Below are 43,275 nucleotides of genomic sequence, written 5' to 3'. Positions count from 1 at the left end.
GTTCCCGGTAGGGTCATTTATAACAACGCCATCTTTAGCGGGTTCTGCGGGGGTTAAAGTAATTAACGGCACGGTTTCTGTTTTTATTGGCTCAGCCATCGAAATTTGGTCTACCGGAACTGTCGAGGTTCCGTTGTAGTAAGTATTGTTCAACAGGTAGTCGTGTACCTGCTGGAAACTGGTAGCGCTTTCAATTCCCTGTTTTATGTAATTTGGGTAACTCTGATGTGCGGAAAGATACTGATTAACTGCATCCGTTTCTTGCGATGTGAAGGCCGCACTGGCTGATTGTATGAAAGTTACAGAACTAACCATCAGTAACGACCCTGCAAGCATCCTGCAAAACGTAGCAGCAGAGACTCCAAATGGCTTCGTGAGGATCTTATTCTCGCGATTAACTTTGCGATTTGCAGCGGCGCTATGTTGAATTCGTTCTGAAACTTGTGCAGTCATTTGTTTTTTCCGATATTGAAATAAGTATCTGTTAGCGACAAATAAGAAGCATTATCAGAACGCTCTTTTTGTCTCTTTACGAAAATCATACATGCGGTGAATGTGACTTGCTTCACGCATTCAACGAACGTTTGACTTATGTCAAGAAACGTAAAGTTATAGCGCTACATGAATTTGTTTCACTTAGCTTGTTTGTTTGTAGCTAGCAGACACTAATTTTTGTGTCAGTGACACTGAAAACCAGTAATTTTCGTAGCGAATAGCGACGGGATGGAATCTCTATGAGATTCCTGTACAATGAGCAGGGTTATATAAATTGGAGATAAGTTTATGGCAGATAACGCAAATGAGTTCCTGGACTATGTCCGGAGGCTGGATATCGACCAGCCCGCGTTGTGTATCCTGTTGGGACTGCCTCGCAGCACGCTAAATAAGTGGATCAACGGCACTGTGACGCAGATCCCACAAGTGGCGGTAACGGCAATCAGAATGCTGTGGTTTATGCGTAAGAGTGATGAAGCACTGTTTGAAAAGTGGGCAATGGTGCAGGATTTTGGCGTCACCGCCGATTATGCGGTCAATGATAAGGCGCAGGAGTTTTTGCATACCATCAGGCGCGAGCCGAGTGCGCCAATCAAAAAGTTACTGATGAAATAATGGCGCTGGCAGGGTTTTATACAGCGTCCACACGACAATAAAAAAGGCGGCTAACCTGACGGGTTAATCGCCTTTTTTACCTTCAGGGCAGGGTGAATGGCTCAGACAACGACGTCGAAAATCATCTTCACGGGTTCGATATTGGTGAAGTTTGCCACGTCAGCGACAAAATCTGCCGCATTGTCTTTCATGCCTTTTTCAAAATCTTCCATTGAGTTGCAATAGATATGGCAGGCGGCGATGAATGGCGACTCAGCCGGAGCGCCCTCAGGCATTTTATCAATAGCGTAAGAATGGCAAAACTCGCCCATGCGGCGTTTGATCAGCGGTAAATGCACATCACGATAATAATCATGATCAAAGGTTCCGTTTTCGATATTTGGATACAGCACACTGTATTTAATCATTTTATGACTCGTCTTTTCCCGGATAAAAATCAATTTTAGCCTACCGGCTAAGAATACACCGCGCCATTTGTGCCTGATGTTATTTATCTGAAAAATCATTCATCTGCATACATGTACTATGCTTAATAGATTGATATTTAGTATGGGATAGACATGGGATTTTTAGGTTGGACAGCGGCGGTCGGAGGACTGCTATTGATTATGTCACTCGCATCGGGGTGGATTTCCCGCGGTCCGGTGACGACGTTTGGTTTATATCTGGCCGCAGGGATCGTCTGCGGTCCCTGGGTTTTGGATTTACTGCATATCGATCTGGTGGCGTATTCCACCCTCACCGCACATTTCACTGAAATCGCCATGGCGGCGTCATTATTTATTACCGGACTGAAACTCCGGTTGCCCTTTCGCGCACAAAGCTGGCGCGTCGGTGTGTTACTGGCTTTTCCTGCCATGTTACTGACCGTCCTGTGCGTCGCGGCTATTGCCCATTACATTACAGGTATTTCATGGCCACTGGCTCTTGCGTTGGGTGCCATCATTGCGCCGACGGATCCGGTGCTGGCCAGCATGATTGCAGTGAATGATGCCAATGATGATGACGGACTCAGGGTTGCACTTTCCAGCGAGGCGGGGATGAATGATGGTTCCGCGCTGCCCATCCTGATGCTGGCGCTGATGTTGTTTACCGCGCATGAAGGATTATCTTCACAAGAATTGTGGCACTGGGCATGGCGCGATGTGATCTGGGCATTGCTCGGCGGGCTGGCAATTGGCTTCGCGATGGGGAAACTGGTCGGGCTAAGTGCGACGCGTTTTCACAGCCGTCAGCGTACGGTCGCACCGAGTGATTTTCTGGCGTTGTCACTGATTGCGCTCAGTTACGCGGCCGCACAATCTCTTGATGCTTCCGGTTTCCTTGCAGCCTTTGCCGCCGGTGTCGGGTTGCGCAGCGCGGAAGTGCGCGTGGTCTCTTTGCATCCGCCGGAGGATCTGACGGACGGGTCGCGCCCGCCACCCGCTGAAGGCATGGTCAATCCACACCAGCGTCATTCGATGCAAGCTGAAATGCCGCGCAATTCGATCGGACTGATGGTGGGTGATGCACTGTCATTTGGCGATACCATTGAGCGGATTTTTGCCGCCGGGATTGTCATGGTGCTCGGGATAACGCTGGCGGAACACTGGGAGCCGATGGGGCTGTTGATCGCTGCGCTGCTGTTTATCGTCATCCGTCCTCTGGCTGTTTATATCACGACAATAGGCGTACACGTGCCCAAGGGCAGGCGGCTGATGATTGGCTGGTTTGGTATTCGCGGTATCGGCAGTATGAACTATATCGCTTACGCCTGGACGCACGGATTGCATGGCGCGGACGCCAACTATATGACCAACATCGCGTTCACGGTGATTGTCACCAGCGTGGTGATCCACGGCATAACCGTATCACCGGTGCTGCACTGGCGGCAGGCAAGGCAGGAAGCAGCGCAGGAAGAGCGGGAGGCACGGGAGAAAAGCCAGGAAGAAAAGGCATAAAAAACGGACGCTCAGGGCGTCCGTTTCTGTTTCTGGCGTTGCGGTCAGGCAATCTGTTTTTTACTGAGGCTGAGCATAAACAGCACCGCAGCGCACAGCACGACAGAAGGGCCAGCAGGCGTATCATAGAATGCAGAGAACGTCAGGCCGCCGGTCACCGCAATGATGCCAACCGCTACCGCGACGCAGGCCATTTGCTCAGGCGTTTTAGCGAAGCGTCGCGCTGTCGCGGCGGGGATAATCAGCAACGAGGTGATGATCAGCGCGCCGACGAACTTCATCGCCAGACCGATCGTCAGCGCTGTTACCAGCATCAGGACGATACGTGTGCGTTGCAGTTTTACGCCATCAACATGAGCAAGTTCCGGGCTGATGGTCATGGAAAGCAATGCCCGCCATTGCCAGCACAGCACCGCAATCACCACCGTTACGCCAGCACCAATCATCCAGATATCGCTGTAGGTCACTGACAGCAAATCACCAAACAAATACGCCATCAGATCCACACGTACGCCGGACATCAGGCTGACCACCACCAGACCGAGTGACAGGGCGCTGTGCGCCATAATTCCGAGCAGGGTATCGACGGCCAGATGCGGTTTCCGCTCGAGCACCACCAGTAACACGGCCAGCAATAACGTGACGGCGATAACGGTATAGAAAGGATTAACATTAAGCAGTAAGCCAAACGCTACGCCGAGCAGAGAGGCATGGGCCAGCGTATCGCCAAAATAGGACATGCGGCGCCAGACGACAAACGAGCCCAGCGGGCCAGCGGCAATCGCCAGCAATACACCCGCCAGCCAGCCGGGTAATAACAGCGCGATCATGCGTCACGACCTCCGGTGTTGCGCAAAATTATCTTTCCCTTTAAATCATGACGATGGTTGTGGTTGTGACGGTAAATCGCCAGTTGCTCGGCGCCACGGTTACCGAACATCGCAATAAATTCCGGATGCGTAGAGACCACTTCCGGCGAGCCGGAACAGCAGATGTGCTGGTTCAGGCACAGCACTTCGTCCGTTTTCGCCATCACCAGATGCAAGTCATGCGACACCATCAGCACCGCGCACCCCAATTCGCAGCGCAGGCTGTCGATCAGGTTGTACAGCGCCAGTTGTCCGTTGACGTCAACACCTTGCGTCGGTTCATCGAGCACCAGTAACTGCGGGCTGTTCATTAACGCACGCGCCAGTAAAACACGCTGATTTTCGCCGCCGGAGAGTTTTTGCATCGGTTGATCCAGCAGGTGCGCAGCCTGTACGCGTTTGAGCGCGGGCAGAATATCGCTTTTCTTCACACCGGGTTTCAGTCGCATAAAGCGGCTGACGGTCAGCGGCATGGTGGGATCAAGATGAATTTTTTGCGGAACATAGCCGATACGTAAACCGGGTTCGCAAGTCATCGTGCCTTCTGTCGGCGCAATCAGGCCAAGCACAACGCGCACTAATGTGGATTTCCCTGCGCCATTCGGGCCGAGAAGGGTCAGAATTTTCCCCGGTTGCAGGCTTAGCGAGATGTTGGACAACACGCGTCGCGAACCGAAAGTCACTGAAATATTTTGGAGCGTAGCTAATGTGGGCATGTCATAGGGTCTTGCAGAACAAATCGGATGTTATAATATTGCGTTTCGCTAAAAATAACCAGTTTTCCCCCAACCTGAAGATGAGTTCACTCAGCATGATACAGAAAAAAAGCGTTAAACGGATGTTTCTGGCAGCCGCAATATTGAGTTCAGGCGCGGTTTTCAGCACGCAGGCCGTGGTTCTGGCTTCCGTACGCCCGCTGGGTTTTATCGCGTCAGCCATTGCCGATGGCGTTATGCCGACGGAAGTGTTGCTGCCGGACGGCACATCTCCACATGATTTCGCCTTACGCCCTTCGGATATTGCACGCATGCGTAGCGCCGATCTGGTGGTGTGGGTGGGACCGGAAATGGAAGCTTTCATGACCAAATCTGCGGCGCAGTTGTCGCCGAACCGTCAGGTGGCCATCGCGACGTTACCGGCAGTGAAACAGCTGCTGATTAAGGGCAGTGATGATGACGAACATGAGGCTGATCATGACCATGATCACGATGACGCTGATCATCATCATGGCGAATACAATATGCATGTCTGGCTGTCGCCGGAAATTGCCCGCGAGGCTGCTATTGTGATCCATAACAAGCTCGTAGCGCTGGTTCCGCAAAAAAAGCAACAATTAGATGCAAATTTATCTCATTTTGAAGACACCTTGACAAAAGCTGACAAAAACCTTGGTAGTATTCTGCAACCTGTTCAGGGTAAGGGATATTTTGTTTTTCACGATGCCTATGGCTACTTTGAAAAACACTTCGGCCTTTCGCCACTTGGTCACTTTACGATCAATCCCGAAATTCAACCCGGTGCACAGCGATTACATCTCATTCGAACACAGTTGGTTGAGCAAAAAGCGACCTGCGTTTTTGCTGAGCCACAATTCAGGCCGGCGTCATAACGGCTGTTGCCCAGGGAACAAAAGTGCGTATGGGCACATTGGATCCTCTGGGGAGCAGCATTGCACTGGGTGCGGACAGCTATGTGAACTTTTTGTCACAGCTGACGAACCAGTACCTGAGCTGCCTGAAGTAAGCTAAAAGGACAGAATTTAAGTGCAGCTGATAGCCCGATCTATCGCTCTGGCGTATAGCAACCTTCCACGGCCCCATCGCATTATGCTGGGGTCTCTTACCGTCGTCACACTGGCTGTGGCCGTATGGAAACCGTTAGCTTACCACCCGGACAATGACCTTTCTGATACCCGACCGCTGGTTAAAAATATCACACTTGATAATCAGCAACTGCGTTCACTGCTTCCCGAAGCCAGCGAACCTATCGACCAGTCTCCCCCCGCTGATGATGACATTCCGCAAGATGATCTTGACGATAAAACTGTCAATGAAGCGGGCGTGCATGAGTATGTGGTTTCTACCGGCGATACCCTCAGCAGCATTCTGAATCAGTACGGCATTGATATGTCGGAAATTGCTGCGCTTTCTGACGCCAACCGTGATTTACGTAACCTGAAAATCGGCCAGCAGATTTCCTGGACACTTAACGATGCCGGGGATTTACAGCGTTTGACGTGGGAAAAATCACGTCGCGAAACCTATACCTTTGACCGTTCCGGCAATACCTTCAAATCGTCTCTGGAAACCCTGAAAGGGGAATGGAAAGACTCCGTATTGAAAGGGACGCTGAACGGCAGTTTTGTCACCAGTGCCAAAGCGGCAGGGCTGAGCAGCGCTGAAGTCAGTGCTGTCATTAAGGCGCTGCAATGGCAACTCGATTTCCGTAAATTGAAGAAAGGCGACGACTTTGCAGTACTGATGTCCAATGAAGTGCTGGACGGTAAGAACGAGCAAAGTGAATTGCAGGCAGTGCGTATGCGCACTGGCGGTAAAGACTACTACGCCGTGCGCGCCGAAGACGGTAAGTTCTATGACCGTACCGGCAGCGGGCTGGCGAAAGGTTTTCTGCGCTTCCCGACGGGCAAACAGTACCGCGTTTCGTCTAACTTCAATCCGCGTCGTCTGAACCCGGTGACCGGGCGTATTGCGCCGCACCGTGGCGTCGATTTCGCCGTACCTGTCGGTACGCCTGTTCTGGCGGTGGGTGATGGCGAAGTGGTCGTTGCCAAGAACGGCGGCGCTGCGGGTAACTATGTGGCCATTCGTCATGGTCGTCAGTACATGACCCGTTATATGCATCTGCGTAAACTGTTGGTGAAACCCGGTCAGAAAGTGAAACGGGGGGATCGCATCGCGCTTTCCGGCAATACTGGTCGCTCAACCGGCCCGCATCTGCACTTTGAAATGTGGATTAACCAGCTGGCTGTGAATCCGCTGACGGCTAAACTGCCGCGCACCGAAGGGCTGACAGGTAAAGATCGCAGTACTTACCTGGCCACCGTTCGTCAGGTTGTTCCTCAACTGAAGCTGGACTGACCGTTCAGGATCCCCTTTTGCGCTTAATGTTCCTAAGCAGTGATTTATTGCAAAATAAATCACTGCACTTATCATTAAGGCAGAATTTGTCATAAGAGCCTGAGCATGCAGCCAGAAAAAGAAAAACGATCTACCGTAGAATTTATTCCGCAGTTTCAGAAAGCCTTCTATTTTCCGCGTTACTGGGGCGTCTGGCTGGGCGTCGGAGCGATGGCCGCAATGGCGTATATGCCCGCAAAGGTTCGTGACCCTATATTAGGCAGTCTTGGCCGTCTGGCCGGAAAGTTTGCGAAAGGCGCACGTCGTCGTGCGCAAATTAATCTGCTGTACTGCCTGCCGGAAACCTCTGAAGCGGAGCGTGAACATATCATCGATGAAATGTTTGCCACCGCGCCACAATCCATGGTGATGATGGCTGAGCTGGCGATCCGTGACCCCAAAAAAGTCATGCAGCGCGTTCACTGGCACGGCAAGGAAATTGTCGATCAGATGCATGCCGAAGGTAAAAATGTGATTTTTCTGGTGCCACATGGATGGGCTGTGGATATTCCGGCGATGCTGATGGCCGCTGACGGACATCCGATGGCCGCCATGTTCCATAATCAGAAAAACCCGCTGACCGATTATCTGTGGAATACCGTTCGCCGTCGTTTTGGTGGCCGGATGCATGCGCGTAATGATGGCATCAAGCCGTTTATCAGTTCGGTGCGTCAGGGATACTGGGGCTACTATCTGCCGGATCAGGATCACGGTGCTGAGCACAGCGAGTTCGTCGATTTCTTCGCGACCTACAAGGCGACATTGCCTGCGGTAGGACGCCTGATGAAAGTGTGCCGTGCGTCGATCATACCGTTGTTTCCGGTGTATAACGGCCACGAACAACGTCTCGATATTTATGTGCGCCCGCCAATGGATGATCTGGCCACTGCCGATGATAACCGCATTGCGCGCCGGATGAATGAGGAAGTGGAAGTGCTGGTCGGGCCGAATCCGGAACAGTACACCTGGATCCTCAAGTTGCTTAAAACCCGCAAACCGGGTGAGCCTGAGCCCTATTCACGCAAAGAGCTTTATCCCAAAAAGTAACGGTAAAAAGATTTGAAAAAGCTGAGGCTCGCACCTCAGCTTTTTTTTATGCTTTTTCAGGGATACGTTTGAGAAACACTGCAATCAGCAATGTGCCGGTGACACCGGAAATCATGCCTGCCAGCATAAAAATGCCGTTGCCCAGTGCGAAATACAACTGCTTTGCCACTTCTATACCCGCCGCAAAAACCACAATGGTGAGCAGCCCAAGTGCAGCGGCGACCGTGCCTTTACCGGTCGGGCTGGAAAACAGCGTCAGGCGGTAAAGCCCGGCATTTACCAGTCCCGAGCCCAGCGCATAGAGGCTCAGCCCGCCAATCATCCAGCCCCAGGCATGTACCATAAACAGCGCGGCATAAGCACTGACTGCCAGACCGAGAACTATCGGCGCGAGACCGAGCCAGACAGGCGTGCGGATATTCACTTTGCCACTGAGTTTGCTGAGCGTGATGTTACCGATAATCAATCCGGTAAATACCGGCACTTGCCACCATCCGTACTGTAGCGGCGTCATTCCGCCATCCTGAATCAGTAATACCGGCGACTGCGCCACCCATGCCAGCAACGGCAGGGTGATTAACCCGATAGACAGCGAACCGAGCACCACGCCTTTGTTGGTGAAAACTTCGCGGTAATCGGTCAGTAGCCTGCGCATTGAAAAACGCTCCCCGCGACCGCTGGCGGTTTCCGGCATACTGCGCCACAGACCCCAGAATGAGAATGCAGAGACCAGTGAGAACAACGCAAACATGGCTTTCCATGGTGCGTAATGAATAAACGCCGCGCCAGCCAGCGGCCCGAGCAGGGGAGCGATCAACGTGATGTTCGCCATCAGCGCCATCAGTTTAACGCTCATTGTTTCACTGAACGCTTCCTGAATGGCGGCATAACCTACCGCGCCGATAAAGCACAGGCTCATCCCCTGTAAAAAACGCATCAGAATGAACTGTTCAATGTTTCGGGTGAAAACCGTCAGCAGACAGGTGACGGTGAAAAAGGCCACGCCTGTCAGCAGCACCGGCCTGCGGCCAAGGCGGTCGGAAAGCGGCCCGAGCAACCATTGCAGCAAAATACCGCCGCACAAATAAGCGGTTAGCGAGGTTGAAACCCAGTCGGCACTTGCGCTGAAATCACTGATCACCTGCAGCATACCCGGCTGGATCATATCGTGGGCAATATAGGTGGCGAACTCGAATAGCACCAGTGACAGCGGGAACAGCCACTGGCGGAAATTCAGCCGCGAAGCGGGTTCGGAAACGGACGACATAACCTTAATTCTCCGGGTCTTAAAATCGAAAAAGCGCGGCCTGTGAAAGCCGCGCTACTATTCATGGCATTAAAGCTTCATCAGATTAAACCGGGTTTTCAGTAGCGGTTAGCATAGGCCGCAATCGGGTTTTCCAGCGTGCCGGCGAATTTCAGGTTCTGCGCCGGATCTGACAGGTTGATCATCTGCTGATTATTCGCCAGTTGCAGACGGTTCAGGCATGAGTGCGTAAACTCGGCGCCAAACATGTCATAACGGGCAAATTTCTCCGACAGTTCCGGATACTGAATCTGATAGTCGCGTACCACTTCGGCTACCACCTGCCAGAACTGCCCGGCAGGATAATTGCCATGTTCTTCCAGAATACGGGCGATAAAGCGGAATACCCCGGCAAAGACGTCAGTGAAAATCGACAAAATTTTAAGATTTTCCGGTACGTCCACCGCCAGACGTTTGGCTTTTTCCGGCAGGCTGGCGTCGGGGTTCATCACCGCAATTTCCTCGGCGATATCCTTCATGAAAGCATTCACCGGAATATTGTTTTCGAACCGCAGGATCAGGTTTTCGCCATGCGGCATAAACACCAGGTCGTACTGATAAAAGCAGTGTAGCAGCGGGCTGAGATAGGCGTGCATGTAGCGTTTAAGCCAGTCGCCGGTGGCCAGACCGGATGATTTGATCATCTCGATAATCAGTGCATCGCCGTGTTTATCGGTGTGCAGCAGGGCGGCCATGGTCATCAGACGCTGATTTGGCTGCAACAAAGCGACCGGATTTTCGCGCCACAACGCCGCAAACATTTTCTTGTACGCGCTGTCGCCTTTGATGGCTTGTTCGAAATAGTGATTGTGGTAACCGAGTGACGCGACTTCCTGCAAAATGCTGAAACCGGTGGATTGCAAATACGCATCGTTTTCGACCAGATCCGCCAGCCATTCATTAATGCCCGGTGTGGTCGCCATATAGTAAGGTGAAAGCCCGCGCATAAAGCCCATGTTCAGGATCGACAGCGCCGTTTTAACGTAACGTCCTTTCGGACGGCTGGCATTGTAGAAGGTGCGGATTGACTGTTGTGCCAGATAGTTATCATCACCTTCACCGAGATAAATCAGAAACTGACGGGCGATATCCGGTGCGAAGACGGTCAGTAATTTGTTCTGCCACTGCCACGGATGTACCGGCATGAAGTAGTAATTTTTCGGGTCGACATCTTTATCAACCAGCTTTTGCGTGAAAGCACAAATCTGCGCTTCACCCAGTTCTTCCGCGATCAGTTTTTCATACGGTAAACCTTCGACACTGGCGAAATGTGCTTTGTCATGATGAACCGCCACCCAGACCAGTTGCAGTGGATTGGCCGCTTCCGGCGCGTAACGGACATAATCACCGGCATCAAAACCGATACGGCCGTTGTTGGCGATAAAGCTCGGATGGCCTTCGGTCATGCTGGTTTCGACGGTCTGGAAATCGGCCTGCGACAGTTGTTTCGCTGTGGTGTGATTGTTTGCCAGTTTGTAGGCACTGCTGTAAAGCGTGCTGCTGATTTCTTCCAGATAGGTCGGCAGCATGGCCTGGGAAATACCAATTTGCTCGGCGAATTCAATGATAAATTTAACCGCGTCCAACGGCTGCGGGATAAAATTATCCAGGCGCTGAATGCTGTCGAGATCAATCATCCAGTCATTCAGAGGCAACTGGCGGGCACGGAAACGATATTCTATTTCCGAGGCCGGTACTGCCAGCTGATAGTCAGTCCAGGTGCCGGTCGTTTTCAACGCCTGCGGCGCGAGCAGACGTTCATGGGTCAGTTCCGCCAGGCATTTTCGCAGCAGCAGGGCATTCGCTTTTGCCCAGATTTCCGGTTGCAGGTGCTCACCGGTTTGCAGATTTGCAGGAGTCATGGTGTGTTTTTCCTTCTGGCTTGCCTGAAAAAAATCTTCACGCTGGCAAAATGCCAGCCATGCAGTTTTGTGTGTCAGTTGAATTTGTTTCTGATAGCGGAAACCGGCGCGCTTATTCAGCTTGTGAATCTTTTCGTTACGAACATCCGGCTCGACCACTACGCGGCGGACTTCGGGCTGGCTGAACAGGTATTCCATCACGGCCGAGAACACCTGCCAGCTGAAGCCTGACACCGGTTTTTCGGCCGGTGACAGCAGAATATGCATGCCCATATCGCCGGGCCGGACGTCGTAATGTTCATGCAACGGGTCATCCTGAACCGGATAGCATTCGATGAGAAATTGCGGCTGACCGTCTATTTCGCCCATCAACGCCGCCAGCGGTTTACCGTGAGTCAGGTTGCGATAGAAGCTGTCGACTTCTGCGAGGGTACTGTTCTGCATTCCCCAGAAATGTGCGTAGGGCTGCGTCATCCAGTCATGTAAAACGGCGGCATCTTTCTCCAGCGCCAGCGGGCGTAAAGACAGTTTTCCTGCGTCGCGCTGGCAGGAGAATACGGCGGTTGAAATGGCATCAGACATGGGTAAATTCTCCGTTAGTTTGCGCCAGGGATGCGGGCCCCAAAGGTCTGGAAGGCGATGGATTTCTCCAGCGGATACACTTCACTGCCGAGCATCTCGCGGATTATGGTGCTGTTGCGGTAGCACGCCATGCCCAGATCCGGAGTGACGAAGCCGTGCGTATGCAGCTCGGCGTTTTGTACGAAAATCTGGTTGTGCGCATCGATGCTGTAATTGCGGTTGACGGCGTAACGGCCCGCGTCATCCCACTGAATACGGTTGTAAATGCCTTCAACAAACTGCGGTGGCTGATAGCCGTAACCCGTTGCGAGGATCACGGATTCCGTGCGGTGTCGGTATTCCTGTTGTTGTTCGTGGTGGAGCAGGGTCATTTCCAGTTCGCCGCTGCGGCTGCGGGTCAGTGCTTTCAGTTCCGAATGTGTATACAAATCGACATTCAGCGGGCCGTCGAGACGTTTAACGTACATCAGATCGTAAATGTCGTTGATCAGACTGATGTTAATGCCCTTATACAGGCATTTTTGTTCACGATTGAGCTGATCGCGCTTGCTCATTGGCAGCGCGTGGAAATAATCGATGTATTCCGGTGAGGTCATTTCCAGCGTCAGTTTGCTGTATTCCAGCGGGTAGAAACGCGGAGCGCGGGTCACCCAGGTCAGGTGGTAATCGTGCTTATCGATATCAGAGAGCAGGTCATAGTAAATTTCTGCGGCACTCTGGCCGCTGCCGACCACGGTAATGGATTTCGAATTCTGTACCTGCTCTTTGTTCGGCAAATAGGCCGAGGAATGATGCACGTTCCTGCCGGCATCCCGCGCACAGGCGGGTATCCACGGCGACGGTCCTGTGCCGAGAACCAGCCTTTTGGTGCGGTAGATCTGCTTTTCGCCGCTTTTGGTTGAGCGCGTTTCAACCAGATAGCATTCCTGCACGGCATCCCAGGTGACCAGTTCCACGCGCGTGGAGAATTGCAGGCTGGTCAGTTGGCTGCATGCCCACTGGCAATACTGATTGAACTCTTTACGCATCATGAAGAAGTCTTCACGGATGTAGAACGAGTAAAGTTTCCCCTGTAATTTCAGGTAATTCAGGAAGCTGTAAGGGCTGGTCGGATCGGCGAGAGTCACCAGATCTGCCATGAACGGCGTCTGTAAATGCGCGCTTTCCAGCATCATACCGGTGTGCCAGTCGAAGCTGTCATTCTGGTCTAAAAACAGACCGTTCAGTTCTTTCACTGGTTCAGTCAGACAGGCCAGCCCGAGGTTAAACGGGCCGATGCCCACGGCGATGAAATCATACGTTTGGTCGTTTGAATGGATATTCATGGTGCGGCTCCTTTTACCGGTTTTTCGCGGCGCTCAGCGCGCTGGCAGTCAGTTCTTTGCCGTAATGCGTGATCAGGCTGAGCACATCGGCAACGTCTTCCCTGGTGGTGGTGGGGTTCAGTAAGGTGAATTTCAGATACTGACGCTGATGCACTTTGGTACCGGCGATAACGGCGCTGCCGTCGCGGAAAATGGCCTTGCGGATCCCGGCATTGATTTCGTCAATCTGTTCATGACTCATGGAGATACGCGGCACAAAACGGAATACCAGCGTGCTCAGTTCCGGTTTATGCAGCACTTCGATATTCGGATTTTGTTCCATCATCTGATGCGTTTCTGTTGCGCGTGCCAGCAGCACATCAAATGATTCCCCCAGTGCTTGTTGACCCATAATGCGCAACGTCAGCCACATTTTGAGGGCATCAAAACGTTTGGTGGTCTGGATACTTTTGTTCACCAGATTTGGCGTGCCTTCCAGTTTCGCACTCAGCGGATTCAGGTATTCAGCGTGGTGCGTGACGTGCTCCAGATGGCTGTGATCGTTAACCAGGAATGCGCTGCAGCTCACCGGCTGGAAGAAGGATTTGTGATAATCCACGGTAACGGAATCGGCCAGATGGATCCCTTCAATGCGCTGGCGATGCTGAGGTGAAACCAGCAAACCGCAGCCGTATGCGGCATCAGCATGCATCCAGATTTTTTCCTGGCGGCAGATTTCAGCGATCTCATTCAGCGGGTCAATGCTGCCAAAGTCAGTCGTACCGGCGGTTGCCACGACCGCAATTGGAATCAACCCTTCAGTGTGGCAGCGCTCAATTTCCTGACGGAGCGCGGCAATATCCATACGGAAAGCGCTGTCGCAGGCGACTGGCACCACGGCGTCATAACCCAGGCCGAGCAGGGCAGCGGATTTCTGAATACTGAAATGACTGACCTGTGAACTGAAAATACGCCAGCGGTTGGCTTCCGGCGGCAGCCCCTGGTACTTGATGCTGTGCTGCGGGCGGGTGCGTTTGCAATGACTGTCTCGTGCCAGCAGCATTGCCATCAGATTAGACTGCGTACCGCCGCTGGTGAAAATACCATCTGACTGTGCGCCAAAACAGATCCGGGCGAGTGTCCAGTCAATAACTTTTTGCTCGATGAGTGTGCCGCCTGCGCTCTGATCCCAGGTATCCACAGAGGAGTTGATGGCGCTGATAAACAGTTCCGCCAGTTGGGAAGGTACTACGGTCGGACAGTTGAGATGCGCGAGGTATTTCGGATGGTGGAAATAGACCGCGTGCTGAAGATATAAATCATCCAGTTCTTCCAGCGCCAGCCGCGTTCCGTCTAAAGGTTTGGTCAGGTCAATATGGCGAAATTGCTCGGCTAATTCAGCCGGAGAAACGCCGGAAAAAGGTTTCTCAGTATGGTTAATATGGGATTTAATTAATTCGAGGCCTTGCTCAATCAGTGTCTGCCATTCAGAAGTGCTGTTCTGGTTAAAAATATAACCTTTATTTTTGCTTATATTCGCCTGAGTGATTGTCAGGTCTTGAGTGCCGGATTGCATTAATTCCCAGTTATTTATCTGGCTCATTCTGGATCCTTTTGGTTAGTCCTTTTCATCCTCAGCAGGCGTGGGGCGGCCACCCGGATAAAGTCAGGATTTAGCAGTGAACGTAAGCATCAGCAGGCAGGGCTGATGGCCATGCCTGTAAAGTGTATGGTTAAATATTTTATGTTATAAAAAATAAACAGTGATATGTCTTGTTTGAATTCCTTAGTGCGGACTTATACAAGGTTTTAACGATTGAGAATCATTATAAATGCAAATCATTATCATTCAATAACGACATTGAACATTTGCCCATAACAGAACTTTTTGATTGTTTAATGTGATGCATGTCACATAAATTTCTGAAGGATAAGTACGGAGTACACATTCCTATGAGATGAATCTGTATTTGTTATACGTTTGCTGACTTAAAAGAACGGTTGTCTTGCGATAAAAAGTTATATTTAAGCGCAATGTTTGTAGGTGTAATGAATTTTCATCACGCAATGTTTTATGCAGGGAACCCGATTATTTCAAACGAATGGCAAAATAATGATCAAATTAAGACTGTTGACTGACCAGCAGGAGGGAGTAATAGATTCAGGGGCAGGACGAAAATAAAAAAGGCCGATCACGATGGTCGGCCATATGTTTATATCTTATTACATTTCACCATTATTCTACACGCAGTATGCGGCTGGTATTGGTGGTACCGACGGTACTCATGACATCACCCTGGGTGATGATCACCAGATCGCCTGACAAAAGGTAACCTTTATCACGCAGTAAGTTCACGGCATCCTGTGCGCCCGCTACGCCGTCATTTGCGCTGTCGAAGAAGACAGGGGTAACGCCGCGGTAAATCGCGGTCAGATTCAGTGTGTGTTCGTGGCGCGACATGGCAAAGATCGGCAGGCCGGAGCTGATACGTGACAACATCAGCGCGGTACGCCCGGACTCGGTCATGGAAATGATCGCCGTGACCCCTTTCAGGTGGTTTGCCGCGTACATGGCGGACATTGCAATGGCTTCTTCGATGTTATCGAATTCCACGTCCAGGCGGTGTTTGGAAACGTTAATGCTTGGGATTTTTTCTGCGCCCAGACATACGCGCGCCATGGCTGCCACAGTTTCAGCAGGATATTGACCCGCAGCCGTTTCCGCTGACAGCATGACCGCATCTGTGCCATCGAGCACGGCGTTCGCTACGTCCATCACTTCTGCACGGGTTGGCATCGGGTTAGTGATCATCGATTCCATCATCTGGGTCGCAGTGATCACCGCGCGGTTCAGCTGACGTGCACGACGGATCAGTTTTTTCTGGATACCCACCAGCTCAGGATCGCCGATTTCAACACCCAGGTCACCGCGGGCCACCATCACGACATCGGATGCCAGAATGATGTCATCCATTGCTTCATCTGACGCTACCGCTTCAGCGCGTTCGACTTTAGACACGATTTGCGCATTACAGCCTGCATCGCGTGCCAGACGGCGCGCGTAGTTAAGATCTTCGCCGGTGCGTGGGAATGAAACTGCCAGATAATCTACGTCCATTTTGGCCGCAGTAATAATGTCTGCTTTATCTTTCTCAGTCAGCGCTTCGGCAGAAAGACCTCCGCCCAGCTTATTGATGCCTTTATTGTTAGACAGCGGGCCGCCCACGGTCACTTCCGTGAACACTTTCATGCCCTGAACTTCGAGTACTTTTAGCTGCACACGGCCGTCATCAAGTAACAGAATATCACCCGGCACCACATCAGCTGGGAGACCTTTATAGTCGATGCCGACTTTTTCTTTATCGCCTTCACCCTTGCTCATGTTGGCATCGAGCAGGAATTTGTCACCGATATTGAGGAAAACTTTACCTTCTTTGAAGGTCGATACACGGATTTTCGGACCTTGCAGATCGCCAAGAATCGCGACGTGGCGGCCGAGACGCGCGGCTATTTCACGCACTTTGTTAGCGCGAAGAATGTGATCTTCAGCGGTTCCGTGGGAGAAATTCATACGCACAACGTTCGCACCAGCAGCAATGATCTTCTCAAGATTATTGTCGCGGTCAGTTGCAGGGCCGAGCGTGGTAACAATCTTCGTTCTTCTGAGCCTTCTGGACATGCCTAACTCCGTTAACTGATGAAACATGGTAATGCAAAAAAACAGCGAGCCCACATTGGGTTTAGGTGTAATTGTAATACAAAAGGGTTTCACCTGTGTGACCCGCTGACCTCATGTCTGACATTTACCCTGCGCACTTTGCGCGTAGATTTCCCGCCAGACTCCCTATTAAATCAATGATGATTTGTTCATATATTCTATGAATGATTTGATGTGCCGACTCGCATGACGAGCTTACTCCGGCAGGTTAGGGACAACCATTCCCTTATCAAAGCGCGATTCTTTCAACGCTTCTTTGACCCGCTTCAGGTTATCTCTGAATTTTGCACCACGACGCAGCGTAAACCCGGTAGCCAGCACATCAATCAACGTCAACTGAGCGATTCGAGAAACCATCGGCATATAAACGTCGGTATCTTCCGGAACATCCAGTAACAGAGCCAGCGTGGCCTCATGCGCCAGTGGCGTATTAAAGGACGTGATGGCAATGACCGTAGCGTCGTTTTCGCGGGCAAGTTGCGCCAGCTCGACCAGATTTTTGGTGCGGCCGGTGTGGGAAATCAACACTACCACATCGCCTTCGCTGGAATTCATGCAACTCATGCGCTGCATGACGATGTCATCGAAATACACCACGGGAATGTTAAAGCGGAAGAATTTGTTCATGGCATCATGCGCCACTGCGGCCGATGCGCCCAGCCCAAAGAAAGAAATCTTTTTCGCCTGGGTGAGTAAATCGACTGCGCGGTTGATGGCAGCGATATCGAGAGTATTTTTCACCTGATCGAGGCTGGCCATAGCGGATTCGAAAATTTTGCTGGTGTAAGCGCTGACGCTGTCGCTTTCATCCACGTTACGGTTCACATAAGGTGTGCCGTTTGCCAGACTTTGTGCCAGATGTAATTTAAAATCTGGAAACCCTTTTGTGTCGAGGCGACGGCAAAAACGGTTTACAGTAGGTTCACTGACGTCCGCCATGCGGGCGAGAGTGGCAATACTGGAGTGGATTGCAATGTGTGGGGATGCCAGGATCACTTCGGCGACTTTGCGTTCTGACTTGCTCAGAATGTCAAGGTGGGTCTGGATTTTTTCCAACGTATTCATAAGCATGACACTCATAGGTTTCAACGATTTCTTTGAAAAGAGGAAATCGTGTTGATTTGATGAAAATATACTACGCGCTTAATGCTGTTGGCAGCGTCAGTCAGGCGAAAAAACGCTTTTTTTGTCAGAGTTTGACCGGGATCTAACTTTCAGTATGGTAAATTCTGTTCAGTTTTGTCATAAAATTACAGAATGTGGTGGGTTTTACTATCCGCTGAGACATTTATGATAAAAACAAGCTTTTCCGCAGAGTTATCCCCCTGTCAGAACATGGTTTACGGCTCACGGGCAATCAGAGTACATTGTTGCTGAAATAAAATTACAATATGTACCCGAGATAATTCGAGTTGCGGCTCACGCACAGCAACCAGAAATATGTTAGGTATTCCTGCATTGAGGAGAAGAACATGGCGGTAACTCAGACAGCCCAGGCGTGTGATCTGGTAATTTTCGGTGCAAAGGGCGATCTTGCGCGCCGTAAGCTGTTGCCTTCCCTGTATCAGTTAGAGAAAGCGGGTCACATTCACCCGGACACCCGCATCATCGGTGTCGGACGTGCGGAATGGGACAAAGCGGCCTATACCGAAGTGGTCAAAGAAGCACTGACCACCTTCATGAAAGAAAAAATTGATCCGGAACTGTGGGATAAGCTCAGCGCCCGTCTTGATTTCTGTAACCTTGATGTCAACGATGTGAAGCATTTCAAAGTGCTGGGCAAAATGCTTGACCAGCAAAATCGCGCCACCATTAACTACTTTGCGATTGCGCCAGGCCACTTCGGTGCGATTTGCCGCGGTCTGGGCGAAGCAGGGCTGAACAAAGAACCTGCGCGCGTCGTGATGGAGAAACCACTGGGACACTCTCTGGAGTCTTCTCAGGTTATCAACGATCAAGTCGCGGAATACTTCGCTGAGTCCCAGGTTTACCGTATCGACCACTATCTGGGTAAAGAAACGGTACTGAATCTGCTGGCACTGCGTTTCGCTAACAATCTGTTTGCCAGCAACTGGGATAACCGCACCATTGATCATGTGCAGATCACGGTCGCTGAAGAAGTCGGTATCGAAGGCCGCTGGGGTTACTTTGATGACGCGGGTCAGATGCGCGACATGATCCAGAACCACTTGCTGCAAATTCTGACCATGATCGCCATGTCACCTCCGGCTGATCTGAGCACCGACCGTATCCGTGACGAAAAAGTGAAAGTGCTGCGCTCACTGCGTCGTATCGACCAGTCAAACGTGCGTGAAAACACCGTGCGCGGCCAGTACACAGCCGGCTTCGTGCAGGGCAAAAAAGTCCCTGGCTATCTGGAAGAAGAAGGTGCGAAAAAAACCAGCAGCACCGAAACTTTCGTGTCTATCCGTGTGGATATCGACAACTGGCAGTGGGCGGGCGTGCCATTCTACCTGCGCACCGGTAAGCGTCTGCCGAGCAAATGTTCTGAGGTCGTGGTGTATTTCAAAAACCCGGCGCTGAACCTGTTCCGTGATTCTTACCAGCAGTTGCCGCAGAACAAACTGACTATTCGTCTGCAACCGGACGAAGGTATCGAGATCGAAGTGCTGAACAAAGTGCCGGGTCTTGAGCACAAACACCGTCTCCAAACCACCAAGCTGGATCTGAGCTTTACTGAAACCTTCAATGAACAGCATATTGCTGATGCTTACGAGCGTCTGCTGCTGGAAACCATGCGTGGAATTCAGGCGCTGTTCGTCCGTCGTGACGAAGTGGAAGAAGCCTGGAAATGGGTCGATTCCATCATGAACGCATGGGCTGCGGAAAGCGAAGCACCAAAACCGTATCAGTCCGGGACATGGGGGCCGGTGGCTTCCGTGGCGATGATCACCCGCGACGGCCGTTCCTGGAACGAGTTCGAGTAACGAATAATTTATTGAGTCATTACTCCCCAAAATAATTGGAGTTGCAGCAAGGCGGCAAGTGTGTGAGTCCCGATGAGCTGACATGAGTCAGTGATTCGGGTGAACAAGCGCAGCCAACGCCGCTGCGGCTTCAAGTATGACGGGGAGAGTAGTATCGTCCAATCGGGTGTGGTCGGTTACTGGCAGGGTTTAAATTCTGCTGGTCCCTGTGGCAGGGGCGCGCCATCAATCACAACGGTGCCTGCGGGCATGAATGGAGAACAAGATGAAAAACTGGAAAACAAGCGCGGAACAAATTCTGACCTCAGGGCCGGTTGTTCCTGTGATTGTTATCAACAAACTGGAGCATGCGGTTCCGCTGGCTAAAGCGCTGGTTGCGGGTGGCGTCCGTGTGCTGGAAGTGACGTTGCGCACCCCATGCGCGATGGATGCGATCCGTGCCATTGCTCAAGAAGTGCCGGACGCTATCATTGGCGCAGGTACGGTACTCAATCCAGAGCAACTGGCTGAAGTGACCGAGGCGGGTGCCCAGTTTGCGATTAGCCCTGGCCTGACTGATGCTTTGCTGAAAGCAGCCAATGCCGGTTCTATTCCTTTAATCCCGGGGATTTGTACGGTATCCGAACTGATGATGGGTCTGGATGCTGGTCTGCGCGAATTTAAGTTCTTCCCGGCTGAGGCCAATGGCGGCGTGAAAGCGTTGCAGGCGATTGCCGGTCCGTTCCCGCAGGTGCGTTTCTGCCCGACTGGCGGGATTTCGCCGGCGAACTACCGTGATTACCTGGCGCTGAAAAGCGTGCTGTGTATCGGTGGTTCATGGCTGGTGCCAGCCGATGCGCTGGAAAGCGGTGATTACGCACGCATTACTCAGCTGGCGAAAGAAGCGGTCGCCGGTGCAAAGATCTAAAACAGCGACGTGCTGAAAATGAAAAACCTCCCGCGGGAGGTTTTTTTATGTCTGCTGATCAGTGCTTAGCGTGCGGCAATGATCTTGATTTCAATTTTATATTTCGGATTCATCAGGTTAGCCTGAACCGTGCAGCGTACCGGTGCATTGCCCGGTGATACCCAGGCATCCCAGGCTTCATTCATCGCCGGGAAATCTTCTTTATTGACCAGAAACAGTGTGGCATCGAGAATTTTGCTCTTATCCGAGCCCGCTTCCGTTAGCGCAGCATCGATAATGGCCAGCGTTTCTGCGGTCTGGTCTTTTGCATTCGCGTCCAGATTTTCCGGCACTGCCGTGTAATAAATGGTGTTGTTATGGATAACGATGTCGGACATCCGTGGCTCAGGTCGGATACGCTCGATGGTCATATTATGGCTCCAGTTAGTCACTTTTTTATGATGCCGCTAAGGGTATCACAAAGGATGAATACGTTGGATTGGCAGATGGCGGTGGTAGTCGGGGCGAGGGATTGGCATAATCACTGCTGATCCGTACAGGTAGAGAGACAGAGTGACAGACGATTTCGCAACAGACGGCGCACTGGCGCAGAAAATTGAAGGTTTTAAACCCCGTGAACCTCAGCGTCTGATGGCGCAGGCTGTCAGCAAAGCCATCAGCGGTAAGCAAGGGCTGGTGGTGGAAGCCGGTACTGGTACCGGTAAAACCTACGCGTATCTGGCACCGGCATTGCGCTCCGGCAAAAAAGTCATTATCTCCACCGGTTCGAAAAACTTACAGGATCAGCTTTATTCCCGCGATTTGCCCAAAGTTGCCAGCGCGCTGAATTTCAAGGGCCGTCTGGCGCTGCTGAAAGGGCGCTCAAACTATTTATGTCTGGAACGTCTGGAGCAGCAATCGCTCTCCGGCGGCGATCTTGCCAGCCAGGCACTCAGCGAACTGGCGCATCTGCGTCACTGGTCGAGCAGCACGGAAGAGGGCGATATCAGCACCTGCACCGTGGTACCGGAAGACAGCTTTGTCTGGCCGCTGGTGACCAGTACCAACGACAACTGTCTGGGGAGTGACTGCCCGCTGTATAAAGAATGCTTTGTGGTAAAAGCCCGCCGTAAGGCTATGGACGCCGATGTGGTGGTGGTGAACCATCATCTGTTTATGGCGGACATGGTGGTGAAGGAGAGCGGCTTTGGTGAGCTGATCCCCGAAGCTGACGTGATGATTTTCGACGAAGCCCATCAGATCCCTGACATCGCCAGCCAGTATTTTGGCCAGCAGGTCACCAGCCGCCAGCTGCTTGATATGGCAAAAGACATTACTATTGCTTACCGCACGGAAGTCCGTGACTCTGTGCAGTTGCAGAAAAGCGCTGACCGGCTTAGCCAGAGCACGATGGATTTCCGTCTGGCGCTCGGCGAGCCCGGTTTTCGCGGCAATCTTCGCGATGTTCTCAGTCAGCCCGCCATTCAGCGTGCCTTACTGTTGCTCGATGACGCGCTGGAACTTTGCTACGACGTGGTTAAATTGTCCCTCGGCCGTTCTGCGTTGCTGGATGCGGCTTTCGAGCGCGCCACGCTTTACCGCAACCGTCTCAAACGCCTGAAAGACGTGTCGATCCCCGGTTACAGTTACTGGTACGAATGTAATTCACGCCATTTCGTCCTGGCGCTGACTCCCTTGTCGGTGACCGACAAATTCAGCGAGATGATGAAAGAAAAACCGGGGGCGTGGATTTTCACCTCGGCAACGCTTTCGGTGAACGATCAGCTGCATCATTTTACTGAGCGTCTGGGGCTGGATGAGGCAGAAACGTTGCTGCTGCCGAGCCCGTTCGATTACGCCAAACAGGCGCTGTTGTGCGTTCCGCGCTTTCTGCCTGAATCAAATGTGCAGGGCAGTTCGAAACAGCTGGCGCGGATGTTGCGCCCGCTTATCGAAGCTAATAAAGGCCGCTGTTTTTTCCTGTGTACGTCTCACAAAATGATGCGTGAACTGGCGGAAGAATTCAGGGCCAGCCTGACGCTGCCGGTTTTGTTGCAGGGCGAAACCAGCAAGGGCCAGTTGCTGGCGCAGTTTGTCGAAGCCGGTAACGCATTACTGGTCGCCACCAGCAGTTTCTGGGAAGGGGTGGACGTGCGCGGTGACGCGCTGTCGTGCGTAATTATCGACAAACTGCCATTCACGTCGCCTGACGATCCATTGCTTAAAGCCCGTATTGAGGATTGCCGTCTGCGCGGCGGAGATCCGTTCAATGACGTACAATTACCGGATGCTGTCATTACGCTTAAACAGGGTGTCGGACGTTTGATCCGTGATACGGATGATCGCGGGGTGATGGTGATTTGCGATAACAGGCTGGTAATGCGTCCCTATGGTGAAGTTTTTCTCAACAGTTTGCCGCCGACGCCACGCACGCGAGATCTGACGCAAGCGATCCGCTTTTTACAAAACGCTGAAGAGCAGAATTAGCCCTTTGTTTATGCTAAGATGCCGCCCCGAAAAAGGTTCTTATACCCGTCATATTTCACGTTGCAGATGCGTTGACTGCGCGCGAGGTATTGAGGGTATAACTTATTAATTTCCCGCCTGAGGTTTGGCATGTCCACGCGAATTTTAGCAATTGATACGGCGACAGAAGCCTGTTCGGTTGCGCTTTACGATCAGGGCGAAACGCTCGCTCATTTTGAACTTTGCGCCCGCGAACATACGCAGCGCATTCTGCCACTGGTGCAGCAGATCCTCGCCGAAGCGGGGCTTTCCCTGAAACAACTCGACGCACTGGCCTTCGGCCGGGGACCGGGTAGTTTTACCGGTGTGCGCATCGGCATAGGTATCGCGCAAGGCTTATCGCTCGGCGCAGAACTGCCTTTGTTGCCCGTCTCCACCTTACTCACCATGGCGCAGGGTGCTTACCGCCAGACCGGCGCGGAACAGGTGCTGGCAGCCATTGATGCCCGCATGGGCGAAGTGTACTGGGGTGAATTTACCCGCAATACACAAGGTGTCTGGAGCGGTGAAAATACCGAGACGGTCATCAAACCTGAACAACTGCTGGCGCGTACCGTTGAGCGAAACGGGCGCTTTGCCACCGTGGGTACGGGCTGGGAAGCCTATCCGCATTTACTGGGTGAATCCCCGGCGGCGGATTTATTTGATGGAAAAATGTTACTGCCGCAGGCGGAAGATATGTTGCCGCTGGCGCTGCAGCTCTGGGAAAACGGTATTCGCGTTAATCCGGAAGATGCTGAACCGACTTACCTGCGTAATGAAGTTACGTGGAAAAAGCTGCCAGGCCGATAAGTCATGGCAACTTGTGCATCAAAAGACGGTCAAAATGAAGAGTTTGCACAGGAGTCATCGTAATGCGTAAGTGGTCTGTTGTTCAGCAGTTATCAGGTGTAACGGGTAAGAAAATGGTGCTGAGTGCTGTTGCACTCAGCGTGTTGGTATTATCAGGGTGTGTCACCGTGCCCGATGAAATTCGTGGGACCACGGCTACGCCGCAAATGAATTTACAGGCCGTGCAGGGCGCGCCGAATTTGTACGTCGGGCAGGAGTCGCGTTTTGGCGGCAAAGTGATTGCCGTAACCAACCTGCAAAACAAGACGCGTCTGGAAATCGCAACTGTTCCGCTGGATGAGGGCGCTCGCCCGATTTTAGGGGCAGCATCACGCGGACGCATCATGGCTTACATTAACGGTTTTGTGGATCCGGTGGATTACCGCAATCAGTTAGTGACCGTCGTCGGGCCAATTACCGGCGTGGAAAAGGGCACCATCGGCCAGACGTCTTATGATTTCGTTACCGTTAATGTCAACAGCTACAAACGCTGGCGGATACAGCAACAGGTCGTCATGCCTCCGCAACCTATCGGCCCGTGGGGCTATGGTTTTGGCGGGCCGTATGATTCCTGGGGGCGGGGGTTTGGGCCCGGTTGGGGTCCCGGCTGGTATAATACAGCACCGGCCCGGGTCGAAAGCGTCGTCACCGAATAGACCGCCGCCGCCGCGTGGAGCTCCGCCTTCTCATGGCGCGCTTCCCCCGGCAACAGTAAAACCGGCAGCGACGCATTCTGTTGTGCCGCTGCCCGGGAAATGACCTGAAGAGAAGCGTTGTTAAGGCGGCTTAATTGCCGCCTTTTTATTTTCTGCCATGGACGGTTGACAAAGTAAGGGCACAGAAAAAGTGACCCGCCTCTCAACCTCGACATTGTTTGAAACGCAACTGGTAAGCTGAGTTAAAATATTGTTAAAGACGTGATAAAACTCGTCGAATAGAGACGGCAACAGAACATGATTTCAGGAGTGATACCTTGGAAAAGGTTTGGCTAAAACGATATCCGGCAGATGTTCCTGAGAACATCGACCCTGACCGCTACAGTTCGCTGGTCGAGATGTTTGAAAATGCTACGTTGCGTTACGCTGACAATGCGGCATTTATCAACATGGGCGAGGTGATGACTTACCGCAAGCTCGAAGAGCGCAGCCGTGCTTTCGCCGCCTATTTGCAAAATGAGCTTGGGCTCAGGAAGGGCGACCGCGTTGCCCTGATGATGCCGAATCTGCTGCAATACCCGATTGCCCTGTTTGGCGTATTGCGCGCCGGCATGGTGGTAGTCAACGTCAATCCTCTGTATACGCCGCGTGAACTCGAGCATCAGCTCAACGACAGCGGTGCCAGTGCCATTGTGATTGTTTCAAACTTTGCACATACCCTGGAAAAAGTGGTGTACAAAACCCAGGTTAAGCATGTGATCCTGACCCGAATGGGCGATCAGCTTTCTGCGGCGAAGGGGACGCTGGTTAACTTTGTGGTGAAATATATCAAACGGCTGGTGCCTAAATACCACTTGCCGAACGCGATTTCCTTCCGCACCGCCTTACAGCGCGGACGTCGTCTGCAATACATTAAGCCCGATATCATTAATAATGATCTGGCGTTCCTGCAATATACCGGCGGAACGACGGGCGTGGCGAAAGGGGCGATGCTGACCCACCGCAACATGCAGGCGAATCTCGAGCAGGCGAAAGCGGCCTACGCGCCGTTGTTACAGCCGGGACATGAGCTGGTGGTAACCGCACTTCCGCTGTATCACATTTTCGCACTGACGGTGAATTGCCTGCTGTTCCTTGAACTGGGCGGTAAAAGCCTGCTCATCACCAATCCGCGCGACGTGCCGGGGATGGTCAAAGAACTCGGGAAATATCCTTTCACGGCTATCAGCGGCGTGAATACATTGTTCAATGCGTTGCTCAATAATGAAGATTTCCGTGAGCTTGACTTCTCCTCGTTGCGTCTTTCTGTCGGCGGCGGAATGTCGGTGCAGAAATCAGTGGCAGAGAAGTGGGAAAAACTGACCGGTAAACATCTGCTGGAGGGTTACGGACTGACAGAATGTTCACCGCTGGTGGCGGGTAACCCGTATGATTTGAAACATTACAGTGGCAGTATCGGTCTGCCAGTGCCATCCACGGAAGTCCGTCTCGTGGATGATAACGGCCAGGATGTCGGGCCTGGCCAGCCTGGCGAGCTGTGGGTTAAAGGCCCGCAGGTTATGCTGGGTTACTGGCAACGGCCTTCCGCCACCGATGAGGTGCTAAAAGATGGCTGGTTATCGACGGGCGATATCGTTACAGTGGACGAGCAGGGCTTCTTACGGATTGTTGACCGTAAAAAAGACATGATTCTGGTTTCCGGTTTCAACGTTTACCCTAACGAAATTGAAGAGGTGGTTTCACAGCATGACAAGGTACTCGAAGTTGCCGCCATTGGCGTGCCGGATGAGTCGTCGGGTGAAATCGTCAAAATTTGCGTGGTGAAGAAAGACCCATCACTGACCAGCGAAGAGCTTCTCGCACATTGTCGTCGGTTATTAACCGGTTACAAAGTACCGAAGATTGTCGAGTTCCGCGACGAGTTGCCGAAGTCAAATGTCGGTAAAATTCTCAGAAGGGAACTTCGTGATGAGCAGCTGAAACCGAAAGCCACTCCGAAGCAGGATGCGGCATAGCGGATTGCCTGTTCAGTCAGAAAGAGTCAGATTCTTAACGCCGGCGATGTCCGGCGTTATCACGTTATAACGCAGTAATGATTAAGAGAATGATGTTTTGAATTATGAGTTGATCACCACCAATGACGCGCTGGAGCAAGTTTGTCTTCAGGCCAAAGCGCACAGTAAAATTGCGCTGGATACCGAATTTGTCCGTACCCGCACGTATTATCCGCAACTGGGGCTCATACAGTTATTCGATGGCGAAAGGCTGACGCTGATCGACCCATTGCCAATCACCGCCTGGCAACCCTTCATTGATTTGCTGGTTGATCCTGATGTCATCAAATTCCTGCATGCCGGCAGCGAAGATCTGGAAGTTTTCCTGAATGCCTTTGGGGTGATGCCTTCGCCGCTGATTGATACGCAGATCCTCGCTGCTTTCAGCGGGCGCCCGTTGTCCTGTGGTTTTGCACGTCTGGTGGCTGAAACCACCGGCGTTGAGCTGGATAAAAGCGAATCGCGCACTGACTGGATAGCCCGTCCGCTGAGCGAAAAGCAATGCGTCTATGCTGCGGCTGACGTGTGGTATCTGCTGCCGCTGGCCGATCAACTGATGCGTGAAACACAAGACGCAGGGTGGATGGATGCCGCGCTGGATGAATGTCTTGCTCTGTGCCGCCGCCGTAAGGAAGTGCTGCAACCGGAACTGGCTTATCTGGAAATCAGTAACGCTTTTCAGTTGCGTCCACGCCAGTTGGGATGCCTGAAGTTGTTAGCCGCGTGGCGCCTGAACCAGGCCCGTCAGCGTGATCTGGCCGTTAATTTTGTAGTACGTGAGGAAAACCTCTGGCAGGTGGCGCGCTATCAGCCAACGTCGCTGGGCGAGCTGGAAGCGCTTGGTCTGAGTGGCCCGGAGATTCGCTATCACGGGCGTACGTTGCTGGCGCTGGTGGAGGAATCGAATGCACTGGATGAAGCTGAACTGCCCGCACCGATTTTGAACCTGATTGATCAGCCGGGTTACCGCAAAGTCTTTAAGGATATTAAGGCACTTATTCAGACTGTCAGTGAAGAGAGTAAACTGAGCGTTGAAATGCTGGCATCACGTCGCCAGATTAATCAGTTACTGACCCATCACTGGAAGTTAAAAGATAAAGAATCACAACCTGAATTAATCAGTGGCTGGCGCGGGAAGTTGTTAGCTGAAAGACTGAATGAAATTTTGAGCAATTATTGATTCCTTCTTTTAAGAAGGAAAGTGAATATGCGTTAAAAAGAGCGGGCAATTGTCCCGCTCTTTTTATTTTATATTTCCCGATAACGCTTAATCCTAAAATAGCGGCAATCAGGCCAGTCTGGGGATATTAAATTCCAGCTAAAATGAGAGAAGTCTTAATCAAGAATTATCAGGAATAAGCACAAACAGACGGAAAAAGAACCTGTTTAATGGGGTTATATACAGTGGTTATTTCGGGGCGGGAAGAGAATAGCGGAAGGGAACGAGATAAAAAGCAGTAGCCCCCTGAAAAAACAGGGGGCGCTATGCTGAAAAAAACACCTGCGAACAAAGCAAACAGACTGCTGTCATTTAGGCGTTTCTTCCGATTCTGGCAGGGTGACGTTAAGTTCCAGTACGGAAATATCGTCACCTTTTTGCTCGAACTGAACCTGCAACATTTCTGGGTCAATCTTAATGTACTTACAGATGACCGCCAGAATGTCACGTTTCAGTTCAGGCAGATAGGATGGTTCACTATCCCCTCGACGCCGTTCGGCTACGATGATCTGTAGCCGTTCCTTGGCTATATTGGCTGTCGATTTTTTGCGGGACAGAAAGAAATCTAACAATGCCATGGTTTATCCCCCAAAAAGGCGTTTCAGGAAACTCTTCTTCTCTTCCTCAATGAAACGGAATGCACGTTCTTCCCCAAGCAGACGGCTGACAGTATCGTCATACGCTTTCCCTGCATCGGATTCCTGATCCAGAATGACCGGCTCGCCCTGGTTGGACGCACGCAGTACAGACTGATCTTCCGGGATAACCCCGATCAGAGGAATACGCAGGATTTCCAGCACATCTTCCATGCTCAGCATGTCGCCACGGCTGACACGGCCCGGGTTGTAACGGGTAAGAAGCAGATGTTCTTTGATAGGCTCTAAGCCTTGTTCCGCACGGCGAGATTTTGAAGACAAAATGCCCAGGATGCGGTCGGAGTCACGAACGGAAGAGACTTCTGGGTTGGTGGTGATCACGGCTTCATCGGCGAAATACAACGCCATCAGTGCGCCGGTTTCGATGCCCGCAGGGGAATCGCACACCACGAAATCAAATTCCATTTCGGCTAAATCGTTCAGGATCTTCTCAACGCCTTCGCGGGTCAGTGCGTCTTTATCACGTGTTTGCGAAGCCGGAAGAATAAACAGGTTTTCGGTGCGTTTATCTTTGATAAGCGCCTGATTCAGCGTGGCATCACCCTGGATCACGTTAACGAAATCATAAACCACCCGGCGCTCACAGCCCATAATCAGGTCGAGATTACGCAGACCGATATCGAAATCGATAACTACAGTCTTTTTGCCTTTTTGAGCTAAACCGGTAGCAATGGCCGCGCTTGAAGTGGTCTTGCCAACGCCCCCTTTACCCGATGTAACAACTATGATGCGTGCCATGAATGGATTCCTTGTCAAAAGGGCTTAGTTTAAAGGTTGTATGGTTAACACATTATTTAACAGGCTGAGGCGCGCTGCCTGACCGAGATAATCGGCCGGGATTTGATCACTCAACCAGTATTGCCCTGCGATAGAGACTAGTTCAGCGCCTAACTGCGTGCAAAAAATCTGACAATTTGCATCGCCTGCTGCGCCAGCCAGCGCTCTGCCTCGCATCATGCCGTAGATGTGGATATTGCCATCGGCAATCAGTTCCGCACCTGCGCTGACACTGTTGGTCACGATGAGGTCGCTGTTACGGGCATAAATTTGTTGGCCGGATCTGACCGGAGTACTGACAATGCGGGTTTTAGCCGGTGCATTGTCGGGCACGACAGGAACCGGTGGTTCTGCAGCGATACGCTGTGCGCGGCCTTCACTCAGCAGCGGTAAACCGGTGCGGGAAAGTGCGCGTTTTTGCGCCTCATCTTTGCAACCACTGATGCCAACAATGCGAAAGCCTGCAGAAGCGACAGCCTGTTGAATGTCTTTCCAGTTTGCTTCACCGGTCAGTGAGGCAACGTTGATAACAACAGGGGCATTTTTCAAAAAGGCTGGAGCTTGCTCCACTTTTTCCTGTAATGCCTGGTAAATAACCTCAGGTTGTGAACTATGTAAATGAACAACCGATAAGGTAAAACTGCTGCCTTTTAGTTCTATTGGCGATTGTGACATCTATCCTGACTCAGTCTCAGCAACTCTAAATCCCCGGAATACCACTCGGGGGGCGATATTCCGATGTACGATAAGCATGTTATAGTTACAGTTATATCTAGGCAAGCCACCGTTTCAATAAAATAGAGTTAAAAAAATGCTTTGTGTGATCTATAGAAGTACTAAACGCGACCAGACTTATCTGTATGTCGAAAAAAAAGACGATTTTTCCCGTGTGCCTGAAGAATTACTCAAAGGTTTTGGCGTGCCTCAGTTCTCAATGATGCTAAACCTGGCAAACCGTGAAAAACTTGCCACAGCAGATATTGCTAAAGTGCGTCAGTCGCTGGAAGAGCAGGGTTATTATCTGCAGGTTCCACCGCCGGTAGAAAGTTTATTGAATATTCATCTGAACGACGCCAGTAAATAACGCATTCCTGACATTTGTCTCGGCACTCCTCGAACTTTCAGACGGCATGACTTGCATTCATCTTGGTCGTGCTCAAAGCTTATAGCGATGAATCACTTGCAGAAGTCAAAAGGAAGAAATTGATGAAATTGTCGGCACTGGCCGTGTTAACACCGCTGATCATCCTCAGTGGTTGTGCAGCACAGAAAGCTACCTCAGGGCAACCCTCTACACCATCCACTGCGGCAACACAGCCTGCTGCTGCCGCACCGGCAGCGCCTTCTGGCAAAACGTCTCTGGCTGAACAGGGGCGGGACCCCGCGGAATTCCCGGCTTATGTCGAACAACTCAAAGCACAGGCGCTCTCACAAGGGATCCGCCAGCAGACCATCGACAGCACCTTCGCCAACATTCATTTTGTTGACCGCGTGATCAATTCAGATCGCAATCAGCTCGAAAAGAAAATTACCCTCGACGATTATCTGACACGCGTTCTGCCTGAATGGAAGATTAAACAGGGGCAGGAACAGCTTCAGAGTAATTTGCCTGCGCTGACAAAAGCCAGCGAACGTTATGGGGTTCAGCCGCAGTACATTGTGGCGTTATGGGCGATGGAAAGCAGCTTCGGCAAAATTCAGGGTAAAGAGGATGTATTCTCTGCGCTGGCCACACTGGCCTTCGAAGGACGTCGTGAAGCCTTCTTCACCAAAGAATTTATGTCGGCGCTTAAAATTGTCGATTCCGGTAAAGCCACCAGCGACATGATGAAAGGTTCCTGGGCGGGTGCGATGGGGCAGTCGCAGTTTATGCCAAGTTCTTATCTGACTTACGGCGCTGACGGTAACGGCGACGGCAAGATAGACATCTGGGCAAACACCGATGATGTTTTTGCTTCCACGGCCAATTATTTGGCGAAAGAAGGCTGGAAAGGCGATCAGGGCTGGGGCCAGGAAGTGAAATTACCAGCTAACTTTGATGGCGCTCTGTCGGGGCTGAAAAATAACCAGATGCATCCGGCCAGCTACTGGCAGCAGCGCGGCGTGACGCAAGTTGACGGCAACCCGCTAATGTCGACAGCGACCCGTTCATGGATTATCACACCGGATGACACGCAGGGGCGCGCGTTCCTGGTTTACGATAACTTCCGTACGATCATGCACTGGAACCGTTCAACCTATTTCGCGCTGAGTATCGGCATGATGGCGGATGGTATTATGGGCTCGCAGTCACCGGTGGCTTCCGGCGATTTAGCACCGGCGACAACTCCGGCGCCTTCTGCACCGTTAGCGCCAGCACCGCATAATCCGTTCAGCGGCTGAAATTCCTAACTTCAAGGAGTAGCTGTATGTACCAACACAGAGACTGGCACGGCGCATTACTGGATTTTCCGGTCAACAAAGTCGTGTGTGTCGGCAGTAACTACGCCGATCATATTAAAGAGATGGGCGGGCAGAAAGCGGCGGAACCGGTGTTATTTATCAAGCCGGAAACCGCTTTGTGCGATTTCCGCCAACCCATCGTCATCCCGAAGGATCTCGGTGCGGTACATCATGAAGTCGAACTGGCGGTACTTATCGGCACACCACTGAAGCAGGCGACGGAAGATCGCGTCGCCAATGCTATCGCTGGTTACGGGCTGGCACTTGACCTGACGCTGCGGGATTTGCAGTCGACGTTCAAACAAGCCGGACAACCCTGGGAAAAAGCCAAAGGGTTTGACGGTTCCTGCCCGATGAGCGGATTTATTCCGGTAAGTGAATTTGGTGATGCACAACAGGCTGAACTGCGGTTAGAGATCAATGGAGAAGTGCGTCAGAGCGGGAATACCCGCGATATGCTGACGCCGCTTCTGCCGCTGATTGCCTATATGAGCCGCTTCTTCACGCTGCGCGCGGGCGATATCATTCTGACCGGTACACCACACGGCGTCGGCCCGCTAAAAGCGGGTGATGAAATTGTGGCTACACTTAATGGTAAACAGGTAAGTTCCCGCGTGATCTGACGGCGTTTTTCCTCTCCGCCGGAACCCATTTCCGGCGGCTTTACTTGCATCTGCAGGCTAAAGCGTCTATATAAGCACCCTCATTTTCTTTATACCGGATGCACATTATGACTGAACCCGCTTTTTGGCAGCACAAAACGCTGTCTGAAATGACCGACGAAGAATGGGAAGCATTGTGCGACGGCTGCGGACAATGCTGCCTGCATAAGCTGATCGACGAAGACACCGATGAAATCTATTTCACCAACGTCGCCTGTAACCAGCTCAACATCAAGTCTTGCCAGTGTCGTAACTATGAACGTCGTTTCACGCTGGAAGAAGATTGCATTAAACTGACCCGCGAAAACCTGACAACCTTCGACTGGCTGCCGCCAACCTGCGCCTATCGCCTGATCGGCGAAGGACGCCCGCTGCTTCCCTGGCATCCGTTGCTGAACAAAGCATCGAAATCGGCCATGCATACAGCGCAGATCTCCGTACGTTACATCGCCGTGCGCGAAGACGACGTTGAAGACTGGCAGGATCACATCCTGAATAAGCCAAGCTGGGCCAGATAACTACCTGAAGTGATTGAAGAACTTCATCACTGTGATATAGCGCGGGGCATATACGGGGCATCACCCGTAAATCCTGCGTTTAAAATGTCCATCTGATTACTGTTATTCTCGCTCATCCACTTCCCGTAAACGCTATACACCATCTGTGAAGATGTGTGACCCATTTGGTTTGCTACAAAGTTAGGATTCGCTCCGGCGCTCAATGCCCAACAGGCGAAAGTGTGTCTCGTTTCGTATGCTTTGCGATGACGAATACCGGCCTTCTTCAGAGCGAAGTTCCACGTCCCGCTAAACACCCCCGGAGAGTACCAGTCTCCACCTTTACCATTTCTGGCGGACAGGCGAGGGGAGAACACAAAGGTGCAATCATCTTTTCGAATTCTGCCAAATTCTCGAAGGTGAACATCTACCTTTATTTGCTTCCCCATCCTCGTTAAAGCCATTTGCTCCTTCAGCGCCTCAATCGCAGGGTTCGTCAACTTGATGGTTCGGTTGCCGCTCTCTGTTTTAGGTGGCGTGAAGTGATTAACAACAGCCATATTTCGGCTAATAGTTATCGTCCATTCCCTGAGATCAATATCTTCCCACGCCAGCGCACATATCTCTCCGTGCCTCATCCCTGTATTCACCGCCAGACTCCAGATGTTCTTTACCTGAAGTGACGGTGCAACTTCTATAAGCCTCGCATACTCCTCCCGCGTTAACGGATCTGGTTCTGATTTGCTTTTCTTCAATGGGCTCACCCCAAGGAAGGGTGAACGTTCTATGTATCCGTTTGCTACCGCAAATTCCATCATCCCTGCAAAGCACGACATGTAGACGTTCACTGTTCTGACTGTGCGGCCCCTCTTGAGTTGTCGGGTTTTCTGATGAATTCCAGCCATCTGAAAACCAGTCAGCAACTCCCTTCTCAGGCCGAGTACCATTTCATTAGTGACAGAAGAAATCAGCCTGTCTTCCCCAATAATCCCTACGCAGATTTTGATGTATGACCGGTACCTGTTAATTCCATTTCGAGTGATTTCCATTTCCTTCAAGGCCAGCCATTTCTCCGCAAGTTGCTCCATCGTGACGTTCAACTGCGCAACACCGAACTTATGCAACTGTTTTGATGAAGGGAACTGCGCGGCGTAGTTGAAGTTTCCAGTTTTGATGGCGTAGCGAATTGACTCCCTTAACTCCCCAGCCATGCGCCGGTTCTTTGCCGTGTCTGGGACGCCAAGGTTTTCCCTAACCCTTTGCCCCTGGTAGATGAACCACACGCGCAGTAATCCGCAGTGGTTCTCTAACCGGATATGACAGATGGAAGAGAACCAGTTTCTACACCGTGCGCTGCTTGTGGCATGGCCTTGGCCGAATCGGAAGTGTATGTCTGCGAATCTTGCGAAAGCTTCTTTGCGCTGGGCGGTGTCGAGGTTTCTGAACAGATGAGGAGTGAGAGTGATGATTAAGTATCTCTTAGCAATATTAGCATTTATCTTCGTATGGTTTGCCGGATTCACCGTATACATCGCAATAAACGGTTTTAACATAGTGTATGGAGGCGACACGGCTGCGGGGGTTGCATTCTTATGGATGGCGTCTCTGGTGGCTGCATTTTGCGGTTATGCTGTGGTTAAAAGTGAGGAGGAAAGGTGAAAACTCCGACCAAAGACCCGAGGCTACGCAAAGAGCCAAAGAAAAAATCCTGCGCAATCTGCTCTACCGAATACACCCCTCGAAGTTCTCTCCAAAAAGTCTGCCACAACTACAAATGCGCTATCACCTTCAACAAGCAACGTGATGCTGAGATAGCAGAGCGTGAATCTCGCAAGCAGAAACGCATCCAGCGCGACGACTTGAAGAGGCGAAGGGAAAAGCTCAAGGGTGTTTCAGAGTGGCAGAAAGAAGCTCAGACAGCGTTTAATCGGTATATCAGAATGCGCGATTTTAACAAGGTCTGCGTCAGTTGCGGAGGGGAGTTAGTGGGTTCCAGCAATTACCTAACCGGCAGCGCGGTAGATGCCAGTCACTACCGGTCACGCGGCGCGGCAGCTCACTTGAAGTTCAATGTTTTTAACTGCCATTCTGCTTGCACTCGTTGTAATCGGCAGCTCAGTGGTAACGCAGTCGAATACCGCATCAGACTCATCGAGCGCATCGGCCTAGAACGCGTCGAAAGCCTCGAATCAAACAACACTCCTCGTAAATTCGACCTCCCATAACGTCATGGGGCCGCCGGGCAGATTGCTTGATGTGAAATACATCACAAGCAACAGCACTTATACACCAACGACTGGTACAAATAAGATTTTCGTGCAGGGTGTTGGCACGGGTGGCAATGGAGGCGGCAGTACTGCAACTAGCTCTTCCTTTGTAACTGCCTGCTCTGGCGGTGCAAGCGGGAGTACTGCACAAGCTTGGTATACCTCAGGGTTTAGTGGTGTAGCAGTAACAATCGGCGCTATTGGGGCAGCAAGCTACGCAGCAGGTGCATCTGGCGGTACATCAAGTTTTGGCTCTCTAATGGTAATCCCCGGGGGTGGAGGTGGACCCGTAAGTGCACAAGGCACATCTGTAGCATTTTGGGCATCGGCAGCAGGTACACCGGGGGCAATCCCAACTTTAAGCGGTCAAGTAAGTGGCGTTGTAAATCAAGGAATGCAAGGATTTAACGGCAACGTATACAGCGGGGTATGCACATCAGGGCTTGGCGGCACCTCCCCATATGGTTCTGGAGGCGGGAACTCATCTAGCGGTCAGGGTGGCGATGCAACCGGGTATGGCGGTGGCGGCGCCGGGGTTCCTGCAAGCTCAGCCGCAACACATGGCGGAAACGGAACCAAAGGCATGTTTATCGTGTGGGAGTATGCATGATGGGAGCTTTAGAGTTGGCCACATGGGCAGTAATAGATAGCGTTACAAATATCGTTGTTAATCGCGTGTGGTGGAATGCTGATGTAGACCAGTGGTCACCGCCAGACGGCACATATGTAATTAAAGTTGATGACCCCGCTCAGGGTGGCATTGGTGACAGTTATAATCCAGCAACTGGCACCTTCACCAAAGCAGAATAAATAATCACAAAATATGACGACGCCAAGGAAGGCTATATTTTTTAAATAGCAAGCAGTTTAATAAATGGCATATATTGCCAAAGATAAATGAAGAAATTAAGCACATAGAAAACAAAGTATATTTATTTTGCAAAAAGCTTGTGTCGAAATTAATACTTGTAATTATATATATAATTACGTGATGAACAAGGAATATGGCAAAGCTTAACTCAGCAAGCTTGTTTAGAATTGATGAGTGCATTGTCGAAAATGCCTTTAGTTCAAAAACAAGCATCAGTATACAAAATATAAAAATTGCAGTTATTATTTTAGTAAGCACTATGTTATCGTTTATGAAGACGAGTAAATATAAAGCACATAGAACAGAGATAATAAACTTGTTCTTTATATCACCATTTGAAAATAAAACTTTTGCAACACCACCAAAAATGAAAAGGACCGCCATGCTGACTATGTTGTTCCATTCATTAACAGTATAAAGAATCGAATATAAATGTGAGTTAAGCAGAAAAACAAACAAAGAAGATGAGAGCGTGATGATGGGGTGTTTGTATATAGCAGACCTTATAAATGGGAACAAAGCATATAATGAAATAATTGCACCTAAGAACCATTCACCTGTAACATAAAAGGTCTGTAATTTATAATTTAGATAGCCATCAAAACCCATGACTGTGAATATAAAGTTTTCGGTAGGGGCTGAAAATGATATAGATCCATTAAAAATAAAAAGTAAAAAAAGACACGCAATGTATGAAATGTAAAACTGTGGAAATATTCTCAAAAGCCTCTTTTTGTAAAAGTCACGAGTGCTAATAAACTCTGATGACATTGTCAGAGAATACCCCGATATAATAACAAACAACCCCACTCCTATCTGACCCAAATCAAAATAATCATTCCCGTGCCATAAAATCATATCTCCATATCCCCTCCTGGTTATCATCTCCACATTGAAATGAAATAAAATAATCATAAGCAAAGAAAAAACCCGCATAAAATCAATTGCAAATAACCTTTTTGGAGGTAAAGACATGAGTGATATCTCTTGTTTGGATAAAAGGAGTGTATCGGCACGATGATTGTAAATTATTACTAAGTATTGTGTTTGCAATTCGTCAGAATGTATGAATATTTTTAGTGAAAGTTTGATCGGACACATGCATTGAGGCGCCTTTGTGCAAAGTTCATATTGCATCCTCCACCAATCTACCCATACAAAGCCCTTCACAATCCAAAACGCCTGAGACTATACTGTATGCATATACAGTACTTATGAGGTGAGTTATGGGCAGGGATTTAGGTTTTGATATCGTGTATCGAGGAGAGACACGTGACTGGATACCGCCGGGCAGATATGTCTTCTTCCAGCGTCTCAAAGAGCACGGTGGTGGCTATTGGCTGGGACAGGTTTACGATGACTGGTTCAGCTTCGTTGTGGAAGAACCGGTGTCACTAAGATATGGCATAGAGATGCTGCAGACAATCGCGGGGCAGAAGAGGGGCATATTCGGGGCAAAAAATTACCGCAAACCGATGTTACTACGTGCCAAGCAGCGCTTCAGTTTGCGGTAATACTCTGTTTAAACCGTGATTAAATCTTACTTCACATCACTTTGCTTCCCGACACCTGCATGCCATGAATAAGCCAAGCTGGGCCAGATAACCGATTTTGCCCGCAATCAGAAAACAAAAAGCCCCGGCAATCATTGCCGGGGCTTTTTATTACGAATTTTTACACTAAATCTCAGAGTCGGGTCTGACACCGTTCATGGCGCTGAGTGCTTCGGCATCCAGTTCAGGATCTTCTTTATCAATCAGTCGGGTCAGTTCAATGAGTGCCTGGAATTGCTCGAACAAAATCTTAGCGTCTGATTTAAGCATCTCATCAGCAGAGTCCAGCACTGAGTTGATGGCTTTGTTCACGCTTTCGATAATTTCCTGGGGGCCGCCATTTTTGCCGACAGTTAAAAATATAGCACTCAGCAAAAGGGACTGAGCCTCAACCTGTGCGGTAAGTTGCTTGGAATCCGCTTCCATGTGGGAGATTTTTGCGACCATACTTAAGATGATATTTTTCATTCATTGCCCCTTCAGACAAAGAGTATCTATTGCTTCTTATTTCTACGCCAGGTTATGAAAACTTCATAATCATATTTGGTAAAACTCGGTGGATTGTCGCAGTTGCTGAGAGCCTCAGGCATCTGGATGGTTTTTCCCTTCTTCGATAAAGTCTTCATTAATCTCATCGGTATTGTTCTGATGATCCCGGCCGGAAAGAATGTTCCAGCAGGCGATGAATAACGCGGCAATCAGCGGGCCAATCACGAAGCCATTGATGCCATATACTTCCATACCGCCAAGTGTGGTGACCAGGATAAGATAATCCGGCATTTTGGTGTCTTTGCCGACCAGCAGCGGACGTAACACGTTATCCACGATGCCGATGACCACCACGAAGAAGGCCACAATAAAGATCCCCTGCCACAGCATCCCGGAGGCGAAGAAATAAATCGCCGCAGGCACCCAGATAATGGCTGAACCCACTGCCGGAATGATCGACAGGAACGCCATCAGAGCACCCCAAAGCAGGCTTCCGTCCAGACCGGCGATGTAAAACGCAATACCGCCCAGCGCGCCCTGTACAACCGCCACCACAACGGTGCCTTTTACTGTCGCGCGAGAAACTGCTGCAAACTTCATAAACAGATGATGCTTTACATACCGTGACAACGGCAGGGTGGCGAGTGTCAGATTGACCAGGTAAGCGCCATCCTTGATCAGGAAGAACAGGATATACAGCATGATGCCGAAACCCACGACAAAGCCGAATGTGCTCTTACCTATTACGAAAACGCTGCCGGCCAGATACTGACTACCTTGCAGTGCCACATCAGAAAGTTTTTTCTGAATCTCAGCGGTGCTGTCGAGATCATGGTCTGACAGGAAGTGCCGTGCCCATCGTGGTAAATGATGGATGAAATCCGCCAGGATCACGGGCAGCTGTGTCTGATTTCCCTGCAGTTTGGTATAAACCGCATTGAATTCAAGTGCCAGCGACGAGGTTATAATCGCCAGAGGGGTGAAGACAATCAGACAAATTATCAAAACGGTCAGCAGAGAGACCACACCGTTGCGATCACCGACAACCTGTTTCAGCCGATTTTTTAACGGATTGAAGATGACGGCGAGAATAATGGCCCATAGTACGGAAGAGTAGTAAGGCCTTAATACATCGAAGAAAGCCAAAGTTACGATAAAAAGAATTGCGATGAAAAAGCCTTTTGAAAATCCTTTAATGAACATTTTTGTTCCTCTGATAAATCTTTTAGCCCTCGTAGCATAGAATGCATTGACGAATTTACAAACGTAGGTCTTTTTTTGTGCAGTGTGTTGTGTGCAGAAGGGGGAAGGGGGAAATCTTACCTCTGATCAAAAGCAACGCCGGGATTAATGGAACTCCGCCATTGCACCCGCGTTAATACCTGTCATTCCATTTCCGTTAAACGTCACTGTCGATTTCTATCCCTGATGTTTAAATTTTATTTAAACAGACCGTATAACACGAAACCAGCGACGACCCAGAAGGCGACGCAGGCTCCAACACAAATGATCCAAATGGCCCAGACGGGAAGATTTTTCATTGCACGTTCCAATAATGGTAATAAAAAGCACAGAGGCAGAAAGCCCGTGTTGACCGGGCGCTGCAGATAATACATCACGTCTGTTTTGGAAAACATCTTCTCCTCCACAGACATAAAAAAAGCGCCATCAGAGGCGCTTTTCCGTGTCAGCAAGGACTGAATTAACGACCAAATAAATCGCGACGTTTTGGTTTAACGAACTGAGCCAGCAGCACCAGAACAGCAATCACCATAAACACGCTGAAAATCACGACCAGCCACTGTGGCATGCCCAGTGACAGGAATTCCCACTGTTTTTCTGCACAATCACCGCTGGCGATAAACATCCACGGGAACCATTTGTCCAGTGGCAACCAGCTTGGGAAACGCGCGGCAAAATCACAGGTGGCGAACGGAGAAGGGTGCAACTGAATCATGGTGTGTTCCCATGACAGGCGGATACCTTCGTAAGCACTGTAGAGCCAGATGAGGATCCCGGCATAGCGTAACCATGTGGAAGGTGCGATAGCACCGACGAGGCCAGCCAGCAGAATACCCATCAGAGCACAACGTTCATAAATACACATGACACAGGGCTTAAGTAACATCACGTGTTGGAAATACAATGCAACCAGCTCAAGTGCCAGTGCAGTCAGAGCCATCAGAAGCCATGCACCGCGACCTTGTGAACAGCGGTTAAGATATTGCAACATAGAAAATTTTTCCCTGCAGTTAGCTACTGACACGCAGTGTAAACCAATTGCTTGCTGCTGCCAGCCTGTCCGAATCAATATTCGGTAAATAATTAATATAAATCGGACAATTCGACTTTAAATTCTGTAATTTCCTGAGTGAAGGTGCTTACAGGAGATTACTGACTCAATCTTTCCTTCATCAATGCACCGGCATGATCTCAGTTACCGGGGGCAAACTCAGCCATCCCATGTCGCTGTACCACTGGGTCATATCGGGCAACAGATACTGAACACACAACAGGCCGACGAGTGTCATGACCACAGTGTACGGCAATGCCATCCAGACCATCCTTCCGTAAGAAAGCCGGATCAGCGGTGCAAGGGCAGAAGTCAGCAGGAACAGGAAGGCTGCCTGACCATTGGGTGTCGCCACTGAAGGCAGGTTGGTGCCGGTATTAATGGCCACGGCCAGCATCTCAAATTGTTTCAGATCGATAATGCCATTTTCCAGCGCCGATTTGGCTTCATTGATGTAGACCGTACCGACGAAAACGTTATCTGAAACCGATGAGAGCAAACCGTTGAACAGGTAAAAGAGTGAAAGCTGGTTGGACGGTGCAGCCTGAAGCACAAAATGAATGATCGGGCTGAACAGATGCTGTTCGACGATCACGGCAACAATGGCAAAAAATACCGTCAGCAGGGCAGTGAACGGCAGTGAATCCTGGAATGCCTTGCCGATGGCATGTTCATCCGTCACACCACATAACGCGGTTGCAAAGATAATCACCGTCAGGCCGATCAGGCCAACCTCAGCGAGATGGAATGCCAGCGCAACAATCAGCCACACACCAATCACCGCCTGCACAGCCAGTTTTATACGCTCCTGCTTCGTGTTGTTCTCGCTGTTCTTTTGATCAAACTTTTTAAGCACTTCATACACCGGATGTGGCAGTTGCGCACCATAACCAAACCAGCGGAAGCGTTCTACCAGCGCACATACAATAAATCCGCAGAAAAAGACCGGCACGCTGACCGGCGACATGCGGATCAGAAAATCGATGAATTGCCAGCCTGCGCTTTTCGCGATGATCAGGTTTTGCGGTTCGCCGACCATCGTCATCACGCCACCCAGCGCGGTACCGACACCGGCGTGCATCATCAGGCTGCGTAAAAATGCGCGGAATTGTTCAAGCACAGCCTGATGCTGCTGATTGCCGGTAAAAGAGCTGTCGTCATTGACCTCAGTATTTTCATTCTGATTTGAAGCAACGTTGTGATAAATGGAATAAAAGCCCACTGAAACGCTGATCACCACGGCAATAACGGTCAGTGCGTCCAGGAATGCGGAAAGAAAGGCGGCAGCAAAACAAAACGCCAGTGAAAGGGCAATTTTATTGCGCAGATTCAACAACAATTTGGTGAACACGGTTAACAGCAACTGCTTCATGAAATAGATGCCAGCGACCATGAAAATCAGCAGCAAGATGACTTCCAGATTAGCAGACACTTCTTCGCGGATCCGTCCTGCGCTGGTCATGCCGATCATGACGGCTTCGATGGCGAGCAATCCACCCGGCTGAAGCGGGTAGCATTTAAGCGCCATACCTAATGTGAAAATGAACTCAATCACCAGCAACCAGCCCGCGATAAAGGGACTGATGAGGAAGAAAATCAGCGGGTTAACAATCAGAAAAACCAGAATTGCTATTTTGTACCAGTTTGGTGACTGGCCAAGAAAATTCTTTATGAATGCGCGGCTGTAGGTTGTTTCCATATTGCCCAAAGGTCCTTTATATATATTTTATTAATGTTTCAAAAAGATAGGTAAGTTTAATCGTCTGACTGGATTTTTCAATAATAAAGGGCGATGCAATAAATCCATGAAAAATGTGAAATTCTGTCAGCCCACCCACAGTTTCAACATTACTTCCGTCGGGACGCTATAACAGGGCATTTTCATCTGGTATGATGAGATGAACTATATCCCTAATAAAAGCCCCACACGGAACGACAAACACATGGTTATTAAGGCACAAAGTCCTGCCGGTTTTGCCGAAGAGTATATCATCGAAAGTATCTGGAATAGCCGCTTCCCTCCGGGTTCAATTTTGCCTGCTGAAAGAGAGCTTTCAGAACTCATTGGTGTAACCCGAACCACATTGCGTGAAGTGTTACAGCGGCTTGCCCGCGATGGATGGTTAACCATTCAGCACGGTAAACCGACGAAAGTGAATAATTTCTGGGAAACATCCGGCCTGAATATTCTTGAAACGCTGGCGCGTCTGGATCATGACAGCGTACCGCAGCTGATTGATAATTTGCTGTCTGTGCGTACCAACATCGCGACGATCTTTATCCGCAAGGCGATGCGTACCAACCCGGAAGAAACCCAACAGGTTCTCGCGAAAGCGACTCAGGTTGAAGATCATGCCGAAGCCTTTACGGCGCTCGATTACGGCATTTTCCGTGGTCTGGCATTCGCCTCTGGCAACCCGATTTATGGTTTGATCATCAACGGACTGCGCGGTCTTTATACGCGCGTCGGACGCTATTACTTCTCCAATCCTGAAGCGCGCAAACTGGCGATCACTTTCTATAAAAAGTTGTCTGATATCTGCCACGAGAAAAGCTATGAGCAGATTGTGGATTGTGTGCGTAATTATGGCCGTCAGAGCGGTGAAATCTGGCACAGCATGCAGGGTGCTATGCCGGGTGACCTGGCCGAACAAAAACATCGTTAATTCCCTATATCCTTCAAACAGTCTCATCGTTGGCTGCCTCGATATAATTTGAAGGATTGAGGGAGCCAGTAATAACAAAAGGGCGCTTAGCGTAATGCCGGTCACTT

40 protein-coding genes and 2 pseudogenes are annotated in these 43,275 nt (G+C 50.6%); 21 read left to right on the top strand and 21 right to left on the bottom strand.

Annotated elements, in window-relative coordinates; genetic code table 11:
- A pseudogene (locus UC14_RS16610) lies at positions 1-453 on the bottom strand (adhesin); the annotation flags it as partial.
- Positions 454-783: 330 nt separating this feature from the next.
- Between UC14_RS16610 and UC14_RS16605 the strand changes: the two are divergent.
- A complete protein-coding gene (locus UC14_RS16605) occupies positions 784-1,110 on the top strand; it encodes a hypothetical protein (RefSeq protein WP_013575301.1) in 327 nt (108 codons plus the stop codon).
- A 101-nt stretch (positions 1,111-1,211) separates the two neighbouring features.
- Here UC14_RS16605 and UC14_RS16600 read toward each other — a convergent pair whose 3' ends face one another.
- Entirely contained in the window at positions 1,212-1,517 is a 306-nt protein-coding gene (locus UC14_RS16600) for an EthD family reductase (RefSeq protein ID WP_013575302.1), read from the bottom strand.
- A gap of 153 nt (positions 1,518-1,670) precedes the next feature.
- Here UC14_RS16600 and UC14_RS16595 point away from each other — a divergent pair, with 153 nt between their 5' ends.
- Complete coding sequence (locus UC14_RS16595) at positions 1,671-3,050, top strand: sodium:proton antiporter (RefSeq protein WP_013575303.1); 1,380 nt, start codon at positions 1,671-1,673, stop codon at positions 3,048-3,050.
- 44 nt (positions 3,051-3,094) lie between these two features.
- Here the strand turns inward: UC14_RS16595 and znuB are convergent, their stop codons facing one another.
- Positions 3,095-3,880, bottom strand: a complete 786-nt coding sequence (gene znuB, locus UC14_RS16590; RefSeq protein ID WP_013575304.1) for a zinc ABC transporter permease subunit ZnuB — start codon at positions 3,878-3,880, stop codon at positions 3,095-3,097.
- Positions 3,877-4,635, bottom strand: a complete 759-nt coding sequence (gene znuC, locus UC14_RS16585; protein WP_013575305.1) for a zinc ABC transporter ATP-binding protein ZnuC — start codon at positions 4,633-4,635, stop codon at positions 3,877-3,879. The genes znuB and znuC overlap by 4 nt, the downstream gene beginning before the upstream one ends.
- A gap of 95 nt (positions 4,636-4,730) precedes the next feature.
- Between znuC and znuA the strand changes: the two are divergent.
- The 3 genes and pseudogenes from znuA to lpxM all read left to right on the top strand — a co-directional run bounded on the left by znuA (position 4,731) and on the right by lpxM (position 8,103).
- Positions 4,731-5,662, top strand: a pseudogene (znuA, locus tag UC14_RS16580) (zinc ABC transporter substrate-binding protein ZnuA).
- 20 nt (positions 5,663-5,682) lie between these two features.
- Complete coding sequence (gene mepM / locus UC14_RS16575; RefSeq protein ID WP_013575307.1) at positions 5,683-7,017, top strand: murein DD-endopeptidase MepM; 1,335 nt, start codon at positions 5,683-5,685, stop codon at positions 7,015-7,017.
- 105 nt (positions 7,018-7,122) lie between these two features.
- The gene (lpxM, locus tag UC14_RS16570; RefSeq protein WP_112151896.1) at positions 7,123-8,103 is read left to right on the top strand and encodes a lauroyl-Kdo(2)-lipid IV(A) myristoyltransferase; all 981 of its coding nucleotides are present in this window, start codon (positions 7,123-7,125) and stop codon (positions 8,101-8,103) included.
- Positions 8,104-8,149: 46 nt separating this feature from the next.
- Here the strand turns inward: lpxM and UC14_RS16565 are convergent, their stop codons facing one another.
- The 6 genes from UC14_RS16565 to UC14_RS16540 all read right to left on the bottom strand — a co-directional run bounded on the left by UC14_RS16565 (position 8,150) and on the right by UC14_RS16540 (position 17,940).
- Positions 8,150-9,370, bottom strand: a complete 1,221-nt coding sequence (locus tag UC14_RS16565; protein WP_013575309.1) for an MFS transporter — start codon at positions 9,368-9,370, stop codon at positions 8,150-8,152.
- Between the two features lie 98 nt (positions 9,371-9,468).
- Positions 9,469-11,853, bottom strand: coding sequence for a GNAT family N-acetyltransferase (locus UC14_RS16560; RefSeq protein WP_112151897.1), 2,385 nt, complete (start codon positions 11,851-11,853; stop codon positions 9,469-9,471).
- Positions 11,854-11,867: 14 nt separating this feature from the next.
- Positions 11,868-13,178: a lysine N(6)-hydroxylase/L-ornithine N(5)-oxygenase family protein gene (locus tag UC14_RS16555; RefSeq protein ID WP_112151898.1), complete on the bottom strand. Its 1,311-nt coding sequence runs from the start codon at positions 13,176-13,178 to the stop codon at positions 11,868-11,870.
- A 13-nt stretch (positions 13,179-13,191) separates the two neighbouring features.
- Positions 13,192-14,760, bottom strand: a complete 1,569-nt coding sequence (locus tag UC14_RS16550) for an aspartate aminotransferase family protein (RefSeq protein ID WP_112198064.1) — start codon at positions 14,758-14,760, stop codon at positions 13,192-13,194.
- Positions 14,761-15,393: 633 nt separating this feature from the next.
- Entirely contained in the window at positions 15,394-16,836 is a 1,443-nt protein-coding gene (gene pyk / locus UC14_RS16545; RefSeq protein WP_013575313.1) for a pyruvate kinase, read from the bottom strand.
- Between the two features lie 234 nt (positions 16,837-17,070).
- Entirely contained in the window at positions 17,071-17,940 is an 870-nt protein-coding gene (locus tag UC14_RS16540) for a MurR/RpiR family transcriptional regulator (RefSeq protein WP_013575314.1), read from the bottom strand.
- Between the two features lie 407 nt (positions 17,941-18,347).
- Between UC14_RS16540 and zwf the strand changes: the two genes are divergently transcribed.
- On the top strand, positions 18,348-19,823 hold the full coding sequence (zwf, locus tag UC14_RS16535; protein WP_013575315.1) for a glucose-6-phosphate dehydrogenase: 1,476 nt from the start codon (positions 18,348-18,350) through the stop codon (positions 19,821-19,823).
- A 265-nt stretch (positions 19,824-20,088) separates the two neighbouring features.
- Positions 20,089-20,730 carry a bifunctional 4-hydroxy-2-oxoglutarate aldolase/2-dehydro-3-deoxy-phosphogluconate aldolase gene (locus tag UC14_RS16530; protein ID WP_112198063.1) on the top strand — a complete coding sequence of 214 codons (642 nt, stop codon included), beginning with the start codon at positions 20,089-20,091 and terminating at the stop codon, positions 20,728-20,730.
- A 65-nt stretch (positions 20,731-20,795) separates the two neighbouring features.
- Here UC14_RS16530 and UC14_RS16525 read toward each other — a convergent pair whose 3' ends face one another.
- Positions 20,796-21,140: a RidA family protein gene (locus UC14_RS16525; protein WP_013575317.1), complete on the bottom strand. Its 345-nt coding sequence runs from the start codon at positions 21,138-21,140 to the stop codon at positions 20,796-20,798.
- A gap of 142 nt (positions 21,141-21,282) precedes the next feature.
- On the opposite strand from UC14_RS16525, the gene UC14_RS16520 reads away from it, so the two are divergent.
- From UC14_RS16520 to rnd, 5 genes are all read left to right on the top strand, one after another.
- Entirely contained in the window at positions 21,283-23,196 is a 1,914-nt protein-coding gene (locus UC14_RS16520) for an ATP-dependent DNA helicase (protein ID WP_037034682.1), read from the top strand.
- Between the two features lie 129 nt (positions 23,197-23,325).
- Positions 23,326-24,027, top strand: a complete 702-nt coding sequence (gene tsaB, locus UC14_RS16515) for a tRNA (adenosine(37)-N6)-threonylcarbamoyltransferase complex dimerization subunit type 1 TsaB (RefSeq protein WP_015689882.1) — start codon at positions 23,326-23,328, stop codon at positions 24,025-24,027.
- A 62-nt stretch (positions 24,028-24,089) separates the two neighbouring features.
- A complete protein-coding gene (locus UC14_RS16510) occupies positions 24,090-24,722 on the top strand; it encodes a Slp family lipoprotein (protein ID WP_112198062.1) in 633 nt (210 codons plus the stop codon).
- A gap of 317 nt (positions 24,723-25,039) precedes the next feature.
- Complete coding sequence (gene fadD, locus UC14_RS16505) at positions 25,040-26,737, top strand: long-chain-fatty-acid--CoA ligase FadD (RefSeq protein WP_013575321.1); 1,698 nt, start codon at positions 25,040-25,042, stop codon at positions 26,735-26,737.
- A 97-nt stretch (positions 26,738-26,834) separates the two neighbouring features.
- A complete protein-coding gene (rnd, locus tag UC14_RS16500) occupies positions 26,835-27,956 on the top strand; it encodes a ribonuclease D (protein ID WP_013575322.1) in 1,122 nt (373 codons plus the stop codon).
- A 347-nt stretch (positions 27,957-28,303) separates the two neighbouring features.
- Here rnd and minE read toward each other — a convergent pair whose 3' ends face one another.
- The 3 genes from minE to minC are packed head-to-tail and all read right to left on the bottom strand — an operon-like array spanning position 28,304 to position 30,103.
- Positions 28,304-28,573, bottom strand: coding sequence for a cell division topological specificity factor MinE (gene minE / locus UC14_RS16495; RefSeq protein ID WP_013575323.1), 270 nt, complete (start codon positions 28,571-28,573; stop codon positions 28,304-28,306).
- Between the two features lie 3 nt (positions 28,574-28,576).
- Complete coding sequence (minD, locus tag UC14_RS16490) at positions 28,577-29,389, bottom strand: septum site-determining protein MinD (protein ID WP_013575324.1); 813 nt, start codon at positions 29,387-29,389, stop codon at positions 28,577-28,579.
- 24 nt (positions 29,390-29,413) lie between these two features.
- Positions 29,414-30,103, bottom strand: coding sequence for a septum site-determining protein MinC (gene minC, locus UC14_RS16485; RefSeq protein WP_013575325.1), 690 nt, complete (start codon positions 30,101-30,103; stop codon positions 29,414-29,416).
- Positions 30,104-30,239: 136 nt separating this feature from the next.
- Between minC and UC14_RS16480 the strand changes: the two genes are divergently transcribed.
- From UC14_RS16480 to UC14_RS16465, 4 genes are all read left to right on the top strand, one after another.
- Positions 30,240-30,512, top strand: coding sequence for a YcgL domain-containing protein (locus tag UC14_RS16480; RefSeq protein WP_013575326.1), 273 nt, complete (start codon positions 30,240-30,242; stop codon positions 30,510-30,512).
- Positions 30,513-30,634: 122 nt separating this feature from the next.
- Positions 30,635-31,810, top strand: a complete 1,176-nt coding sequence (locus UC14_RS16475) for a lytic transglycosylase domain-containing protein (RefSeq protein WP_112198061.1) — start codon at positions 30,635-30,637, stop codon at positions 31,808-31,810.
- A 26-nt stretch (positions 31,811-31,836) separates the two neighbouring features.
- The gene (locus tag UC14_RS16470) at positions 31,837-32,493 is read left to right on the top strand and encodes a fumarylacetoacetate hydrolase family protein (protein ID WP_013575328.1); all 657 of its coding nucleotides are present in this window, start codon (positions 31,837-31,839) and stop codon (positions 32,491-32,493) included.
- 107 nt (positions 32,494-32,600) lie between these two features.
- Positions 32,601-33,050 (top strand): YcgN family cysteine cluster protein, encoded by a 450-nt coding sequence (locus UC14_RS16465; protein WP_013575329.1) that lies wholly within the window; start codon positions 32,601-32,603, stop codon positions 33,048-33,050.
- A gap of 26 nt (positions 33,051-33,076) precedes the next feature.
- On the opposite strand, the gene UC14_RS16460 is transcribed toward UC14_RS16465, so the two are convergent.
- Positions 33,077-34,318, bottom strand: coding sequence for a tyrosine-type recombinase/integrase (locus UC14_RS16460; RefSeq protein ID WP_255563073.1), 1,242 nt, complete (start codon positions 34,316-34,318; stop codon positions 33,077-33,079).
- Between the two features lie 175 nt (positions 34,319-34,493).
- On the opposite strand from UC14_RS16460, the gene UC14_RS16455 reads away from it, so the two are divergent.
- From UC14_RS16455 to UC14_RS16445, 3 genes are all read left to right on the top strand, one after another.
- On the top strand, positions 34,494-34,688 hold the full coding sequence (locus UC14_RS16455; protein ID WP_112151902.1) for a hypothetical protein: 195 nt from the start codon (positions 34,494-34,496) through the stop codon (positions 34,686-34,688).
- On the top strand, positions 34,685-35,254 hold the full coding sequence (locus tag UC14_RS16450; RefSeq protein WP_112151903.1) for a recombination protein NinG: 570 nt from the start codon (positions 34,685-34,687) through the stop codon (positions 35,252-35,254). The genes UC14_RS16455 and UC14_RS16450 overlap by 4 nt, the downstream gene beginning before the upstream one ends.
- Before the next feature lie 648 nt (positions 35,255-35,902).
- Entirely contained in the window at positions 35,903-36,106 is a 204-nt protein-coding gene (locus UC14_RS16445) for a hypothetical protein (protein WP_112151904.1), read from the top strand.
- 4 nt (positions 36,107-36,110) lie between these two features.
- On the opposite strand, the gene UC14_RS16440 is transcribed toward UC14_RS16445, so the two are convergent.
- Positions 36,111-37,337, bottom strand: coding sequence for an acyltransferase (locus UC14_RS16440; protein WP_112151905.1), 1,227 nt, complete (start codon positions 37,335-37,337; stop codon positions 36,111-36,113).
- Between the two features lie 56 nt (positions 37,338-37,393).
- Between UC14_RS16440 and UC14_RS16435 the strand changes: the two genes are divergently transcribed.
- Entirely contained in the window at positions 37,394-37,681 is a 288-nt protein-coding gene (locus UC14_RS16435) for a hypothetical protein (protein WP_198670080.1), read from the top strand.
- 165 nt (positions 37,682-37,846) lie between these two features.
- Here the strand turns inward: UC14_RS16435 and iraP are convergent, their stop codons facing one another.
- The 5 genes from iraP to nhaB form a co-directional block, all read right to left on the bottom strand.
- Positions 37,847-38,188, bottom strand: coding sequence for an anti-adapter protein IraP (iraP, locus tag UC14_RS16430; RefSeq protein ID WP_013575330.1), 342 nt, complete (start codon positions 38,186-38,188; stop codon positions 37,847-37,849).
- Between the two features lie 114 nt (positions 38,189-38,302).
- Positions 38,303-39,412, bottom strand: a complete 1,110-nt coding sequence (locus UC14_RS16425; RefSeq protein WP_013575331.1) for an AI-2E family transporter — start codon at positions 39,410-39,412, stop codon at positions 38,303-38,305.
- 236 nt (positions 39,413-39,648) lie between these two features.
- Positions 39,649-39,846, bottom strand: a complete 198-nt coding sequence (locus tag UC14_RS16420) for a hypothetical protein (RefSeq protein WP_013575332.1) — start codon at positions 39,844-39,846, stop codon at positions 39,649-39,651.
- A 65-nt stretch (positions 39,847-39,911) separates the two neighbouring features.
- Entirely contained in the window at positions 39,912-40,442 is a 531-nt protein-coding gene (dsbB, locus tag UC14_RS16415) for a disulfide bond formation protein DsbB (RefSeq protein ID WP_013575333.1), read from the bottom strand.
- A gap of 181 nt (positions 40,443-40,623) precedes the next feature.
- Entirely contained in the window at positions 40,624-42,201 is a 1,578-nt protein-coding gene (nhaB, locus tag UC14_RS16410) for a sodium/proton antiporter NhaB (RefSeq protein WP_013575334.1), read from the bottom strand.
- A gap of 244 nt (positions 42,202-42,445) precedes the next feature.
- Between nhaB and fadR the strand changes: the two genes are divergently transcribed.
- On the top strand, positions 42,446-43,168 hold the full coding sequence (gene fadR / locus UC14_RS16405) for a fatty acid metabolism transcriptional regulator FadR (protein ID WP_013575335.1): 723 nt from the start codon (positions 42,446-42,448) through the stop codon (positions 43,166-43,168).
- Positions 43,169-43,275 lie beyond the last annotated feature (107 nt).

It is taken from the genome of Rahnella sp. NRRL B-41462, from assembly GCF_003263525.1.
Lineage (GTDB): Bacteria > Pseudomonadota > Gammaproteobacteria > Enterobacterales > Enterobacteriaceae > Rahnella > Rahnella aceris.
Note: the sequence above shows the minus strand (reverse complement) of the source record. Positions and strands in the feature narration are given on the sequence as shown.

Bases quoted from the DNA above. Each gene is read 5' to 3' on its own strand.
- UC14_RS16605 (WP_013575301.1), top strand. From the start codon at position 784: ATGGCAGATAACGCAAATGAGTTCCTGGACTATGTCCGGAGGCTGGAT.
- UC14_RS16600 (WP_013575302.1), bottom strand. From the start codon at position 1,517: ATGATTAAATACAGTGTGCTGTATCCAAATATCGAAAACGGAACCTTT.
- UC14_RS16595 (WP_013575303.1), top strand. From the start codon at position 1,671: ATGGGATTTTTAGGTTGGACAGCGGCGGTCGGAGGACTGCTATTGATT.
- znuB (WP_013575304.1), bottom strand. From the start codon at position 3,880: ATGATCGCGCTGTTATTACCCGGCTGGCTGGCGGGTGTATTGCTGGCG.
- znuC (WP_013575305.1), bottom strand. From the start codon at position 4,635: ATGCCCACATTAGCTACGCTCCAAAATATTTCAGTGACTTTCGGTTCG.
- lpxM (WP_112151896.1), top strand. From the start codon at position 7,123: ATGCAGCCAGAAAAAGAAAAACGATCTACCGTAGAATTTATTCCGCAG.
- UC14_RS16565 (WP_013575309.1), bottom strand. From the start codon at position 9,370: ATGTCGTCCGTTTCCGAACCCGCTTCGCGGCTGAATTTCCGCCAGTGG.
- UC14_RS16560 (WP_112151897.1), bottom strand. From the start codon at position 11,853: ATGTCTGATGCCATTTCAACCGCCGTATTCTCCTGCCAGCGCGACGCA.
- UC14_RS16555 (WP_112151898.1), bottom strand. From the start codon at position 13,178: ATGAATATCCATTCAAACGACCAAACGTATGATTTCATCGCCGTGGGC.
- UC14_RS16550 (WP_112198064.1), bottom strand. From the start codon at position 14,760: ATGAGCCAGATAAATAACTGGGAATTAATGCAATCCGGCACTCAAGAC.
- pyk (WP_013575313.1), bottom strand. From the start codon at position 16,836: ATGTCCAGAAGGCTCAGAAGAACGAAGATTGTTACCACGCTCGGCCCT.
- UC14_RS16540 (WP_013575314.1), bottom strand. From the start codon at position 17,940: ATGAATACGTTGGAAAAAATCCAGACCCACCTTGACATTCTGAGCAAG.
- zwf (WP_013575315.1), top strand. From the start codon at position 18,348: ATGGCGGTAACTCAGACAGCCCAGGCGTGTGATCTGGTAATTTTCGGT.
- UC14_RS16530 (WP_112198063.1), top strand. From the start codon at position 20,089: ATGAAAAACTGGAAAACAAGCGCGGAACAAATTCTGACCTCAGGGCCG.
- UC14_RS16525 (WP_013575317.1), bottom strand. From the start codon at position 21,140: ATGACCATCGAGCGTATCCGACCTGAGCCACGGATGTCCGACATCGTT.
- tsaB (WP_015689882.1), top strand. From the start codon at position 23,326: ATGTCCACGCGAATTTTAGCAATTGATACGGCGACAGAAGCCTGTTCG.
- UC14_RS16510 (WP_112198062.1), top strand. From the start codon at position 24,090: ATGCGTAAGTGGTCTGTTGTTCAGCAGTTATCAGGTGTAACGGGTAAG.
- minE (WP_013575323.1), bottom strand. From the start codon at position 28,573: ATGGCATTGTTAGATTTCTTTCTGTCCCGCAAAAAATCGACAGCCAAT.
- minD (WP_013575324.1), bottom strand. From the start codon at position 29,389: ATGGCACGCATCATAGTTGTTACATCGGGTAAAGGGGGCGTTGGCAAG.
- minC (WP_013575325.1), bottom strand. From the start codon at position 30,103: ATGTCACAATCGCCAATAGAACTAAAAGGCAGCAGTTTTACCTTATCG.
- UC14_RS16480 (WP_013575326.1), top strand. From the start codon at position 30,240: ATGCTTTGTGTGATCTATAGAAGTACTAAACGCGACCAGACTTATCTG.
- UC14_RS16475 (WP_112198061.1), top strand. From the start codon at position 30,635: ATGAAATTGTCGGCACTGGCCGTGTTAACACCGCTGATCATCCTCAGT.
- UC14_RS16470 (WP_013575328.1), top strand. From the start codon at position 31,837: ATGTACCAACACAGAGACTGGCACGGCGCATTACTGGATTTTCCGGTC.
- UC14_RS16465 (WP_013575329.1), top strand. From the start codon at position 32,601: ATGACTGAACCCGCTTTTTGGCAGCACAAAACGCTGTCTGAAATGACC.
- UC14_RS16455 (WP_112151902.1), top strand. From the start codon at position 34,494: ATGATTAAGTATCTCTTAGCAATATTAGCATTTATCTTCGTATGGTTT.
- UC14_RS16445 (WP_112151904.1), top strand. From the start codon at position 35,903: ATGATGGGAGCTTTAGAGTTGGCCACATGGGCAGTAATAGATAGCGTT.
- UC14_RS16435 (WP_198670080.1), top strand. From the start codon at position 37,394: ATGGGCAGGGATTTAGGTTTTGATATCGTGTATCGAGGAGAGACACGT.
- iraP (WP_013575330.1), bottom strand. From the start codon at position 38,188: ATGAAAAATATCATCTTAAGTATGGTCGCAAAAATCTCCCACATGGAA.
- UC14_RS16425 (WP_013575331.1), bottom strand. From the start codon at position 39,412: ATGTTCATTAAAGGATTTTCAAAAGGCTTTTTCATCGCAATTCTTTTT.
- UC14_RS16420 (WP_013575332.1), bottom strand. From the start codon at position 39,846: ATGTTTTCCAAAACAGACGTGATGTATTATCTGCAGCGCCCGGTCAAC.
- dsbB (WP_013575333.1), bottom strand. From the start codon at position 40,442: ATGTTGCAATATCTTAACCGCTGTTCACAAGGTCGCGGTGCATGGCTT.
- nhaB (WP_013575334.1), bottom strand. From the start codon at position 42,201: ATGGAAACAACCTACAGCCGCGCATTCATAAAGAATTTTCTTGGCCAG.
- fadR (WP_013575335.1), top strand. From the start codon at position 42,446: ATGGTTATTAAGGCACAAAGTCCTGCCGGTTTTGCCGAAGAGTATATC.